This window comes from Streptococcus suis YS161, assembly GCF_002760245.1.
Taxonomy (GTDB): Bacteria; Bacillota; Bacilli; order Lactobacillales; family Streptococcaceae; genus Streptococcus; species Streptococcus suis_I.
Genome location: NZ_ASCA01000050.1, coordinates 1 through 57,671 on the forward strand (window position 1 = coordinate 1; position 57,671 = coordinate 57,671).

Annotated in this window: 51 protein-coding genes and 1 pseudogene; 11 read left to right on the plus strand and 41 right to left on the minus strand. The window is 40.7% G+C overall.

Features of this window, described 5'->3' with window-relative positions; genetic code table 11:
* Positions 1-86: 86 nt before the first annotated feature.
* The 9 genes from SST111_RS06630 to parE form a co-directional block, all read right to left on the minus strand.
* Positions 87-704 carry a DUF4230 domain-containing protein gene (locus tag SST111_RS06630; protein WP_099810432.1) on the minus strand — a complete coding sequence of 206 codons (618 nt, stop codon included), beginning with the start codon at positions 702-704 and terminating at the stop codon, positions 87-89.
* Positions 705-875: 171 nt separating this feature from the next.
* The gene (parC, locus tag SST111_RS06635) at positions 876-3,329 is read right to left on the minus strand and encodes a DNA topoisomerase IV subunit A (RefSeq protein WP_099810433.1); all 2,454 of its coding nucleotides are present in this window, start codon (positions 3,327-3,329) and stop codon (positions 876-878) included.
* Between the two features lie 381 nt (positions 3,330-3,710).
* Positions 3,711-4,496 (minus strand): hypothetical protein, encoded by a 786-nt coding sequence (locus SST111_RS06640; RefSeq protein WP_033875477.1) that lies wholly within the window; start codon positions 4,494-4,496, stop codon positions 3,711-3,713.
* Complete coding sequence (locus SST111_RS06645; RefSeq protein WP_099810434.1) at positions 4,486-5,700, minus strand: restriction endonuclease subunit S; 1,215 nt, start codon at positions 5,698-5,700, stop codon at positions 4,486-4,488. Before SST111_RS06645 ends, SST111_RS06640 begins: the two co-directional genes overlap by 11 nt.
* Positions 5,643-7,667, minus strand: coding sequence for an HsdM family class I SAM-dependent methyltransferase (locus tag SST111_RS06650; protein WP_099810435.1), 2,025 nt, complete (start codon positions 7,665-7,667; stop codon positions 5,643-5,645). Before SST111_RS06650 ends, SST111_RS06645 begins: the two co-directional genes overlap by 58 nt.
* 3 nt (positions 7,668-7,670) lie before the next feature.
* A complete protein-coding gene (locus SST111_RS06655) occupies positions 7,671-8,231 on the minus strand; it encodes a GTP pyrophosphokinase (protein WP_099810436.1) in 561 nt (186 codons plus the stop codon).
* 28 nt (positions 8,232-8,259) lie between these two features.
* The gene (locus tag SST111_RS06660; RefSeq protein ID WP_099810437.1) at positions 8,260-8,763 is read right to left on the minus strand and encodes a YkvA family protein; all 504 of its coding nucleotides are present in this window, start codon (positions 8,761-8,763) and stop codon (positions 8,260-8,262) included.
* Positions 8,764-8,795: 32 nt separating this feature from the next.
* A complete protein-coding gene (gene fic, locus SST111_RS06665; RefSeq protein WP_099810438.1) occupies positions 8,796-9,398 on the minus strand; it encodes a protein adenylyltransferase Fic in 603 nt (200 codons plus the stop codon).
* A gap of 23 nt (positions 9,399-9,421) precedes the next feature.
* Positions 9,422-11,371, minus strand: a complete 1,950-nt coding sequence (gene parE, locus SST111_RS06670) for a DNA topoisomerase IV subunit B (protein WP_099810439.1) — start codon at positions 11,369-11,371, stop codon at positions 9,422-9,424.
* 142 nt (positions 11,372-11,513) lie between these two features.
* On the opposite strand from parE, the gene plsY reads away from it, so the two are divergent.
* Entirely contained in the window at positions 11,514-12,158 is a 645-nt protein-coding gene (gene plsY / locus SST111_RS06675; RefSeq protein ID WP_099810440.1) for a glycerol-3-phosphate 1-O-acyltransferase PlsY, read from the plus strand.
* 9 nt (positions 12,159-12,167) lie between these two features.
* On the opposite strand, the gene addA is transcribed toward plsY, so the two are convergent.
* The 7 genes from addA to uvrC all read right to left on the minus strand — a co-directional run bounded on the left by addA (position 12,168) and on the right by uvrC (position 23,678).
* On the minus strand, positions 12,168-15,821 hold the full coding sequence (addA, locus tag SST111_RS06680; protein ID WP_180274034.1) for a helicase-exonuclease AddAB subunit AddA: 3,654 nt from the start codon (positions 15,819-15,821) through the stop codon (positions 12,168-12,170).
* Entirely contained in the window at positions 15,821-19,087 is a 3,267-nt protein-coding gene (rexB, locus tag SST111_RS06685) for an ATP-dependent nuclease subunit B (RefSeq protein ID WP_099810442.1), read from the minus strand. Before rexB ends, addA begins: the two co-directional genes overlap by 1 nt.
* Positions 19,088-19,194: 107 nt before the next feature.
* Positions 19,195-19,359 (minus strand): hypothetical protein, encoded by a 165-nt coding sequence (locus SST111_RS06690; protein WP_014638044.1) that lies wholly within the window; start codon positions 19,357-19,359, stop codon positions 19,195-19,197.
* A gap of 187 nt (positions 19,360-19,546) precedes the next feature.
* On the minus strand, positions 19,547-20,860 hold the full coding sequence (obgE, locus tag SST111_RS06695; protein ID WP_099810443.1) for a GTPase ObgE: 1,314 nt from the start codon (positions 20,858-20,860) through the stop codon (positions 19,547-19,549).
* Positions 20,861-21,065: 205 nt separating this feature from the next.
* Positions 21,066-21,194, minus strand: a complete 129-nt coding sequence (locus tag SST111_RS06700; RefSeq protein WP_002943675.1) for a DUF4044 domain-containing protein — start codon at positions 21,192-21,194, stop codon at positions 21,066-21,068.
* A gap of 171 nt (positions 21,195-21,365) precedes the next feature.
* The gene (locus SST111_RS06705) at positions 21,366-21,749 is read right to left on the minus strand and encodes a hypothetical protein (RefSeq protein ID WP_099810444.1); all 384 of its coding nucleotides are present in this window, start codon (positions 21,747-21,749) and stop codon (positions 21,366-21,368) included.
* Positions 21,750-21,908: 159 nt separating this feature from the next.
* On the minus strand, positions 21,909-23,678 hold the full coding sequence (gene uvrC / locus SST111_RS06710; protein ID WP_099810445.1) for an excinuclease ABC subunit UvrC: 1,770 nt from the start codon (positions 23,676-23,678) through the stop codon (positions 21,909-21,911).
* Positions 23,679-23,918: 240 nt separating this feature from the next.
* On the opposite strand from uvrC, the gene SST111_RS06715 reads away from it, so the two are divergent.
* Positions 23,919-24,662: an ABC transporter ATP-binding protein gene (locus SST111_RS06715; protein WP_024376507.1), complete on the plus strand. Its 744-nt coding sequence runs from the start codon at positions 23,919-23,921 to the stop codon at positions 24,660-24,662.
* Entirely contained in the window at positions 24,659-26,269 is a 1,611-nt protein-coding gene (locus SST111_RS06720) for a hypothetical protein (protein WP_044751742.1), read from the plus strand. Before SST111_RS06715 ends, SST111_RS06720 begins: the two co-directional genes overlap by 4 nt.
* Before the next feature lie 22 nt (positions 26,270-26,291).
* Here the strand turns inward: SST111_RS06720 and SST111_RS06725 are convergent, their stop codons facing one another.
* From SST111_RS06725 to SST111_RS06770, 9 genes are all read right to left on the minus strand, one after another.
* Entirely contained in the window at positions 26,292-26,735 is a 444-nt protein-coding gene (locus tag SST111_RS06725) for a VOC family protein (protein ID WP_002935466.1), read from the minus strand.
* 88 nt (positions 26,736-26,823) lie between these two features.
* A complete protein-coding gene (gene ldcB, locus SST111_RS06730) occupies positions 26,824-27,579 on the minus strand; it encodes an LD-carboxypeptidase LdcB/DacB (RefSeq protein WP_099810446.1) in 756 nt (251 codons plus the stop codon).
* A gap of 672 nt (positions 27,580-28,251) precedes the next feature.
* Positions 28,252-28,503: a phage holin gene (locus SST111_RS06740; RefSeq protein ID WP_024415899.1), complete on the minus strand. Its 252-nt coding sequence runs from the start codon at positions 28,501-28,503 to the stop codon at positions 28,252-28,254.
* Positions 28,504-28,745: 242 nt separating this feature from the next.
* Positions 28,746-29,510, minus strand: a complete 765-nt coding sequence (locus tag SST111_RS06745) for a CPBP family intramembrane glutamic endopeptidase (RefSeq protein ID WP_099810448.1) — start codon at positions 29,508-29,510, stop codon at positions 28,746-28,748.
* Between the two features lie 68 nt (positions 29,511-29,578).
* Positions 29,579-30,262 (minus strand): YjjG family noncanonical pyrimidine nucleotidase, encoded by a 684-nt coding sequence (locus tag SST111_RS06750; protein WP_099810449.1) that lies wholly within the window; start codon positions 30,260-30,262, stop codon positions 29,579-29,581.
* A 315-nt stretch (positions 30,263-30,577) separates the two neighbouring features.
* Positions 30,578-30,964: a hypothetical protein gene (locus SST111_RS06755; protein WP_099810450.1), complete on the minus strand. Its 387-nt coding sequence runs from the start codon at positions 30,962-30,964 to the stop codon at positions 30,578-30,580.
* A gap of 2 nt (positions 30,965-30,966) precedes the next feature.
* Positions 30,967-33,246, minus strand: a complete 2,280-nt coding sequence (pcrA, locus tag SST111_RS06760) for a DNA helicase PcrA (protein ID WP_099810451.1) — start codon at positions 33,244-33,246, stop codon at positions 30,967-30,969.
* A gap of 553 nt (positions 33,247-33,799) precedes the next feature.
* Positions 33,800-35,167, minus strand: a complete 1,368-nt coding sequence (nox, locus tag SST111_RS06765) for a H2O-forming NADH oxidase (RefSeq protein ID WP_024378535.1) — start codon at positions 35,165-35,167, stop codon at positions 33,800-33,802.
* A 185-nt stretch (positions 35,168-35,352) separates the two neighbouring features.
* Positions 35,353-35,691 (minus strand): ATP cone domain-containing protein, encoded by a 339-nt coding sequence (locus tag SST111_RS06770; RefSeq protein ID WP_002935455.1) that lies wholly within the window; start codon positions 35,689-35,691, stop codon positions 35,353-35,355.
* Positions 35,692-35,857: 166 nt separating this feature from the next.
* Here SST111_RS06770 and pepF point away from each other — a divergent pair, with 166 nt between their 5' ends.
* On the plus strand, positions 35,858-37,648 hold the full coding sequence (pepF, locus tag SST111_RS06775) for an oligoendopeptidase F (RefSeq protein ID WP_099810452.1): 1,791 nt from the start codon (positions 35,858-35,860) through the stop codon (positions 37,646-37,648).
* Between the two features lie 28 nt (positions 37,649-37,676).
* Here pepF and SST111_RS06780 read toward each other — a convergent pair whose 3' ends face one another.
* The 10 genes from SST111_RS06780 to SST111_RS06820 form a co-directional block, all read right to left on the minus strand.
* On the minus strand, positions 37,677-38,279 hold the full coding sequence (locus tag SST111_RS06780) for an alpha/beta hydrolase (RefSeq protein ID WP_029180536.1): 603 nt from the start codon (positions 38,277-38,279) through the stop codon (positions 37,677-37,679).
* 12 nt (positions 38,280-38,291) lie between these two features.
* Positions 38,292-38,939, minus strand: a complete 648-nt coding sequence (locus SST111_RS06785) for a hypothetical protein (protein ID WP_257211801.1) — start codon at positions 38,937-38,939, stop codon at positions 38,292-38,294.
* 21 nt (positions 38,940-38,960) lie between these two features.
* A complete protein-coding gene (locus SST111_RS12425) occupies positions 38,961-39,242 on the minus strand; it encodes a VOC family protein (RefSeq protein ID WP_226960989.1) in 282 nt (93 codons plus the stop codon).
* Between the two features lie 414 nt (positions 39,243-39,656).
* Positions 39,657-40,592, minus strand: coding sequence for a 4-hydroxy-tetrahydrodipicolinate synthase (dapA, locus tag SST111_RS06790; RefSeq protein WP_099810453.1), 936 nt, complete (start codon positions 40,590-40,592; stop codon positions 39,657-39,659).
* 61 nt (positions 40,593-40,653) lie between these two features.
* Positions 40,654-40,926, minus strand: coding sequence for a hypothetical protein (locus SST111_RS06795; RefSeq protein ID WP_024398888.1), 273 nt, complete (start codon positions 40,924-40,926; stop codon positions 40,654-40,656).
* 24 nt (positions 40,927-40,950) lie between these two features.
* A complete protein-coding gene (locus tag SST111_RS06800) occupies positions 40,951-42,027 on the minus strand; it encodes an aspartate-semialdehyde dehydrogenase (protein WP_099810454.1) in 1,077 nt (358 codons plus the stop codon).
* A gap of 442 nt (positions 42,028-42,469) precedes the next feature.
* Positions 42,470-42,757 (minus strand): DUF1905 domain-containing protein, encoded by a 288-nt coding sequence (locus tag SST111_RS06805; RefSeq protein WP_099810455.1) that lies wholly within the window; start codon positions 42,755-42,757, stop codon positions 42,470-42,472.
* An 8-nt stretch (positions 42,758-42,765) separates the two neighbouring features.
* Entirely contained in the window at positions 42,766-43,419 is a 654-nt protein-coding gene (locus SST111_RS06810) for a DNA alkylation repair protein (RefSeq protein WP_099810456.1), read from the minus strand.
* A complete protein-coding gene (locus SST111_RS06815) occupies positions 43,409-43,918 on the minus strand; it encodes a GNAT family N-acetyltransferase (RefSeq protein WP_099810457.1) in 510 nt (169 codons plus the stop codon). Before SST111_RS06815 ends, SST111_RS06810 begins: the two co-directional genes overlap by 11 nt.
* A complete protein-coding gene (locus SST111_RS06820) occupies positions 43,919-44,536 on the minus strand; it encodes a DUF5052 family protein (RefSeq protein WP_099810458.1) in 618 nt (205 codons plus the stop codon).
* A gap of 244 nt (positions 44,537-44,780) precedes the next feature.
* Between SST111_RS06820 and ucpA the strand changes: the two genes are divergently transcribed.
* On the plus strand, positions 44,781-45,572 hold the full coding sequence (gene ucpA / locus SST111_RS06825) for an SDR family oxidoreductase UcpA (protein WP_024418760.1): 792 nt from the start codon (positions 44,781-44,783) through the stop codon (positions 45,570-45,572).
* 188 nt (positions 45,573-45,760) lie between these two features.
* On the opposite strand, the gene SST111_RS06830 is transcribed toward ucpA, so the two are convergent.
* On the minus strand, positions 45,761-47,077 hold the full coding sequence (locus SST111_RS06830; RefSeq protein WP_099810459.1) for an FAD-containing oxidoreductase: 1,317 nt from the start codon (positions 47,075-47,077) through the stop codon (positions 45,761-45,763).
* Between the two features lie 186 nt (positions 47,078-47,263).
* Here SST111_RS06830 and SST111_RS06835 point away from each other — a divergent pair, with 186 nt between their 5' ends.
* Entirely contained in the window at positions 47,264-48,073 is an 810-nt protein-coding gene (locus tag SST111_RS06835) for a PrsW family glutamic-type intramembrane protease (RefSeq protein ID WP_099810460.1), read from the plus strand.
* A gap of 44 nt (positions 48,074-48,117) precedes the next feature.
* Here SST111_RS06835 and SST111_RS06840 read toward each other — a convergent pair whose 3' ends face one another.
* On the minus strand, positions 48,118-49,788 hold the full coding sequence (locus SST111_RS06840) for a formate--tetrahydrofolate ligase (protein ID WP_099810461.1): 1,671 nt from the start codon (positions 49,786-49,788) through the stop codon (positions 48,118-48,120).
* A gap of 503 nt (positions 49,789-50,291) precedes the next feature.
* Between SST111_RS06840 and SST111_RS06845 the strand changes: the two genes are divergently transcribed.
* The 5 genes and pseudogenes from SST111_RS06845 to SST111_RS06865 form a co-directional block, all read left to right on the plus strand.
* Complete coding sequence (locus SST111_RS06845; RefSeq protein ID WP_180274035.1) at positions 50,292-50,987, plus strand: phosphopantothenate--cysteine ligase; 696 nt, start codon at positions 50,292-50,294, stop codon at positions 50,985-50,987.
* Positions 50,980-51,528 (plus strand): phosphopantothenoylcysteine decarboxylase, encoded by a 549-nt coding sequence (gene coaC, locus SST111_RS06850; RefSeq protein WP_099810463.1) that lies wholly within the window; start codon positions 50,980-50,982, stop codon positions 51,526-51,528. The genes SST111_RS06845 and coaC overlap by 8 nt, the downstream gene beginning before the upstream one ends.
* The gene (locus SST111_RS06855; RefSeq protein WP_015646942.1) at positions 51,515-52,084 is read left to right on the plus strand and encodes an ECF transporter S component; all 570 of its coding nucleotides are present in this window, start codon (positions 51,515-51,517) and stop codon (positions 52,082-52,084) included. Before coaC ends, SST111_RS06855 begins: the two co-directional genes overlap by 14 nt.
* A 90-nt stretch (positions 52,085-52,174) precedes the next feature.
* Complete coding sequence (locus SST111_RS06860) at positions 52,175-53,893, plus strand: phospho-sugar mutase (RefSeq protein WP_099810464.1); 1,719 nt, start codon at positions 52,175-52,177, stop codon at positions 53,891-53,893.
* Between the two features lie 249 nt (positions 53,894-54,142).
* Positions 54,143-54,412 (plus strand): annotated as a pseudogene (locus tag SST111_RS06865) (relaxase/mobilization nuclease domain-containing protein); the annotation flags it as partial.
* A 41-nt stretch (positions 54,413-54,453) separates the two neighbouring features.
* Here SST111_RS06865 and SST111_RS06870 read toward each other — a convergent pair.
* Genes SST111_RS06870 through SST111_RS06885 form a run of 4 tightly spaced genes read right to left on the minus strand, consistent with a single transcriptional unit; the run spans position 54,454 to position 57,614 of the window.
* Positions 54,454-55,185, minus strand: coding sequence for an ABC transporter permease (locus SST111_RS06870; protein ID WP_009644461.1), 732 nt, complete (start codon positions 55,183-55,185; stop codon positions 54,454-54,456).
* Entirely contained in the window at positions 55,186-55,917 is a 732-nt protein-coding gene (locus SST111_RS06875) for an ABC transporter permease (RefSeq protein WP_099810465.1), read from the minus strand. It lies immediately after the preceding gene.
* Complete coding sequence (locus SST111_RS06880; RefSeq protein ID WP_099810466.1) at positions 55,910-56,833, minus strand: ABC transporter ATP-binding protein; 924 nt, start codon at positions 56,831-56,833, stop codon at positions 55,910-55,912. The genes SST111_RS06875 and SST111_RS06880 overlap by 8 nt, the downstream gene beginning before the upstream one ends.
* A gap of 13 nt (positions 56,834-56,846) precedes the next feature.
* A complete protein-coding gene (locus tag SST111_RS06885; RefSeq protein ID WP_099810467.1) occupies positions 56,847-57,614 on the minus strand; it encodes an ABC transporter permease in 768 nt (255 codons plus the stop codon).
* Positions 57,615-57,671 lie beyond the last annotated feature (57 nt).

The window sequence follows — 57,671 nt, forward strand, 5'->3', positions numbered from 1 at the left end:
CCCGTTTGGTCATAAACTGCTCAGACGGGAATAGTTCCTTTAATTGTTTAAATGCTTAACTTAATGACATTGGGTAAACCAGACTCTTACTCTTTAAAAACAAATTCTAGTTGAATTTCAGGTGAGATAGCACTAAATAAATTTTGATAGTAGTTTTTGGCTGACTCTTTTATGTCTTCCTGATAATCTGCTAGAAACGTTTCTTGTTCTGCTGACTGAAATTCATCTGTGATAAGTTGGGCAGTATCGATTTCTTCTGTCGCAAAACTCAGTATCTCACCACTCTTATCATATAAGGTATAAGGCTCTTCTGCATCGAATTCCAATCCAATGACTTTAAAGGCTGGAAGGGTAATTTTGTACCGATTTTCAGAAAGATGTTCAATGGATACAGGACTTTTGATACCAAATTTTGCCTTGTACTTGATAATTAAGAGGGCTGATTTTTCTGAGAAGGGCATTTCTTGACCAAATAAGACCGTGTAGTTTTTAGCGGTCACAATTTTCTGGACAGCTGTATTTAGAAATACTAGTTCATTGACTTGCTCGACAGACTCAATAGCCGCATGGACACTCACTTCCTGCTGATTACTCTTTTCACCAGAAATGTAGCCGTATCCCCATACACCACACAATAACAGAAGGAAAGACAGAACAAGCCATAGATAGACTTTTATATTTAAAAATAATTTGATAATTTTCATAAAATTTACCTCCCCTACAGTATAGCAAAAAGACTGCCTTACAGGCCTCGATTAGTACCAACCAGTCAGCTGGTGAAGCCAGTCCTCAAAGGTAGGAAAGACTTTCATGGCAAGGACTATCAGTACTAAGATAGTGAACAAAATAAGGAATTTCTTTTTCATTCTAAATACCTAATCAATCCAGGCTCTGAAGACTTCTTCATCGGAAATGGTATCCGAAATGAAGCTGCCGTTGCTAGTGCGTTCAGACAGGCTGAGCTGGGTCACATCAACCTCATAGAGTTTGCCCGTTTTGGACTGCACGTGAAGGATTTGGCTAGTCGTTTCATCTTCATTTGCTGTGCTAAAGAGGTCAAAATCACCCTGGTCCGTCAAGACTGGACCCGCCGCAAAGACACGGTGAGGCTTAGCCTTGAGTTCGCGAAGCACCTGCAAACCACGCTTGGCACGGCTGGTCACAGGGATTTCCTCCGTAGCCATCCGCTTAAGGCTACCACGCTGGGTCAGAAGATAGACAGAGCTCGTGTTGCTGATAAAGGCCGCAGCCACCACATCCCCATCCTTGAGGTTGACCGCCTTGACACCGGCCGCCTTGGCACCGATGATTGGCACTTCTTCGATGTTAAATCGCAGAGCGTAGCCCTTTTCTGTGATGAGCATGATGTCATCCAAGACCACAGGCGATACAGTTATGACCACATCCTCTGCATCTTTGAGTTTGGCATACTTGGTTGACTTGGACTTGTAAGTCCGCCATGGAGTAAATTCCTTCCGCTCTACACGTTTGATTTGACCGTATTTAGTCACCGCGAAATAAGTGCCCTCTTCAAAATTCTCAACCAGTTCAGCGAAGATAACCTCTTCATTGGTGTCAAAGTTCATCAGGGTCTGGCTCAGGTGTTCACCAATGTCTTTCCAACGAATATCTGTCAGTTCATGGACAGGTCGGTAGATGACATTTCCAAGATTGGTAAAGAGCAAGAGGTGCTGGGTTGTCTTGGCATTCTGCAAGAAAATCAACTGGTCATCCTCTCGTTTGCCCATTTCTTCAAGGGTTGAGGCATTGAAAGAACGAGGACTGGTCCGTTTGATATAGCCTGCCTTGGTCACGCTGACAAAGGTTTCTTCTTCGACAATCAAGCTGGCGGTGTCAATCTCAATCGCTTCTGCCTGATCCTGCAATTCACTCAAACGAGGATTGCCAAACTGCTTCTTAACCTCACGCAGTTCTTTCTTCATCAGATTGAACATGGTCCGCTCATCGCCGATAATGGCTGCCAAGGTCTGAATCTGCTCGCGTAGGGCTGCTTCTTCGTTTTCCAAAGTCACAATATCGGTATTGGTCAAGCGGTAGAGTTGCAAGGTCACGATAGCTTCTGCCTGTTCCTCGCTAAACTCATAGCTGACTTTCAAGTTTTCCTTAGCATCGGCCTTATTTTCAGAAGCACGAATAAGGGCAATAACCTCGTCCAAAATGGAAATAACACGAATCAAGCCTTCTACGATATGGAGGCGTTTTTCAGCTTTTTCCTTGTCAAACTTAGAACGGGCAATGATAATCTCACGGCGGTGGGCAATGTAGCTAGACAAAATCTTCTGCAAGCCAACCTGACGCGGTGTGAAGTTATCAATAGCCACCATGTTGAAGTTATAATTGATTTGCAGGTCGGTGTACTTGTAAAGATAGTTGAGAATGGTTTGCTCATCGCTGTCTTTTTTCAGCTCAATGGCAATCCGCAGACCTGTCCGGTCTGACTCATCACGCACCTCAGCAATGCCAGGCACCTTGTTGTTGACACGGACATCATCAATCTTCTTAACCAGAACAGCCTTGTTGACTTCATAAGGAATCTCGGTAATGACAATCTGTTTCTTACCAGCTTTCAGTTGTTCGATTTCACAACGACTGCGGACTACGACACGGCCCTTACCAGTCTCATAGGCTTTCTTGATTTCGTCAGCCCCTTGAATAATGGCACCTGTTGGGAAGTCTGGCCCAGGCAAGAACTCCATCAGCTTTTCTAACTTAGCAGTCGGATGGTCAATCATATAGACAACAGCATCAATGACCTCAGCCAAATTATGTGGCGGGATGTCAGTCGCGTACCCAGCTGAAATTCCTGTCGCTCCATTAACCAAGAGATTAGGGAAGGCAGCTGGTAGCACAGTGGGTTCTTTTTCCGTATCATCAAAATTCCAAGCAAATGGCACCGTCTTTTTCTCGATGTCAGCCAAGAGATAGCCAGCCATTTCCGATAGACGAGCCTCGGTGTAACGCATAGCCGCAGGCGGATCGCCGTCCATGGAACCGTTATTTCCATGCATCTCCACCAAAATCTCGCGGTTTTTCCAGTCCTGACTCATGCGGACCATGGCATCATAAATAGAGAAATCACCGTGCGGGTGGAAATTCCCCATGATATTACCGACTGACTTGGCAGACTTACGATAGCCCTTGTCAAAGGTGTTGCCGTCCTTATTCATAGAATAAAGAATCCGACGTTGCACGGGCTTTAGACCGTCACGAATGTCCGGCAATGCCCGCTCCTGAATAATGTATTTGGAGTAGCGACCAAAACGCTCTCCCATAATGTCCTCAAGGGACATGTTTTGAATGTTAGACATAAATTAAGATACAAAGCCCGTAAAAGACAAAGTCAAAATAGGAAATCAGCAGAAAATCCTGATTTTCAAGACGATTTATCTTTTTGACACAGTCTTTAGGGCGTGTTCAGTTGTTTCTACTAACTGAACATTCCTTTCTTTGTTTCTTGACGGAAAGTTTATCTTTCTTTTTTACTTTTTTTGATAATCGCCTTAGGTAGTGGGGACGGAAGAGACCTCCTGCGGAGTTCCATTCCTAAGTTAGAAGCCAAAGTCTTCCAACTTCCCTGAAGCTAATAACCTTGTTATTAGCTTCTTTCACTACGGCGGCGATTATCCTTTTTGGGCTCGCTCACGCTCGCTTGCATGCCGTAGCAAAATGTTAATGCTGAGCCATAATTTTTATAACTTCTCTAAAAGAGGCGAGAAATCACTAGCAAAATTATCCTCATTTATAAACTGAAATTCTTTATAAATATCATTCAACACCTCTAGTATGTCATTCAAATAATCAATATCGTATTTAGTATCCGTATTAAACATGGTATCAATTTCACGTACCAGGGTATCCAAATTAGATTTTTTGCTTAGATATAGACACTCAAATCCTTGATAATTATCAATTTTTCTAAATTTGGCTAATTGTTCTGATAAAAGGCTTATTTTATTTATGTATCCTCGTCCTTCAAATTCTTCATATTGCAATTTGAGATATTCTATAAATTTTAATGCACTCAAAAAATCAATATCATCTGTATGATTATTTGCATGTGCGAACTCATGTCTGGCATTCAATAGCTCAATGTAAGCATTCTTATAATTTTCACAGCTAGCAGGTAGAAATAGTTTAAATTCCGAGGAGTAGACTTTTATTTCTTTTTTTATTCTGTCAAGTGTTGGAGTAATCGGAAAATTTTCTATCGGCATCTGCTTTAAAATAAATTTATCCTTTGCAGTCTTTCTCTCTTCTTCAAATTCAATTTCTAAAATTGAATAGATAGAATATTTAAGTAACTGTTCAGACAAAGAATAGATTGCGACAACCAAAGAACTCTCCAAAGTCTTAGTTAGGTTTTGTGAAATCTGAATGAGCGGATTACCTGCCAGCTGTTTTAATTGGTTATAACCGCTTAACATTTCTTCAATTTGATTAACCCTATTTTGATAAGAAAATACATTATTCACCATATCTCACAACCTCTTTTGTCGCTTGAATTTTCTTGTCTGTCCATTCAACCAAGTCTTTAATTACCAGTTTTTCAATAACTTTGATGAAGTCGGACATGAAGGTATAATCAGGTCGATTGTTTTGGGTAGGAATTTGAAATTCCATATCGTATGTTTGTGATGCCCTAAGTTTATGTCCAAAATCATACTTACCAAGCAACTGTTTCTCAATAATTGTTTTCAAATACAATAAAGATTTCGGTTGAGTATTTTCTGAGTTCCAAAATACACCAGTATCATCACCAGCTCCAAATTCATACCCTCGATAAAATGTATTTCCAAAAATATCAATTGTAATTGAATGTTTTGGAAATTTTCTCACATCATTACCAATCTTACCAACTATGCCTGTATTGGTTGTACCAGCCATAACAAAGGGTAAATCACCTTGAATTTGATCATCTTTCTTTAAGCGTCGCCCTTGATGGATTGATGGAAAGAGTGTTCTCATCGAAACTGGAGATGGCGACAATATACCCAAATACTCTACTCTACTCTCAGTATCGGTCAGTTTGGTGAATGTGTCAAGTATTTTCTCATCATTTTTTGTAAGGTGATAATCTTTAAGTCCAGTTACTGTTAGGTAAGCCTCGAGCGTCTCGATGCGTTCAGCCTCGAGCGCCTTTATGTAGTTTTCAATATATTGAAAATCAATTTTACCATTTTTTATCGGCAATATAAAGTACGATGATAAAAAAGTTTCATCAACATCTCGTACAAGCCCAGATAGCAATTTTGGCTTTAATTTATTTAGTAAAGTTTGGAAGTAAAAAACATAGTGTCGTGTCATTGATATTAAAGGGATTACCTTGCGAACAAACTGCCCTGCATACCAAGGTTTATTGCGATAGAAAAAATCCATTTGTAACAGACCTAAGCTCCACACACCTGCATCATTAACATTTTCTTGGTTGACAAATCCTGTTGACTGTAAAATACCCTGATTTTGAGAAGTTCGTGTAACATAATCATATCCATCACCCTCTGTAAGCATATCCTTATTAAAACTAAGTGTGTTTTCAATTTTAAACAACTTAGAAACAGGATACTCCCGCCACTCTCCCCCTGCCTCTTCAAACTCTTTGTCTAGTTTGGCTAGGCGAGGGCTTAGGGCTTTTTTGTAGCGTCTTCCCCTTTTTGCTGGAGGAGTTGGGTCACTTCCCAAGAAAGGTAGTCAGCAACGGTCTTTTTGAAATCCTCTAAGGTTGGCTTAGTATCAATGACTTGGTGTTGCTCAAAATTCCAATCATTACCATTTAGACTGATAAAATCCTCTATATAGACAGCATCCAAATCCCAGTCCGCCTCAACTTTAGCCCGACTACCTGCCTTGTAAATCTTGATGATATCTTGATAACGTTGAACAGGGCTATCTACTTCTGAAATACCACGTTTAGCGCGCTTGTAGCCATCATTTCTGAAGTCAATGAATTTGACAGGGCGTTCTACATCGTGAGGGGTCTTAGCTTCAAAAATATAAATAGAGGTCTGCACTCCTGCCATTGGCACGAAAAGATCTACTGGCATCTTGATTGAAGCAAGCATGGTATGCTTTCTAAGAATAGATTGGGCTGTCTTTGTAGCTTTACCAGAGCCTGCTGAATCTTGGATGATAATCGCACCTAAGCCACCTTTTTCCATCTTCTCAAGACCATGTTCTAAGAAAGGTAGCCCGTTTTCATCGTAAGAAAAAGGTGGATTCAACAAAAGACGGTCAGCCTTAAAGTTTTCAAAAAGACTTTCTGGGCGGTTAAAGGCTGAACCTTTCTCAATACGACTCGAACCATCACCGCGTAAAATCATGTTGGTCGCAGCCAAGGTAAACATCTCTGCATTTAGCTCAACACCGAGAAGATTGTTTTTCTTGAGTGCATCAATAGCTTCATTTGCGGCCGTGGTCGCCTTACCAAAGATAGCATTAGCATCATCTATCATCAATTCCATTGCAGAAATCAGGAAACCTGCAGAACCTGTCGCCAAGTCCATAACTTTGTTATCTTTTTTAATCGCTAAAATCTGTGACATCATCTTAGTCACATAAGGCGGCGTTAAGACAATCCCAATTTCCTTACCATCTCCAAGGGCATACTTGAGAAACTCAGAGTACATTTCCCCCATAATATCAATATGGCCACCTAAACCGTCAATAGCTTTGAAAATGTATTCATAGATAAAGGTGAAAATTTGTTTGGTCACACTTGCCTGACCATCAATCAACTTGGCAACTTCTTTATCAAGGTCTGTCTTTTCGTCACGCTGAGCATCTTTTGAAATTTCCTTGAAAGAAGAAATCATCAAGTCACGCTTGGTTTTCTCAATCCCTCTGTTTTCTAGGAAATTTGAAATATGCGTTACAATCAATTCGCCATCATGCTTGTCCTTGACTTGCTTTCCTAATAAATTGTCAGGAACTAAACCGTCATCTAACTTTATTTTTTCACCATTTGGAGTAAGCATTTCGATATCTTGCATGGCCAAAAGCATACCAGATACATAAAGAACTCGTTGTGGAGCAGTAATATTGTGATTGTGCATCAAGCGATTGAGTTTCTTGGCATAACTTTGCAAGACAGCTTGACTATCAATTAAAATCTGATGTTTTTCTTCTTCTGTCAGAACAGCATTTTTATAGAAAGTTTCAAAACTTTTTTCATTTTCAAGAAAATCAAGCGATTGAACAGCGGTCAATTCTTTATAAGCATTCAATGCCGAACCGAAAACGTAGTAAACTTTGAATACAACATTTTCTTCATTGTCACCAGCAACGCCAATCGCAAAGACTTCACTGTATTTCCCAGAAGCAATCATGTTCCGAGCATAGTAAAGAGAACCATTCACTGCGTAAGCAGAAACTGAACTATCATCTTGTTTAATACCGTCTTTATTTTCAGCAAGTAATTTTTTTGCTGAGAATTTATTTTCAAAGATAACAGGGCGACTATATTTTTCTACATGAAAGTCTGGTTTACCAAAATTAGCTTTAGACTCCGTTTTCGCAGACCCCCTCAGAGCCTCTTTCATATAGGAGCTCATACCTGATTCTTCATTGTAGTCTTGCAACTTTCGTAATCCAATACGGTCTAACTGACCTTTTACCCAGTCATTAACATCTGACTCTAATTTCCACTCCATTTTTTACCCCACAAACTTCCTTTTATACTTAATATGACTAGCAATATTGCCTTCTACATCCTTCTCATCCCACAGTTGCAATTCCCACGGATAATAAAAATTACTCTTATTTTTAAAATAGATATGAATGCCGACATAGTCGTCCTTATCTCGCAGGTACCAGTTTTTCAGTCCATATTTTTCCTGCCAGTTATCCAGACGCTCCATGACCTCCGCGATTTCCTCAGAAGTCAAAATCATACGAGCACCGAAAATATCATTGAGAATGGAGTTGACAGGATAGCCCTCGCTTCTCTCCTTAAAACGCTCAATCTTATCCAAAATCGATTCTGATGTTTTGACACGATAAAAATAGGCAATATCCTTGACATCTGCACGCATCAAATAGTCATTGATAGCCTCGTGTAAGTTGAGCCGATAGGTCAGAATAGGCTGAGTAGGTACCTTGGCAAAGGTATGCTTAAGATTGACTTTTTCAACCTTACCTGTTTCAAAATAATCCTTTGAATACTCCAGATGAATACGGTTAATTTCACTGATTAATCGTTCAACTTTCTCTAACATCTTCTTTCTCCTTTTGAAAATAGCAGAGCTACTCTTCTAGCTTGTGCTGGCTTGCTTGCCAGTCACGGAAGTCGCTTAAGTCTGACTTGATGAGTTTTAAGCAGGTACCAAGAACAAAGGCATCGTCAAGTAGACCTGCTCCAAGGATGAAATCTGGTAAGGCATCAATAGGACTGAAAAAATAAATCAAAGCACCTATAATTGCGAGGATTGTCCCTTTGGGTAACTTATTGTAATCTCTACGGATATAGCTTCGCACCATGGAAATCAAGCCTGGAATAGCCGCAAACTTATCTCCACCAAACGGCAAACGTGCCAATTTCTTCTCGATATCTTGCAGAAAATGTTCCAATTTCCCTTGGTCTGACAGTAATACCTCTGCCCGTTCTCTTGTCTTGGACGATTTCCAAGATTCAAGCGCCTGGTCAAACTTTTCTTCCAATTCCTGTTTGTTTTTAAATGGCTTGCGCTTTCGAGCCCATTCCGTCAACTGTTTTTGAAAACGGTCAGTTAATTTTACTCTTAATGGCATAAAACACCTCACATCATTTGCTTATGCTAAATTTACAAATCCTCAGTACGATAAAGGTTATAGCCCTCATAGTAATAAGAATGGTCGATGCCTTTGAAATATGTTGCTTGATCAAGGTTCTCTGTTAATGCCTTCAATAATAAATATTTAAGCTCGCCTGTTGATACATGACTTCTAATCATCGCATTGAAATAGTCATCTTTATCAATACTATTCCAATCAACCACCTTGCCCAAACTATCCCGTAGCATACAATCCAACCAGATACGCATACTGCGTCCATTTCCTTCTCGGAAGGGATGTGCAATGTTCATATCCGCATATTTTTCAACGATTTCGTCAAAGGTTTCATGAGGTAGCTTGTCAATAAAGGCCAAAGACTGCTCAAGAAAGATTCGTGGAGCAAATTGAAAATTATCTTTGGCAATGTTGACATCGCGAATTTTCCCTGCAAAGTCATAAATATCCTTAAATAAAGCCTGATGAATGTGTGCCAAACCTGCAAAAGTCCCAACTTCTATCTGGAACAGTTGACTAGTTTCGAACAAGAGGGCTGCTTTTTTCTTGCTGATTTGTTCTTCAAGACGGGCTAATTCAGCCGCATTTTCAATCCCCAATTTATTTTCTAAAACCATATGGCACCTCAACTTCCCTGAGATTATTTGGTAAAAGCTGTCGCTTCCTCCAATGTAAACTTGACATTGTCCTCTATCCACTTGCGGCGTGGCTCGACCTTGTCGCCCATGAGGACGGATACACGGCGTTCAGCACGGGCCAGGTCTTCAATGGTGACACGAATAAGGGTACGAGTTTCAGGGTTCATGGTTGTTTCCCAGAGCTGATCGGCATTCATCTCACCAAGACCCTTGTAGCGTTGGAGGATAAAACCCTTGCCAAAGTCCTTGCGGAGATCTTCTAATTCCCCGTCAGACCAAGCATAAGCAATCTTTTCTGTCTTGCCCTTGCCTTTTGACATCTTGTAGAGGGGTGGAAGGGCAATGTAAACCCGTCCTGCTTCTACCAATGGTCGCATATAGCGATAGAAGAAAGTCAGCAAGAGAGTCTGAATGTGGGCACCGTCGGTATCCGCATCGGTCATGATAATAATCTTGTCATAGTTGACATCTTCGATCGTGAAATCTGATCCAACACCTGCACCGATGGTGTAAATCATGGTGTTGATTTCTTCATTTTTAAGAATGTCCGCCATTTTTGCCTTGGCAGTGTTAATCACCTTACCTCGCAAGGGTAGAATGGCTTGAAACTTGCGGTCACGGCCCTGTTTGGCAGAGCCTCCGGCCGAATCTCCCTCGACCAGATAGAGTTCGTTTTTGGCTGGATTTTTAGACTGGGCTGGGGTTAATTTTCCTGATAGGAGGCCCTTGTCCTTCTTGTTTTTCTTACCATTTCGGGATTCGTCACGCGCCTTACGCGCAGCCTCGCGGGCGTCACGCGCCTTAATAGCCTTACGGACTAGATTAGATGCTAACTCGCCATTTTCCAATAGGAAGAAGGTTAGCTTATCCGATACAATCCCGTCCACCACAGGACGAGCAAGTGGACTTCCCAGCTTGTCCTTGGTCTGCCCTTCAAACTGCAAATGCTCTTCTGGGACAAGGATAGAGAGGACTGCAGACAGACCCTCGCGGTAGTCAGAGCCTTCCAAGTTCTTGTCCTTTTCCTTGAGCAAGTTGGTCTTGCGGGCATAGTCGTTCATGGCCTTGGTAATGGCTAGTTTGAGACCTGTTTCGTGGGTACCGCCGTCCTTGGTCCGAACGTTGTTAACGAAAGACAGGATATTGTCTGAATAACCGTCATTGTACTGCATGGCCACTTGGACTTGGAAACCTGCATCTTCTCCTTCAAAATAGAGGACAGGTGTCAGAGTTTCCTTATCTTCGTTGAGGTAAGATACAAAGTCCTGGACACCATTTTCATAGTGATACTCTTCCTGCTCACCAGTCCGCTCATCTGTCAGGGTCATGGTGACTTGTTTGAGCAAGAAGGCTGATTCTTTCAGGCGTTCGGCAATGGTGTTGAACTTGAAATCAATCGTTGAGAAGATGGTATCGTCAGGCATAAAGGTAACTTTTGTACCTGTTTTTGATTTTGGAGCGGTGCCAATCTTCTCTAAAGTCGTGACTGGCTTTCCGCCCTGCTCAAATCGTTGCTTGTAAACAGCTCCGTCACGGGAAATCTCAACTTCCAACCAGCTAGACAGGGCATTGACCACCGAAGAACCAACCCCGTGGAGACCTCCTGAGGTCTTGTAGCCGCCCTGACCGAACTTACCACCTGCGTGGAGAACGGTGAAGATGACTTCGACGGTTGGCTTGCCTGTAGCGTGCATACCGACAGGCATCCCACGTCCACAGTCAGACACAGAGAGGCTGCCGTCCTTGTTAATGGTCACATCAATCCGATCACCGAAACCAGACAGGGCTTCATCGACAGCGTTATCGACAATCTCCCAGACCATGTGGTGCAAGCCATTTCCATCTGTTGATCCGATGTACATACCAGGGCGTTTGCGAACGGCATCCAGCCCTTCCAACACCTGAATGGCATCATCATTATAGTTATTTATGTTAATCTCTTTCTTAGTCAAAATTGACCTCCATACTTGTCATCCTTACTATATTACAAGTTTTTCAGCATTTTTGCAAAATTTTTCTGTTTCCTATCGGCTGAGACAGCTTACAAAATATGATTTTGGACTAAATTAGAAGAAAATATGCTATAATGAAAACATGTTAGTCAATCTTATTTTACTATTTATTGCATATTTATTGGGATCTATCCCGTCAGGACTTTGGATAGGTCAAACTTTTTTCAATATCAACATTCGTGAACATGGTTCGGGAAATACTGGAACAACCAACACATTCCGTATTTTAGGTCCAAAGGCTGGTACGATTGTATTTGTAATTGATTTTCTCAAGGGAACTTTGGCAGCCTTGCTTCCGCTGATCTTTCATGCCCAAGGAATTTCTCCGATTGTATTTGGGTTAATGGCTGTACTGGGGCACACTTTCCCTATCTTTGCCCAATTCAAAGGTGGAAAGGCGGTTGCAACATCTGCTGGTATGTTAATGGGATTTGCTCCTGCCTTCTGCCTCTATCTCGTTCTAATCTTTGCTAGCTCACTATACTTGACATCCATGGTTTCCTTCTCTAGCGTCTTAGCAGCAGCCTTAGCCATCTTAGGAGCTCTGCTATTTCCAGCAATAGGAATCATCCTACCAAGCTACGACTGGCTCTTTACAGTGATTATCGTATTTCTTGGCAGTTTTGTCATCATCCGTCACAAGGAAAATATCCAGCGGATTTTGAAAAAAGAAGAAAATCTTGTCCCATTTGGACTCAATCTAACCAAACAGAAAAAGCGAGCTTAGTACTCGCTTTTAGTTTACCTTGACTTCGACCACTTCTATTCTCTCCCCACCAAGCAAAATCAAATGGCAGTCTACACGATCTATCTTGTAGGCTTTTTTCAATGCCTCGGTATAGAGTTGCATTTGAGCTTGGTAACGTTGGCTGAGTTGGCTTGGTTGGTCATATTTGTCTGTCTTGTAATCAAAGAGGACAATATGATCATCATATAGTAGGTAGCCATCGATAATCCCACGAAGGACAAAGTTTTCCTGAGATACAGAATCAGTCTGCAAACTTGCAAATGGAGCTTCTCGGTGGAGTTTGTCCGTATTGGCTAGAATTTCTCTTCCTAAGTCTGTATCAAAGAAATCTAAAATCATATGAACATTGATTTTATCTTTAACCGCTTGCTCAGTATGAACAGCATCTAGGGCTTCTCTTACCGTATCTTCTGTCACCAACCAAGACAAGTCCAAACGTTGCATGAGTTCATGGACTGCTGAACCAACTTGGGCTCCAGTGATTTTTGGTTTCTTGGAAAAATCTGGCAAGTTGAAGGTCCGTTTTGGCTGGTATTTTTCCATAACTTCCATGCCTTCTTGTTCCAAAATAGGCTCATAGAGTTTCTTGATTTGACTTGGAGTCCGTAAACTTGGCAATTCAATGGCAGCCTTATAGCGTTCGTTCAACTCTTGAACAGAAGACAACTGGTCCAAGGCCTGGGCGATGTCTTCTGATTGACGAATATCTTTAAGGCTGGCATCTTCTAGTTTACTCTTCAATGTAAGTTTACCAATCTTCTCCTCTGTCAAATCCTCATCCGTCACAAAGACTTTCTTGAAGTGCAAGTCATCTCCTGAGAAGGCCTCATCAATGGCTAGAATCCAGTCTTGGAAGGTCGCCATACTTTCACGAGTTGATTGGGCAAGTACGCCATCTTCCTTCTTACCATCGTATTTTTCAGCTAACTTGTCAGCATTACCCTTTCCAACCAGATACAGCTTCTTCTCGGCACGCGTTAGTGCGACATAGAGCAACCGCATTTGTTCTGAAAGATTGGCAATTTTTAGCTCTTGGAGATTATTTTGATAAGGAAAGGTGTTCATTAAGACTCGCACCTGAGGCAATGGGCTACTTACCTTATCTTTCATATCCGCTAAATATTGAATACCTAGACCATTTTTCCGGCTGATAATGACTGACCGGTAATGGTCTTCCAAGTTGAATCGCTTATCGATGTTCATGAGGAAGACATATTTGAACTCCAGACCTTTTGACTTGTGAATAGTCATAAGCTGTACAGCATTTTGCGGTAGAAACTCTTGTACATCTGCCAAATCCTTGTCATTTGCTAAGGCACGGTCAATCATGGCGATGAAGCGGGACAAGCCCTTGTAGCCTGTTTTTTCAAACTGGTTGGCACGCAGACCTAGTGCATATAGATTGGCCTGACGCTTGCTGCCATTTGGAAGAGCACCGACATAGTCATAGTAGAATTTTTCATTGAAAATCTTCCAAATCAGGTCATAAATAGAATGCAATTTGGCATAGGCACGCCAGTTTTCCAAAATAGACAAGAAATCCTTGATTTTCTTCTTCAACTCTCCTGACATCAGTTCAGGATGTTGCCCACTTGCTTGCTGGGCTATTTCCATTTTCTGGTAAAAGAAACCTGTCCCAGCCTGCAAGGAAATCCGTGTCAGCTCATCCTCATCGAATCGGAACATAGGCGATTTTAGAAGGGCAACCAAGGCATAGTCATTGAGTGGATTATTGATAACCCGCAAGGTATCCAGCATGATCATGACTTCTAAAGATTGCAGATAGGAGGCTGCTCCGCCATCTGTCACAATTGGAATCCCATGTTTTTCAAAAATGGACATAATGAGGTCATTGTGCGTCCGCTTTTGTACCAAGAGAGTGATGTCCTTGAAGTCAGCTCCTTCTTCATTGTGAAGACGAATAATCTCTTTTACAACGACCTCAATTTCACCAGCAGTCAGAGTTGTTTCTTCCTCAGCATCCGTTGAAGAATGTGCGCTCTCCTGCTGGTCGTAAATCAAATATTCCATCTCATGCTTGGGCTGGGCAATTTTTTGACCAGGACTACCAGCCACTAGACTGTGGGTGTCGTCATACTTGATTTCTCCTACTTGACGGTCCATCAGGCGCGTGAAAATAGCATTTGTTGCCTCCAAGACCTCAATCTGACTACGGAAGTTTTCCTTGAGCAAAATCAATTTTCCGGCTTCTTGATTTGCCTGATACAGTTCAAATTTCTCTTGAAAAATCATCGGATCCGCCTGACGGAATCGATAAATGGACTGCTTAATATCGCCCACCATAAAGCGGTTGTGACCGTTAGACAGCAGGTCCAGCATTCGCTCTTGGCTATGGTTGTTATCCTGGTACTCGTCCACCATGACTTCGTGGTATTTTTCTTGGAAAAACTGGCGAATGTCCGCATTTTCTTCTAAAATACGAATAGCGAAATGCCCAATATCGCCAAATTCAAAGGCTGCTTCCTTGATTTTGACATCCAGATAAACCTGCGAAAAATCCAAGACAAAGTCACGTAATAATACAAGCAGTGGCAAAGCTTGAACCTGATAATCTTTCAGCAGGGTCAATTCATAAACTTCCTGACCCAAATCTCGTAGTCCTGAGATAATCTGGCTCTTGCCAGTATTGTATTCTTCTTTAAAGGCTATCAAATGCTCATCTTTTGGTCGATTGGTATTTGTCAAACCTTTACCTCTAGACTGGTCATTGATGAGAAGAATTCTTTCAACCCGATCCATCAAGTCCTTCTGGTCCAGACTATCTAAACCTGTCAACAAATCCAAGACTTCTTCCACATTGGCAAAATACTTGGCGGAACCAAAGTCATTTCTGCCCCATTCCACATGGTAGCGGAAGAAATCTGTAGCTTGATAGAGCTGGTCTAGAACTTTTTCCTTAAATCCTTGCTCTAAGATCTGCTCTATACACTCCTGACTGTACAAATCAGCTTGAACAGCCTGCTCTTTCAGCCATTTAGTTGGACTGCTCGTCGATTGGCTAAAATCATGCACCTGATAAACAACCTGACGAAAACCACTATTATCCTTGCGGTTGCCCGAAAAATTGCGAACCAGTTTGCGGAATGCACCATTTTCATCCTCTTCAAGATAATCTGCAAAGAGCTGATCAAAAACCTCTTTTTTCAGACTCGCTTTTTCTGTCTCATCCTGTAAAATCCGAAACTGCGGAGAAATACCAAGGCTATAACCATAGGTTGTGACCAGTTTCTGCGTAAAGGAGTCCATGGTCCCAATATCCGCTTTAGTCAAATCCGCCAACTGGGCAGACAAATGCCGGCGCAATTCCATATCGGTCGTCTCCGCAATGGTTTCATTGAGATTTTTCTCTATCCGCTCCTTCAATTCACCAGCCGCTTTGACTGTAAAGGTCGAGATAAAGAGCTGGTCGATTCCCACACCACGCTTCAACTTATCCAAAATCCGTTGAACCATAACGAAGGTCTTTCCTGACCCAGCCGATGCAGAGACCAGAACATTCTGACCGTGCGTGTAGATGGCTTCAATCTGCTCAGGTGTGCGTTTTTGTTGCTTATCAGAATTGGCTTCCGCCAGCTGCACAGCCTTGATTTCTTCCGCGCTTAAAAATTGTTCAAAAGCCATTAGTCCTGACCTCCTTTCATTCGTTCCATCCAATCTTGACGCTTGGCCTCTTTTACCAACCGCCGCGCCATGCCCATGTGCCGATCCGCCTCAAAACCAGTGATTGCCTTCAGCTGCTCACCTGCCACCGAACGCTCATCTTTGGTATAAGGGTTAATAGCAAAGCGACCATCCAGGATGTCCTTTGCAGCTTGTTGGTAGAGTTTTTGGTTGTGGTTCAATAAAACCGCAAACTCATCTTCCGTGTAGAGTTGGTTACGAGTCTGATAAAAATGATTGAGCCCCAGACTTTCCTCCTTCAAGAAAAGCCCCTTGTAAACCAAGCTCGTATTGGCAGCTCCTTCTAGCTGTTCTAAATTCTTCGTGTCTTTTAATTTGATAATCGGATCCTGCAAATGCAAATACATAGCTCCAAAAACAGGTTTATCCTTGGTTTCATCCAGCTCTTGTAAGGCTGCCAAGTAGGTCACCAACTGAGGTTTGAGACCATTGTAAAAATCCCCAACTGAAAAAGATTGGTCGCTGGACTTGTAATCCACAACACCGACAGCCTGATTGATTTGTAAGGTATCCAAGCGGTCAATGGTACCATTTACATGTACACTCTTGCCATTTTGAAGGTCAAAAACCAGCGCCTTATCCTGACGAAAACTCTTTTCCTGACCATCAATTTCCACCAAATCATTATCCCGCAAAATAGTCGCACTGGAACGAGCAATCTTATCCAGCACCTCCTCCGTATAACGAGCATCCGCATCTTGGTTATAAAACATAGCAAATTCTGCCTCGTCACGCGTACGCAGGATTGCCTTGTCCACTTTTTGATCAAAATCTAGCTCAGATTGGTCCATGACCACTCGTTCAAAAATCCGATGCAAGAACAAACCATGCTGAAAGGCAGTCGGATGGATGGATTCCTGTTCCCGCAAGCGAAGAACATTACGGACAAAGTAAAGATATTGGTTATTGTAGAAATTGGTCAAGCTGGATGCAGAAAGATTGAGCGGCTTATCCTCTGGATATAAAGCAGCCAAGGTTTCATCTGAAAGTTGTTTAGAAGTAATTTCGCCAGTAATGGTCGGAATTTCAATGCCTTGCGACTCCAATTTCTTCTTCAAATGGTGAACCAAGACTGTCCAGAAGGCCCTCTGCCCTTTCCACTCCTCTGTTTCAAGGCTTGGTCTTTCCGACTCAATCAAACGGGATAAGAGACTCTTGTAGTGACCGATGTCTTGTGGACTAAGTGTTTTAATCCGACCACGTTCTTCGGATTTCAACCCCATTTTTTGGAGAATCTTGATATAAGGGGAGAGACTATCTTCGCCTTCATTATAAATCTGAGGAGTAGAAATAACTAACTGTTCCGTCGCAGCATTAAGCAGAGACATCATGGCAGCGTGGTTCTTCTTGATATTCTCTCGGCTGACCAAATCGAAACGTGAAGAACTAGCCGAGACAAGATTGACTTTTTCCATCTCTTCTTCTGTCAATAGACTGGTATTCTTAGCAACTTTTGGAAAATTGGACTGGCCCATTCCGATAGCATAAACATACTTAGCAGTGTGCGGCTCGATCAAATCATAGGATTTGATATTGACTACATCAACCGTTGCTGGAACGGTACGATAGTGACTAGCCTGCATGCCAGCCTGTAAAATAGCCAAAAAATCATCCATTTTCAATTTTTCTTTTCCGAAAATCTGATGAAAATTCTCTAGAATATGGGTAAAACTTTTCCAGACCTGTTCTTCTTTTTCTTGCTCTACTTCACTCAAATTTCGAGACATATTTTCCATATTTTTAGGAAGCTCAATTGCCTCCAAAAATGCCATAAACTTCTCAAGCAAGGCCGTTCCAGATTGTGGCCCAGCCTTAAACAGCTGGTTCAAAGGTTCCATAATCTTAGCACGTAGGGGTTCCAAGACGTTCAAATCATAGACAAGTCGCTTCTCCTTGATAGTCTCAACATCGTAGTCCGCTCTGCCATTGACCGAAAAAGCCCTCGAAAAAGCAGCCTGCCCCTTCATATCCGTAAAGAGGATGTAAGACTCAAATAGGTCCAGCTCCTTTTGGGAAATGCTGGCGTACAAACCAGATTTGAGGAGGTTGAGCAAGTCTTCCGCTCGGAAACGATAGCGGCGCAAGCGCTCCAAGGACTCCACAAAATGGACCAAGGGATGATGACTCATCTCCTCTGCCTTGCCGAAATAGTAAGGAATATCATACTTGTCAAAAATCTTGCCAATCTGCAACTTGTAGCTATCCACATCACCCAAGAGCAACAAGATCTCTTTATAGCGAGCCCCTTGATGCACATGCTGGCGAATTGCAGTCGCTACCTGCTCAACTTCTTCTTTTTGGTTGACGACTTCCCAGAGTTGGATTTTTTTCTTGTCTTCTTCAGTAAGCTCTATCATGGTACCGCTGTAATCGTAAACGGATTCCATATTCTTTGAAAATTTACCAATACTGTCCAAGACTGGCTCTTGACCAATATATGTAGCCTTGGTCTGGAACTGTGCTGATAACTGGCGCAAAAAGTCAACGTTGGCTTGATAAACGTTCCCTTCAATATAGGTGGCTTGCACAGCTTTCTTACTGGCATATACACCAATCAGGATTTCCGACACCCGTTCATTTAAAGCACTTACTAAAGCTTCTTCTTCTGCCGAAAAACGAGAAAATCCGTCTACCACCAGCACAATGTTCTTCAACTGCTCATCCAACTGACCAGTTTCCACCAAGCTCGTCAGCTGTGCTAACTTAGACTGATGCTCAAAGCCTTCTTTGGACAAAATGCTTGTTACAGCCAGAAAAATCTTCACCAAATCAACCTGCTTATCTGGTGACTCCATAGCTTCCAAATCCAAAATAGACATATTTGCCCGTTGCAATTCTTTGTATAAAGCAACTAGCTGGTTAATGAACCCAAAATCTGTCTGTAAACGACCATAGACTTTCAAGTCGCCGTCTTCAAATTGCGATAGAACACGAAAGAAAATCATAGCCAGACCAACATCATCCAGCGGTTGACCTGTTTCTTTCTTATCAATCATCAAATAGCGAGCGAGTTGCCCAAAACGGGTCACGATAATATCAAAAGTTGCCTGTTCAGGCAGGTATTCCAAGACCTTGCGTTCCATCTCAAAGGATAGAGAGTTAGGAGCAATGTAAAAAACTCGCTTACCTTCCTTAGCAAATTCTGCTGCGGTATCCGTTAAATACTGCGTCAGAGGATTGCGAATATCTGTATAAACTAATTTCATATCAAATTCTCATGCTTTCGTTGAATATACTATGTCTAGTATATCAAAATTCAAACAAAAAAAATGGTCCAATGGACCATTTTTTCAGAAAGGTAATTCTTTATATTTTAATTATTTTCTTTTTCCTTTGCCAATCGTTCTCTTTCTAAACGAAATTTTCGATTAGGATTAAGTGTATTAAAAAGTTCTTCTAATTTCTCAGCATTCCATACATCGGCTGCTGAGACAAAATTTCCATCCTTATCCTTGAAGGATATTGGTTTATCGCCCATATAAACCTCCAACTATTTTATAGACTGTATACAAACGATCATTAACTGAATGAAATTAGTAAGGTAGCTAGCCAAGGTCCCCCTAGGACTTGGCGTAGTTTGACTAGCAAGTTAACTTGCAGTCAAACTGCTTACCTCGCTTTCGAATTTTTAGGCTCGGGCTGAGACAGTCTAGCTCCAGACTGTCTCAGTCCACAAACTCAAATTCGAACTTGCCGATGCGAACTGTGTCACCATCTTTGGCTCCACGGGCACGGAGGGCTTCATCGACACCCATGCCACGCAACTGGCGAGCAAATTTCATGACAGATTCGTCACGATCAAAGTTAGTCATGGTGAAGAGTTTTTCTAGTTTGTCACCAGATAGAACCCAGCTTGCGTCATCTGCACGGCTGATGTCAAATTCTGGCTCATCTGGGTTAAAGCCATAGTAAGCCTCCTCTTCTTGGAAATCTGATTCCTCGTAGAGCAAGAATTCAGGCGTTTTCTCTAGCAACTCAGCTGTGGCTTCCAAAAGATTTTCCAAACCTTGGTAAGCAATCCCTGAGATTGGGAAAATCTGTGGCAGTTCGTCAAACTCGTCGTAGTTGGCTGCTAATTTCTTCTTGAACTCTTCCAGATTTTCTGCCGCTTCTGGCATATCCATTTTGTTGGCAACGATAATCTGAGGACGCTCCATGAGGCGAAGATTGTAGGTTTCCAATTCATTGTTGATGGCTACGTAATCTTCATAAGGATCACGACCTTCACTTGCTGACATGTCCAAAACATGCAAGATAACACGTGTCCGCTCGATGTGACGAAGGAATTGCGTTCCCAATCCAACACCTTGACTAGCACCCTCAATCAAACCTGGTAAGTCTGCCACAGCAAATGACTCGCCAGATTTGGTCCGAACCATTCCCAAATTTGGCACAATGGTTGTAAAATGGTAGGCACCAATTTTAGGTTTAGCTGCTGTAATAACACTGAGAAGCGTTGATTTTCCAACTGATGGGAAACCTACAAGACCTACATCAGCCAACACTTTCAATTCTAATTCAAGATTGCGCTCCTCACCTGGTTCTCCATTTTCAGAAATCTCAGGCGCTGGATTCTTAGGTGTCGCAAAACGAATATTTCCACGACCACCACGACCACCGTGGGCAATGACAAATTCTTGACCATTTTCAACCAAGTCGGTGATGACCTTGCCAGTATCCGCATCACGAACAGTTGTCCCCTGTGGTACTCGAACAATCAGGTCTTCCGCACCACGACCATGCATGCCTTTGGTCATCCCTTTTTCGCCATCGTCAGCTTTAAAACGACGGTTGTAACGGAAGTCCATGAGAGTACGCAAGCCTTCATCTACAACAAAAACAACGTCTCCGCCACGGCCACCATCACCGCCCCAAGGACCGCCATTAGGTACATACTTTTCACGGCGGAAGGCGACCATCCCATCGCCTCCCTTACCTGCCTTGACCTTAATCTTGGCGGTATCTAAAAACATACTCATAATTTACCCTATTCTTTCCTAGAAAAAAACGCTTAAAAGCGTTTTAGACCTGTATTCACAAGCGAAGTGCTTATATATAAGAAATCGTTTTTAGCCAATCAAGGTAGTTTTTTCAAAATACTGACTGTATTTTCTTAAAAAAACTAACGATGAGTGCTTAAAAACTAGCCTTAGTATAGAAGTGCTGAACAGTGAATACAGATTCTTAATTCATCAATGCATTAATGGCTGGTAAAATCAAGCCAGCTAATGTCACGACAACCATCACGACAACAATTACTAAAGTTACTTTTTCAAATGTTGTTTTCTTGTGTTTTTCTTCGCCGAACGCCATTGCTTTCTCCTTAATCAGTCATTGATAATTCATTTTACCATAAATTAGTAGAGCTTTCAAATCTCATCTCTACCTACCAGAAGACAAGATTTACCAGATTATCTTAAAAGGACTGCTTTCCAGCTTCTGACTAGAAAGACAGTCCTCGTGCTTTTCAGAAATATTAGGCAATTAACCAGATACCAAACGTTTTACTTTTAATCCAACTCCAACAATCATAAGTAAACCACAAATGTAATAAGCAACAGGCAATTCGATTATACGACTCCAGAATTCTTCTCCTAGAGCCAGAATGGGTAAGCAATAAAAATACAATGTAACCATAAAAGTCATGATAAAAACAATCAGCTGAATATTTTTATTAGCTTGATAATTAATAAAAAAGAAAGCTAAAAAGATTAGAATAGAGGACAGGGAAAACAAGTTTTGGCTGAAATACCGCCAACCTGACACAAGGATAACAGAATAACTTTCACTGTCCGTAGTATATGCAAACGGCAGTAGCATACACAATATGAACAATAGTCCAACTGCATGAGTGATATATCTTTGCATAGCCTTTACCTACCCCTCTATTTGATAGCATCATTTTATTAGTAATAAATTGTAGCTTATCAAGCGCTTTATATGTATATTATAATATATATCACCGAGATTATAAAGTATTTCGATGTATTTTTATTAGATTTTTGGATATTATTACACCGTTTGGTTTTACTTCAACTTCTCCTTGACCAACTCCGCCACCTTATACGGCACACCTGCTTCTGCGATTTCTTGTAGACTGGCCGACTGGATATTGCCAATGGACTTGAAATGCTTCATCAAAGCCTGCTTGCGTTTTGGTCCCAAGCCTTCTATGCCGTCCAATTTAGATGAGAAGGAATTTTTTGACCGAACCTGACGATGAAACTCAATAGCAAAGCGGTGAACTTCATCTTGAATCCGATGCAGGAGGAAAAATTCCTGAGAATTACGAGGCAACTCGACCACCTCTAGCGGATTGCCAAAGAGCAATTCGTGGGTCTGGTGCTTGTCATTCTTCTGCAAACCTGCAATGGGAATGGACATGCCCAACTCCTGCTCGATGACCTGCTTGGCGACATTGACCTGCCCCTGACCACCGTCAATAATAATCAAATCAGGCGGTGTCAAACCGTCCCGCAGTACCCGACTGTACCGCCGCTGCAAAACTTCACGCATGGAAGCATAGTCATCTGGCCCCTCCACCGTCTTAATTTTATACTTGCGGTATTCTTTTTTATTAGGCACCCCATTTTCAAAGACCACCATGGCCGACACAGGACTGGTCCCCATGATGTTGGAGTTATCAAAAGCCTCAATCCGCACAGGCGTCGGAATCCCCAGCAACTGACCGATATTCTCCACCGCACCGTAGGTCTTCTCCAGATTTTTCTCCAAAAGATTAAACTTCTGCTCCAGACTGACACGCGCATTCTTGGTCGCCAAATTGATAAGTTGCTTCTTCTCGCCACGCTGAGGCTTGATGACCTTGGTATCTACTAGAGCTTCTACGGCTTCTTGGTCAATATCCTGCGGTATCAAGACCTCTGACGGAATCAAATGTTGCTGGTCCCTGTAAAACTGACCGATGTAGGTCAAAAAGTCTTCGTCCGCATCGTTATAATATGGAAAAAGATTGACATTCCGCTCAATCAGTTTCCCCTGCCGAACAAAGAAAACCTGCACACACATCCAGCCCTTGTCTACGTAGTAGCCAAAGACATCTCGATTTTGCAAGTCGTGAGCCATCACTCGTTGCTTGGTCCGTAGGGTTGAAATAGATTGCAGGACATCACGATATTCCGCAGCCTTTTCAAATTCCAAATTGCCAGCAGCCGCCTTCATCTTGTCCTGAACTTCCTTGACAATCTTATCATCATGACCTGTCAAGAACTGGGCAACTTCCTTGGCCATCTTGTCATAGTCAGACAGGCTGGGCATATTTTCTCCATGTGCCAAACATTGCCCCAAATGATAATAAAGACAATACTTGTTCTCAGGCAATTTACACTTGCGGAAAGGATAGAGGCGCTCCAATAGTTTGAGGGTCTGGTTGGCCGCACCCACATCTGGATAGGGACCAAAATACTGACCGCCATCCTTCTTAATCTGCCGTGTAATCATCAACCGTGGATGACGTTCCTTGGTAATCTTGATGAAGGGATAGGACTTATCGTCCTTGAGCATGATGTTATAACGAGGCTTGTTCTCCTGAATCAGATTGATTTCCAACAAGAGTGCCTCGATATTGGAATCCGTCACGATAAATTCAAAATCCGCAATCTCTGACACCAAGGCCTCTGTCTTGGTATCATGGGCACCACGAAAATAAGACCGCACCCGATTACGCAGGTTTTTGGCCTTACCCACATAGATAATCTTTCCGTACTTGTTTTTATGGAGGTAGCAACCCGGACTGTCCGGAAGCAGCTCCAACTTGTGCTTGATTAAATCGTTCATAGGTCTATTATAGCAAATTTTCTGATAATCGAGCTTATTGCATTCCTTTTTACACTCGACTTCTTGGAATATATCCACATCCATACTACAAAAATATTGATAGAAACTATTGCTTTTGTACTAATTAAGCAGTATAATAAATGTAATTAATTGTATATATTATTCGAAGGACATTTGGAATACGGCTTGGACTACTTAGCAAGCCCCTACTTTTAGTTCACGAATAACAAGGAGGTTACTATGATACAATTTGACCATATCACAAAAACATACGGCGAAACAATCGCACTTGATGACCTAAATTTGACAATTGAAAGTGGCGAGATTTTCGGTTTAATTGGTCACAATGGGGCAGGAAAAACAACGACAATCAGTCTATTGACTTCGATAATCGAAGCCAGTTATGGAACTATCTCTGTTGATGGTTTAAACCTAGAGGAGAACCGCGATGAAGTCAAGAAACGGATAGCCTATGTTCCAGATTCGCCAGACATCTTCCTACACTTAACAGCATTTGAATACTGGCACTTTATGGGCAAGGTCTATGGTGTACAAAAGGATACAGTTGATGACCGTATCGCTAAACTCTCTAGTCTATTTGATATGACAGCGCGCCAGCATGAGCCTATTGATAGTTTTTCACACGGTATGCGTCAGAAAACCATTATTATTGGTGCATTAATCCCTAACCCTGATATTTGGATTTTGGATGAACCCCTAACTGGACTGGATCCTCAGGCCTCTTTCGACCTAAAACAAATGATGAAAGAACATGCTCAATCTGGTCACACCGTTCTATTTTCTACACACGTCCTTTCAGTGGCTGAACAACTCTGTGACCGCATTGCTATTCTCCGAAAAGGGCAACTCATTTTCGTAGGAAGTCTTGATGAACTCAAATCACAGTATCCAGATAAAGATTTGGAGACCATCTATTTGGAATTAGCTGGGCGCCAACAAGTGAAGGCAGGTGAGGAAGTATGAGTAAATCCATCATTTGGGAACTAGTAAAGATTAATATTCTTTATTCCAACCCTCAACTTCTAGCTTCCGTCAAGAAGAAACAAAGTAAGCGCAAAGACGCCTCCTTTTCAGCCTATAAAAGTGTCCTCTTGCAACAAGTATTTATGGTTTTGAGTTTCGGACTTCTCTATTCTGTCTTTTTCATGGGAGTAGATTATAGTCAGTCTATCGGTTTCTTTTCTCTGCAACTAGCGCTCTTTACCATTATTGCCATTGTCTACGGTTTTACAGGTTTCTTCTCCGTTTTCTACGATAGTAAGGATACAAAGTTGTATTTAGCACTTCCCCTGAAGCCACAAGAAGTCTTCCTCGCTAAAATCCTCTCTGCACAAGGGATGGTCCTACCCTTCCTCATGCCGTGTCTGTCTTTACTTCTAATCACTTACTGGCAAATTGGCGGTCCGCTCCTCGCCTTAGCTTCCATTCCTTCCTTTTTGATTCTCTGGATTTTAGTAAATTTAGTCAATCTGATTATCATGCACTTTGTTGGGGAAGTTCTGACAAAAAGCCCTCGTAAAACATTGATTTCTACAATCCTGATGACAGGTTCTTCCTTGCTGGCTTTTGCTGCGCTCATGTTCCTGCAATCTCAGCAGACCGTTTCACTCGAATCCGGTGGCTTTGTTGATTTTCCTATCATACCCATATTTGCTGGATTCCATTACCTGGTCAGCCATACTATATCACTAGAAACACTCCTTCATTTTGGACTTCCTCTCATTTTGATGTTTGGACTTATTGTGTTTGCGTTTAAAACTGTCATTCCCAACTACTTTAATCAAGTTTTGGCGATTGAAAATGCTTCGACAAAACGGACCAATAATGCTAAGTCTGCCAAGATTCCTAGCAATCTCAATCAGGCTTTAGTGAAACACCACCTATCTACTCTTAAAGATAGCAACCTCATGGTCCAAACCATGATACAACCAATCATCATGGGAGTGGCGCTTTTTCCAAGTTTTAGCCGTTTCACGGAAAATGGTGGTCTAAGTTCAGTTGGATGGGATTTCTTTGGTATTGCTCTATTAGCTGGATTCTTGCTTGGCAGTCTATTTGCTGGTTCTACAACCTTCATCGGAGTGGCCATGTCATTGGAGAAGGAAAATTATCATTTCATTCGAACGCTTCCTATTAGTTTCAAAAAATTTATCATCCAAAAATTCTGGGTATTGGCTGCGGTACAATTCGCGCTACCAACTCTACTTTACTTTGCTTTGGCTCTAGGTTTCATGAAAGTCAAACTCATTCTAGCAGTCTTCTTTACAGTAGGCATCATCATTTCAGCCCTGCTAACTGGTCAAATTTATTACTGGCGTGACCAACGACTCCTCATGCTCAACTGGCAAAATAGTAACCAGTTATTTGGTCGCGGAGCGGGGCAATGGTTAATCGCTGGATCGATCATAGGAACAATGTTTCTCGGAGCCATTATTCTAGTTGTCAGCATCATATTAGCTGGCACTATTGGCGCAGCTTATGTAAGCTCAGCCTTGATGACCTTACTATTTGTTCTATCTGCTGCTCTTCAACTTTATATCTACAAAGCTTATTGGCAAAAACTAAAATAGATTGGACGTTGTCCAATCTATTTTAGTTTTCTGCGTAATATTCCTGACCGTAGCCTTCTACTTCAGCATTGATTTGCCAAGAGATACCAAACTTGTCTGTTACATTACCATAGGCAGGAGACCAAGGAACTGCTTGAAGTTCCATATTGATAGCCGTTGCATCTACGGATAACTTGCTGTATAGTTCCTGCGCTGTCTCAGCATCGTCTGTGATAAGCGCAACTGTAATATTGTCACCTACTGTGTAAGGCATTTCTGGGTTGTTGTCTGACAACATAAACCGTTGACCATTCAAACGAAACTGTGCATTCATCACGTAATTTTCTAGTTCAGCAGGGCAGTCTGGTAAGAAATCTTTAAATAGATTTACTTGCTCAACTGTTGCCCCAAGAGCATTTTTATAAAACTCGATGGCTTCCAAACCATTACCATTAGTAACCAAGTATACTTCCATTGCTTTAAGCATGATGGACCTCCAAAATTATGATGGTTTATTATATCACGAGTTAGTTATACGGACAAATTTTTCGACTTATTTCTGACTAAATGTAAAATTAGTAATCTCCACCTGGTACACCAAAATATTCTTCCAAGGTCAAGCCTGAATTGTAAATATCTGTCGCTTCTTGACCAATATATCGCACATGCCAGGATTCTGCCATATAGCCTGTGCTAGACTCTTTTCCTGGAAGATAGCGGACAATAAAGCCATATAGATGTGCATTCGTAGCCAACCACTGAGAAGCATTAGGCTCTTCTAATAAATTACCACTTGTATCCAATAAATCAAAGGCTAATCCTGTCTGATGTTCACTATATCCCGCTCTTGCAGAATACCTATCTGCCGCTGCTTGTTCTTCCTGATTTACATAAGACTGGTAGAGACTTGCCTGAGTTTCATAGGAACGAAATCCACTATAGTTATTGGAGATACCAAATCCTAGCGCCTGCATATCTGCTATTAATCGTTGAAAAGCTGCTAAGGCTTCAGGATTTTCGCCCGGTGCATAATCAGCTGCAAGCGGATGCTTTTTATTTGCGATAATCACTTCTCCATATTTTCCTTGTACACTATAATAGGAACCGTTAAAATTTACCTGAGTCTCTGTACTTGTTACTTCTTGATTCGTTTCCGCCGATGTAGAGCTGCTTGTTGACTGCTCCGAAGTTGTTGAAGCAGACTGACTTGAAGTAGTCGAAACAACTGTTGACGAATTTTTTGTAGTATTGGCCTGATTTGTATTTTGATGACATGCTGCTAGTAACAGTATTGTCGGCAAGCATAATAGAATAGTACGTTTCATTATCATCACCCCGTTCTCTTATAATTATGTCTATTGTAGCACAATCATAAAACTCCGTCTAATAACGGCTTATGATTTTAACTACTATTGATATTTTTAGTGTTCATTGAATTTCTCTCGATTCTTTTCCTTCAAGTAGTGGTATTCACGATAACATACATGTCATAAATAGAAACGGGAGTGGGAAAGAACTCGACCAAAATAAAAAGAGTTCGTCAACAAGTCTTTATTTCTAGTTGTTGAGCTGAAACAGTCTATTCCCAGACTGTTTCACTCCCACCCCCGCATAGCTCCAACAGTCAGAGTAGTGACTGTTGGAGGTTGGAAATGAAGCGAACTCTGTTCGCATCAGTCGTAATGGCCATATTTGGAGTGCAAAACACGAATTGCTGAGATTTGCTTCGCAAATACTATCTCCAACCTTTAACAGTCCACTGGACTGTTAAACCCAATCAACCACTGCGCTGAGATATTGACACGAACTCTGAGTAGTGGTCCTGGGCTTTTTGCCCAGCCTCAGACATATATGATGTTAAATAGTCGTATTCACAAGTAAAGTGATTCATATACAAATAGTTTTTGAGGAAATACTGACTGTATTTTGAAAAATTAGTATTAGCTAGAGATACTGAACTGTAAGTACAACTAGATACCTCATTAGTAGTTTCTAAACAAACATTATTGTTGATTTTTAGATGACATACCGTTTTTTGTGATGTCTTCTACCTTCACATCCGGTTTATTATTTAGCACTCCTAAAAATACAAGAATACTAAGGATGATACAAATCGTCTGCTCGATTTGGTTTAAGGTACGACTACATTCAATATTAAAATAACAAAATAGGACATTATCAACGAGCATCAATACTAACGAAATGAGTCCAATCCAAAACATATGTTTTTTTAAACGATTCTTTATTTGTTTCATATCTATACTCCTTTTTGATGTATAAAAATACATTTTAACATAAATAAACCGTTAATTCAAAAAAATATGGGATAAAAAATATGATAAAGCAATCGAAATTTGACTGAACAGATTAAATATATCAGCACAATAAAACGGGTGATGATACCGAGTTGATAGAAACTACATATCATCATCCGTTTGTCAGCTGTAGGGAGAAAGAAATTTTATCCGATTAGCTTGATGTCCGTTCTTCTCATTGTTTACCCTGCAATAAACAATGAGAAGAAACTTGTACCAACCATATCCGCAAGAGCATGCCCTAAGAAATATGGCAATAAATTATCATTTTTCCTTGTGTACATGTAGTAATAGAAAAGACCGAAGGCTACCCCAATAACAAGAGCAGATACCATTCCTTGATAGGTATGGAAAGATATACGGACAATTGTTGAAAAGAGTAAGACCAGCGAACGCTTTTTCTTATCTGTACTCAACAATAAGCCTAAGAAAAAGAACTCTTCATAGAAGCCATTAAACAAGGAATAGATAACTGTACTGTAGTCAACAGCTAGGAAACGGTTGAGCACTGTCATGATATTCCAGTCATAGTAAGGCAAGTATCCGAGGAAATTATACCCACCAGACAGATCTGGAATATATGAAAAAGCTGTAAATGCCAAATCGCTAATCAGACCAGCACCGATGAAAATCAGTGGTCCCCAGAGCAAAACTCTCCACTCTAATTTTACTTTTAGCTGCTTGAAATCATAATTCCGAATCAATAAATACACCAGGGCAAACAGGAATAATTTTCCTTGATTAGCTAGAGCCCACCAATTATCGGCTGGACTAAACGACAGAACTCCTGTTTCAACGGTTTCTGTTGCGGAAAATGATGCTATCCATTGCATGGTTGAGGTATAAATAGCGTTACCACATAAAATCATTGTGATAATAATCAAGTCTATCCAAGTGAGTTCTTTTAAGGGCTTTATTGGACGAATGCGTCTCAGTAAGCTTTTCACTTTTTCCTCCTTATAGTGTATTTTTTATTACAAATATACGAAAAATTTTATAGAATTTTTAAAACATTCTATAGTAAGTCTAATAATTCTTGATAGCTACTGATTGTATAGGTTGGAACTGCCTTACTATTATTTATCATATGAGTCGGATTGTACCAAACAGTATCCATGCCAGCATTATTGCCGCCTTGAATATCTGCTGTCAAACTGTCTCCAATCATTAAGGCTTGGTCAAACTGAAAACCTGAAATCTGCTCTGCTATTTTTTCATAAAAATCAGCCGCAGGCTTTTGCGTCCCCATCTGCTCAGAAATAAATACTTCTTTAAAATACGATTGAATCGGTGAGTGAAGCAAGCGATTTTCCTGTATATAGGTCACGCCGTTGGTCGCTGCATAAATCTGGTAGCCTCGGTGTGTCAATTCCTGCAAAAGCTTATCTGCACCTGTAAAAATTTGTCCCTGCCGCCCAATAAATTCTTGGTAGCGCAAGGCCATCTCCCTTCCATCAACTTGCCGACCAAAGTGGGCAAAGGTTCTAGAAAATCGCGTATCAATCAACTCTTTTTTAGTAATAAGACCTTTTTCTAAGTCCTTCCACATGCCTTGATTTAGAGGGCGATAGACATCTTTAAAAGCTTGAATATCTTCAACCTCCATAGCTGTCAAAAACTGGGTTAAGGCTACTTCTTCTCCACGGCTAAAATCAAGAAGAGTATGGTCAAGATCAAAGAGTAAGTGTTTGTATTGCAAGATGATAAGTCCTTTCTAAGCAGAAACTACTGAAACGATGTCAGGCAGTATATCTAAAGTATACCACAGTTTCTAAAAAAATAGCTCCGTGTCCTAGGCTCTATTATACTGTTTTTCAGATTTCATACTCTTTAAAACGTTGTCAACTTGCCTCGATGAGTGAAAAGCTCCTGTGGAGCTTTTTAGCCTGTTGCCTTGAAATAAGAAAGCAACAGAGTTCTATCATCGGCTTCGTTTCCTAGTCTACTTTTGATTTTCGAAGAGTATGAATAAAAAAAATACAACACATTTAATGCATTGTATTTTAATCACTATCTATATTTCCAGAAAATTAGCCACCGCTTCTTTTTTTCTAGAAATGGGTAACATACGATCAATAAGTCCACTCTGTAACAGAGGTGCAATGTTTTTTATATATTCTTTTTCCTTATTTCTTCTGATACCCATCTTAACTTCTTCGTGCAAAACTTCAAAAGCTAAGATAAGATTTTGACTACGTAGTATCTCATCATTCATACCGAAATATAATGGATTTTTTCTTAATTGGTATAAATGCTGGGCACATCTTATCAGCATAGAAAATGATTCACCGATATACAAGACACACCGTTCACCATCAACTTTCTGAAGTGAAATTTGGTATACCCCTCCCTTGATGGCTTTTATAACATCATTTTGAAAAAATTGTACCTGAAGATTCATCCCTACTCTTCCTTACTTATCGGTGCTAAGCTTGCCAAGACTTTTTTGAGGCCCATTTCTGGGAAATTGATTTTGAGTTCTTGATTGCTGCCTGAACCTGATACTTCAAGAACAGTTCCACGACCCCATTTCTTGTGGACTGCGATGTCACCAACTGACCAGTTGGTGCCTGAGCTTGACGATTGGTTGCTTGATGCGAAGGGCATACTGCCTCCGAGCTTGACGGATGGTTGTACGGATGCTTTTCGACTTTGCATGGCTTGTTGCAAACTCATGCCTTGTCCAAACTGTGTCGCTCTGCCATTGACATAAGAAGCCTTAAAGCTAGTATTGGCTGGACGAGCAAGGCCTTGATAATCAAGCAAGTCACTGGAAATTTCGCGGATAAAGCGGCTTGGTTGGTTGTAGTTGGTGCGACCGAAAAGGAGTCGAGAATTGGCATTGGTCAGGTAAAGAGTCTGCTCAGCACGGGTGATTCCTACGTAAGCCAAACGACGTTCTTCTTCCAATTCGTCCTCTTCTTCTGCTGCACGACTAAGTGGGAAGACATTTTCCTCCATACCAATCAAGAAGACAACAGGAAATTCCAGCCCTTTGGCTGCGTGGAGGGTCATAAGAGTCACTTCTGAAGATTCTGTATCGCCATCATCTGTGTCAGCAATCAGTGCCAAATCAAGCAGGAAGCGTGTCAAGCGATCCAGACCTGTCTCTTCTTCCTCAACATCCTTTTCATCAAAGTTTTTGGTAACAGATAGGAATTCCTGGATGTTTTCAATGCGGGCATTTGCTTCCAGCGTATTTTGTGCTGCAAGGGCATCGATGTAGCCTGTTTGGTGCAATACTGCCTCGACTACTTGGGTAACCGTCAAATTGTCTAATTGATTGCGAAGATTATAGAGGAGATTGGCTAGGTCAAAGACTGCCTGTGCTGCCTTACCTTTAATCGGCGATAACATAATATCCTGAGAAGCTTCTAGCAAGGACATGCTGTGGCTGGTCGCAAAATCACGGAGTTTGTCAACCGTACCAGGTCCAACGCCACGTTTTGGCTCATTGACAATCCGTTCATAGGAGATATTATCCGATGGATTTGCGATGATATTCAAATAAGAAATCACATCCCGGATTTCCTTACGGCTGTAGAACTTGGTGCCTCCAACCATGGTATAAGGGATATTGGACTTGAGCAGGGCTTCTTCAATGGTACGGGATTGGGCATTGGTACGATAGAGAACTGCAAAATCCTTATAAGCCTTGCCTTCTCGGTACAACTGGTCAATCTGCCCTGCGACAAAAATCGCCTCATCATTCTCATCTCTGGCACGATAGTAAGTAATCAAATCCCCTTGGGCATTCTGTGTCCAGAGTTTTTTGGGACGTCGATTGCGGTTGTTTTCGATGACCTCATTGGCAGCCTGCAAGACGTTCTTGGTCGAACGATAGTTTTCCTCCAAAAGCACAACCTTGCTCTCTGGATAGTCCTTTTCAAAGTCCAGGATATTTTGCATATCCGCACCACGCCAACCATAGATAGACTGGTCCGCATCACCGACCACGCAGATATTCTTGAAACGTGATGCCAGGAGCTTGACCAATTGGTACTGGGCATGGTTGGTATCCTGATACTCATCGACATGGATATACTGGAATTTCTGCTGGTAATAGGTCAGGACATCTGGATTTTGGTCAAAAAGGCGGAGCGTCAACATGATTAAATCATCAAAGTCAACGGCTTCTGACTGTCTTAGTTCCTTTTGATAAGCCGTGTAGCATTTAGCAACAATCTGCGTGTATAGGTCGCCTGCCTGCGCTTCAAATGCCTTGTCATCAATCAAGTCGTTTTTGGCATTGGAAATGGTTCCCAGGATAGAACGTTCACTCCACTTTTTCGGATCTAGATTGAGACTTTTTAAAATCCGTTTCATGAGGCTACGTTGCTCGCCTGGATCGACAATGGTAAAATTGCGATTATAACCAATATGGTCAGCATCCCGACGCAAAATCCGCACACACATGGAGTGGAAGGTAGCAATCAAACAGTCTTGCGTAGCAGGATTGAGGGCGTAGGCCCGCTCCTTCATCTCACGCGCCGCCTTGTTTGTAAAGGTAATAGCCAAAATATTCCAAGGATTGACCATTTTCTCATCAATCAAGTAGGCAATGCGGTGTGTTAAGACTCGCGTCTTACCTGAACCGGCACCTGCCATAATCAAGAGCGGACCTTCAGTTGTCTGCACCGCTTCCGCCTGTCTATCATTCATTCCGTTTAATAATGGGTTCATTTTCTCATACTTTCTTAGAACATGTATTACAAGTGGAGTGCTTTTAAATAAGAGATAGTTTTTCGCTAATCAAGGCAGTTTTTTGAAGGAATACCAACTGTATCGTCATTTAGTTTTTCTTTTATTACTTCGACGTACGAGAAAACTTCGTTTCCCTATTTCCAACTTCAAACACTCCACTGGAGTGTTTGAACTCGCCTTGCCTGATTGAAACAGTCTGGGGGACTGTTTCAAGTCAATGTCTAGAAACAAGAAAGCATTGAGTTATGCCTGCGGCTGTTGATGCGAACTTTGTTCGCTTTATTTCCAACCTCCAACTATCTACCAGATAGTTGGAGCGAGTACTAAAAGTAAACTAAAAGACTATATTTTGAAAAAACTAACGATGAGTAGCTGAAAAACTAGCCTTAGATAGAAGTACTACACTGTGAATACAGGTTCGTTATAATCATTCTCTCCATTATACCAAAAAATCACTCGATAAGCAGTTGCAATGTGATAGATGGCGAGCAAAAAAGCCCAGAGTCATCTCTGAGCTTTTGTATTCAATTAATTATTCAGCACCCAAGGCAGCTACTGTGATGTAGTTGTAAGGTTTGTTGAAGTGTGGCAAGAAGAACAAGTCTGTCAATGCCAATTTTTCGATTGTTACGCCTTCTTGGATTGCCAATGAGAAGAGGTGGATACCCAATGAGATGTCTTCACGAGCAGCCATTTGCGCACCAAGGATACGACGTGAATCTTTATCGTAAACAATCTTGATTGTAACTGGGAAGTTACCATGCTCCATGAATTCTGGTTTTTGGTTGTCTGTTACTTCAGTAACAGCAGCGTTCAAACCAAGACGAGTAGCTTTTTCAAGTGTCAAACCTGTTGATACAAGGTTAAGACCATAGATAGAGATACCGTTAGAACCTTGTACACCGATACCTTCAAGGTCAGTGCCACAGATGTTGTGAGCTGCTACGATACCAGTACGTACTGCGTTTGAAGCCAAAGCGATGTAGCTTGTGTCGCCAGTAGCGTTGTCGTAGATAGTTGCACAGTCACCGATAGCATAAACGCCTGGGATTGAAGTTTCTTGGCGTTTGTTTACAAGGAAGGCACCATTACGGAAGCGCTCAATTCCTTCACCTGCAAATGCAGTGTTTGGACGGAAACCAACAGCCAAGATAACCATGTCAACATCGTATTCATTCTTGTCAGTGATGATTTTCTCAACTTTGCCATCACCAGCAACTTCTTGAACAGTTTCGCCAAAGGCAAGTTGAATACCATGCTCTTCCAAGTTTTTAGCCATAAGGTCTGACAAGTCGCGGTCATAGTACCCAGCCAAACATGTATCTACAACGTCGATAAGGATAACTTCTTTACCTTTACGTTGGAATGCTTCTGCAAGCTCAACACCGATGTAACCAGCACCAACTACTGCTACGCGGTTGATGTCTTTGTTTTTCAATTTTTCAATAACATCTGCTGAGTTTTGGTACAATTTTACGAATTGCAAGTTTTCAAGAGTTGCTTCAAATTCAAGAGAACCTTCTTTGATTTCAGCTCCTTTGATTGGTGGCAAGATAGGTTGTGAACCAGTTGCGAAAAGAAGTTTTTCAAATGATTCAACATGTTCTTGACCATTTACAAGTGCAGTAACTGTTTTTGCATCGTAGTCAATATTTGTAACAGGTGACTCCATGTATACTGTCGCGCCCAAGCTCTCCAACTCTTCTTTGTTTGAGTAGAAAAGTCCTTCAGGACCGCCAATTTGCTCACCAATCCACAAAGCCATACCACAACCCAAGAATGAAATATTTGAGTTTTGGTCAAATACAACGATTTCGTTTTCTTGACCATAATTTGTCAACATAGTTTTGATTGCGGCAGTACCAGCATGGTTAGCACCGACAACAACGATTTTAGCCATAATGTGAAATCTCACTTTCGAAAATATATTTTTTTACAAAGTCTATTATACACTAAAAATGATACCGATTACAAAATTTTTGCTCAGAATATCACATTTTTTTCAAAAAGTTTTTGAAATGCTATTTTCTTTAAACAATGTAAAGATATATAAAAGCAAAAAACCTAGATTTCTCTAGGTTTCTCTTAACGTACTTGTTCAAAACGCAGATGTACAATAATCTTATCGCCATAGCCGTTACGTTCCAAATCACGTTGCAAGCGATAGGAAATGTAATGCTCAGCAATAGAAATATACCCTGCATCTAAAAGACGGTGTTCAACTTGCGACTGAACCATGCTAATCGTTGGTCGCTCTGTATGAGCTTCTTCCAAGTCAAGCACTACTTTCTTTGTGACCTGAGCAAGATTTTTCCGCCAAGTTTCATCAATGACATAGACTGTCTGTGCAGCTTTAATGATGGCTTGGTAGATTTTATCTGGGTCAAATTCAACTATCTCTCCACTACGTTTAATGACTTGCATAAAAGCTCCTTTCTGGTTTTCAGTAAACCCTTTCATACTTACATTATCTAGGTTTTTGTGTATTTTGTCAAGTATTCTTTTTCATAAATTTTGCCTTGGCTTATTTTCGCTGAAAGCCCTTTAGTATGATATAATGGACCTATTAAAATGAAATAAGGAGAAAATCATGACAAACGCAATGCCTAAACGTCAAGAAATTGATGTGCAATTAACCTGGGATACGGACATTTTATTTCCGACCCCTGACAACTACAAAGAAAATTTAGCAGCCTACGCTAAGCAAGTGACAGCTTTCGAATCGAATTACAAAGGAAAGCTAACTGATAAGGATACCATCGTTTCCGCCTTAACAGAATACGAAAAAATCGTTATTCTTGATAGCAGACTTTCCCACTATGCCTTCCTTCCTTTGGAAGTCGATAAGATGAATACTGAATTGGCGAGCCTGGCCAACGAATACGACCTCGTTTCTGCCAAGGCACGTCCTCAACGAGATTTCCTCTATTCAGAACTTGGGCAATTAGATGAAGCCTTTCTTCTTGAATTAAAAGAAGAACAACCACAATGGGCTGCTTTCTTCGATGCTATTTTACGAGACAAGCCGCATCAACTACACCCACTTCAAGAAGAACTTCTCTCAAACTTCGCCCCAACTTTTGGTCAACCATACAACAACTACGGTGTGACCAAGTTTGAAGATATGACCTTTGACAACTTCGAGGCAAATGGCGAAACGCTCGGCAATAGCTATGTGCTCTTTGAAAATGATTATGAACTCAGCCACGATACAGAAATCCGTCGCAATTCTGCTGCTGGTTTCTATTCAACCTTGAAGAAATACAAGAATACAACTGCTGCGACTTACTTGTCTCATATCAAAAACGAACAAATTGAAGCTCGTTTGCGTGGTTTTGACAGCACAATTGATTTCCTCTTACATCGTCAAAACGTATCACGTGATCTCTTTGACCGTCAAATTGATGTTATCATGAAGGAATTAGCTCCTCACATGCGTCGCTATGTCAAACTGGTTGCCAAGGCTCATGGATTGGACAAGATCACACACGCTGACTTGAAAATCAGTTTGCCTTCTGAATACAATCAACGCATTACTCCAGAAGAATCCAAACAATTCTTGATTGACTGCTTGGGCCTTCTTGGAGAAGATTATGTGAAAATGATTGAACAATCATTTGATGAGCGTTGGATTGACTTTGCTCAAAACGAAGGTAAGGCTACTGGTGGCTTCTGTGCTACTCTTTACGATGGACCATCCTATATCCTACTTTCATGGACAGGTTTGATGAACGAGGTCTTGGTATTAGCTCACGAATTGGGACATGCTGGTCATTTCCAATTAGCTAAGAAACAAAGCGTCCTCAGCTACGATCCATCCCTTTACTTCATCGAGGCACCTTCTACTGCTAATGAAGTCCTAACATGTAACACCCTTTTGAAAAACAACCAAGACCCTGGCTTCCAAGCTTACTTGATTAGCGAGTTGATCAGCCGTACTTACTTCCACAACATGGTCACTCACTTGCTTGAAGCAGCCTTCCAACGTGAAGTCTACACTCGTTTGGACAATGAAGAATACCTCAATGGTGATATTCTCTGCCAAATCAAGTTGGATGTCATCAAGGAATTCTGGGGTGAAGACTTTGAAATCGGTGACGATGCAGGTCTTATCTGGATGCGTCAACCGCACTACTACATTGGTTTGTATCCATATACCTACTCAGCTGGTTTGACCATCGGTACGGCTATGGCGAAACAATTGGAAGAAAAGCCTGAAGAAGTTGTTGAAAAATGGTTGGAAACCTTGTCACTCGGTGCAAGTCTTTCTGCCCAAGACCTTGCTAAGCACGCAGGTGTTGATGTTTCGACTGACCAGCCACTCAAAGAAACCATCGCCTATGTCGGTTCCTTGGTTGATAAATTGGAAACACTTATCTAAGACAAATAAAAGACTTGAACTTATTTGTTCAGGTCTTTTTGTCTATTCTTTCTTGATACCAATTTTTGATATAGGTCAATTCATCCTGACTTAAAAAATGTCCCTTGTCAAAACGAGCTAGGTTGGCTCTGGGAAAAGCTGACGCTTGCCAGTCATCTACAAGATTTTTAAGAGCGACTTGGTCGACGAGTTGGTCATTCTGCCCCAGTGTAAACAATATCTCTGCTCTGCTATTTTCCATAGGAAATGCATAATCTAAGGCTGAGGGATGGAGCAAGATATAATTGTCCGCCAGGTTTGACTGTTTGGTCAACAAGCCCATGATAAAATTTGCACTGTTTGAAAAGCCAACGAAGGTAACCTGCTGGTAGGGCTGATTGTCTAAGTCCTGCCAAAAATCCAGAAAAGCCGACAAGCGCATTTCAAAATCGACAAGATCCAGCTGACCGTCAATGAGAGGTGCAAAGAAACGCCTTTCCCTGCCTTGACCCCAACTTCCATCCAAGGAAAGGACAGAAGCTTTTGGATCCAGCTGTTGGTGGAGAAAGAGCATGGATTCCTTGTTACCACCTGTTCCGTGGAAAAAGACCAAAAGACGGGGACTGGTCCCTTTGACAAAGCGATAATCCATACTTCATTTCTCCTAATAACGTTGGGAGAGAGTTTTTTCAATTTCCTGTCTGTCTTCTTCAAAGAAACTTGGCAAAAATAGGTCTACCTGATCCAACTCTTCATTCTGAGCTGGCATTTCCGATTCGCGCTCACCAGTCATGGTTGCCACCTCAAACATAAGGTAATTTGGCGCGCGGAAGTACAAGGAATGAATGAAATCTCGATTAATGATACCAGAATGTGGACGATTGATGAGATTTAAGCGACTAATCAGGTCTTCCAAGTCGGACTCATCTAAGACACCAAATGCGATATGATGAATGGCCCCGACTCCCATCACGCTGATTGGCGACTCTTGGTCAAGTATCAAATATAGCCGATGCTGGAAGGTGTTATCAAAGAGCAGAGAAATCACTAAATTATCTTCAAAAACAAATCGATCTTCCTCGACGAAACCAAAAGTCTCTGTCAGTAAAGATAACAATTCCTTTTCTTCACGAATCCGCATATGTAGACTGGCTATGCCAAGAATAGCGTATTCCAACGGAATTTCATCTGTTTCATGTGGAAACAGTTCACCGACCGATTCATGGTAAGTCAAGCCAAGTAGCTGACCATCTTCATCTTGGAAATTCAGAATATGCCCATTTCCAAAAGCCTGAATTCCTTCGTTTTCCACTTCAAACTCTGTCAGTCTTTTCTACCAAAATTCTAATGCCTCAAAATTTTTTACCAGAAAAACAGTTCTTTCCAAACGATTGGTTCCGTTTCGATGATTGGGATGGTTAGGCATATCAAAAATGGTGTATTCCGTTCCAAAACGACCATCATCATCACCAAAAAAAAGATGATACATGCTTGAATCTTCTTGATTGACAGTTTTCAAGGTCAATTTTAAGCCGAGAATATGATGATAAAAATGATAGGCTTGATGAATATTTCCTACCAAGCTTGAAATGTGATGAATACCTGTATTGTTCATAGCTTTACCTCGTTATTTAATATGAATGTATTTTATCGCTAATTAGTTATATGTTCAAGTGAAATGCACAAAGAAAACACCTGAATGACATCAAGTGCTTCTTGGAGATTATATGAAAAAGATGGTTTTATTATAAAACTACTAGCTTAAATAAAGTTAAAAGAATAAAAATAATGAAGATACTCTAGACATGTAATAAGAATTTCCTCTTCAAATTCAACTCTCTAGATGGCTAGCTGAAACAGTTCCCTGAACAGGCTTCGCTTTCGCATTTCTTGGCTCGGGTCTTCTATGGTCACTTTCGTATTTCTTGGTGACCAGCTGAAACAGTTCCCCGAACTGTTTCACTCCCCCAGACATTGTTCGCTCTCTTATTTCAAGGCTCACGTTAAAATAGTCACTCCCCTGACTATTTTAATAATCCGGTCTTACGACTCCTGTCACAGTGGCTTTGGTCGCTTCGTAGTCGCCGTCAACGACAACTTTGATAATACGTTTGGCATCTTCTTCTGGGCATGGAACCAACGGCAAGCGGAGTGGACCAACTTCAAATCCAAGGTAATTAAGAACCGCCTTAACTGGTGCAGGACTTGGATATGAGAAGAGGGCATTGACTTTCGGAATGAACTTGCGTTGAATAGCGGCTGCTGTTCGAATATCTTGTTGTTCGATGGCTGTAAACATTTCATACATCTCATCACCATTCGTGTGAGATGCAACAGAAATCACACCATCTGCTCCCAAGTTCATTGCATGGAAAGCATCGCCATCCTCACCTGTATAAATCAAGAAGTCTTCTGGTTTATGCTCAATTAGGTAAGCCATGTTGGCAAGGCTTGTACACTCTTTAACACCGATGATGTTTGGATGCTCAGCCAAACGTAACATGGTTTCTGGCGTCATTTCGACCACGACACGACCTGGAATATTGTAGATAATGATTGGCAAATCAGAAGCATCCGCAATAGCCTTGAAGTGTTGGTACATACCTTCTTGAGAAGGTTTGTTGTAATAAGGTACAATGGCAAGACCTGCCGCAAATCCACCGAAAGCCGCAACTTCCTTAGCAAACTCAATCGAATCGCGCGTATCGTTTGTACCAATACCTGCAATCAATGGAACGCGACCGTTGACAATTTTTTGCACAGCACCAAATAGTTCCAGTTCTTCCTCGTGAGTCAAAGTTGGACTTTCGGCAGTTGTTCCTGCTAATAAAATTCCTTCCGTATGATGAGCCAATAAATGCTCAACCAACTCTGGCAACACATCATAGTTAATTGCACCATCTTCTTTAAAGGGCGTAATCATAGCCGTAATAATTTTTACATCACGCAAATCTTGAATAGACATATCTCAACCTTTCTACAACTGAATGCCACAATCAAATCATCAAAAGCCAAGCCCTTAGCATCTAAGCTTTTAATTTTTTGAAAATACGATAGCTATTGACAAAGAAAATCATACTCACTGCTAGGAATGCGAGAGCGACTCCAGTAGCACCCACTAAAGAATAAATCCAGTAAATAAAGCGTGGGAGGAGTTTTTCTCCACCTGTTTCTTCCCAAACTAACAAATCTTGCCTGATAATGAATCCATAGACAGCAACTACAAGACCCAAAACGGTACTGAAGAAAATTTGCACCTTTGGGCGTTGCCCCATTTTCTTAGCAATGTTATCATTCATTTTTCAATCTCCTAAACCTAGTCCTTATTTCAACTCAAATTTCAATTCTGCTGTTGGACGAACAAGACCACGTTCATGGAGAGTTTCAGCGATTTGAACTGAGTTCCAAGCTGCACCCTTTAGTAAGTTGTCAGAAACAACCCACATGTGGATACCATTGTCCTTATCCAAATCCTTACGGATACGACCGACAAAGGTATCGCGGCTACCAACTGCATTGACAGCTTGTGGATAGACTTGGTTTGCCACATCATCTTCCAAAACTGCGCCTGGGAAAGCTGCAATGGCTGCTTTTACCTCATCAATTGGAGCAATTTCTTTTGTTTCAATGTAAACAGACTCTGAGTGAGCTGACAAGACTGGAATACGGACGCAGGTTGCAGAAACAGCAATACTATCGTCTTCCATAATTTTCTTGGTTTCTTTTGTCATCTTCATCTCTTCATAAGTATAGTCATTTTCAGTGAAGAGATCGATTTGAGGAATAGCGTTAAAGCCGATTGGATAGTGTTTCTTATCACCACCAGAAGGAAGAATGTTTGCCTCTACCGCTTTTGGTGCCACGCCATCATTCAAGACTGCACGCAATTGAGCTTGTGTTTCTAAGATAGCTCCCATACCAGCACCAGAAACTGCCTGATAAGTCGAAACGATGATGCGCTCCAAGCCCCACTTCTGACGGACAGGTTCAAGCGCGACCATCATTTGAATAGTTGAACAGTTAGGGCAGGCGATGATACCATTGTGATTATCAAGCGCGTGAGCATTCACCTCAGGAACAACCAAAGGTACATCTGGATTTTGACGGAAATAAGAGGTGTTATCAACAACAACTGCACCAGCTTTCACAGCATAAGGAGCGTACTTGGCAGATGTAGAGCCACCAGCTGAGAAGAGGGCAATATCCACGCCTTCAAAAGCTGTTTCTGTTGTTTCTTCAATGACAATATCCTGCCCCTTAAACTGCAAGGTCTTGCCTGCTGAACGAGCAGAAGCAAGGAAACGCACTTTCTCGATTGGAAGTGTTGACTCTTCCAACATTTTAATCATTTGGGCACCAACTGCACCAGTCGCACCAACAACAGCTACTACATAAGCCATAAAAAATCTCCTTTAGATCAATTCTTCAAAATTTTCTAAAAATTTGTTATTTCATAATTATACCATAATTTTATAAAATGAAAAGACTGGAATACAAAAAAAGCCCACCTAAAAGGTGGGCAAGGGCATCGTTTCCGATGAGGTTAGAAGGTTCACAGCATCTAACCAAGGTCCGCTCCTGCGCTTCAATCTAATGAAGACCTCCCTAGCGTCGAAGGGAGTGGGAAAGAACTCAACCAATCAACTTAGAGTTCGTCTTCCCACCCCCCGCACAGTTGATTAGGTCAGATTTGGAGTATAAAATACGAACAAATCTGCCAATCAACCACTGCGCTGAGATGTTGACACGAACTCTGAGAAGTGTGCTGAACCTTAATCCCACCACTACTCGGCTCATCGCATGAATCTATTCTACCATAATCTCAAGGATTTGCAAGCCTGATTACTCCAGTCGTTCTTGAATACTCACTTGTACTCTATCACCAGCCTGTTTTCCAATAGCCGCTCGAATAGCCTTTTGAACGCCAATAATGTAACAGATATTACCTGTTTCATCCTTGATTCCCATATTGACAATGGAGCCATCATAGGGATGACCATCAAATCTGGCATGTACCTTTACCCTCCCCTTGCCAAACTCTTCTCGTATATCATAGGGAAATATGACATAGGCTCCGCCCTTATCTGGAACAGGGTGGATAGTTGCTACAAATTCATATACTTTAGACAAGATTCCTCCTAAATGTACTTACTAGCTTCACGAATGGATAAGCCTGCCATTTGGGAACTGTACTTTTTTAGAAAAGCCCGTACCCAGTCAGGATTGGTCTTGGAATAATCTCGCAAACTCCAGCCAATCGCCTTGTTAATGAAAAATTCAATCTGATTGAGATTGTTGACCAAAATCTTCTCAAGAAGTTCCGTATCCGTCTTTTCTTTTTGGAGAAGCTGGTGGTCAATGGCAATCCGTCTCAACCAGAAATCATCATCCAAACTCCATTCCAAGATTGTCTGCTTGGCCTCTGGATTGTCCAAAACAATCTTACCTACTAATTTATCCAGACCGTCAATACTATCCCACCATGACTTTGTTTGGGCTAGCTTTTTTAAGCGGGGCAGGTCGGCTAAGACCAGATCTTTTTTCTTAGTAACCAGGTAATCAATAGCGATATACTGAAACTCGCGGTAGGGTTTAACCCAACAAGCCTCTACAAATTTCCAATCAATTCCCTGATCCTTAAAATCTTTGAAAAATTGCTTGGCAACTGTTTTGCGGTCAGGTGTCCGAACACCCAAAAAGTCAAAGTTGTTTTTCATGTAGGCTTTCATCGGTTGGGCTTGACTAGCATCTGCTACTAGTAATAATCGTTTTTCTAATTCATCAATCTTCATTTTGCTTACCTACAAGAGACTTTTGGAGCCAGACAATATCATGCCAGGTATCGAATTTGTAGCCAACTTTCTTGAAATGAGCTACCTGTTCATAGCCCCTCTTCTCATGGAGGGCTATAGAGGCTGGATTGGGCAGTGCGATACAGGCTAAGAGATTTTTAAAACCACGCGCTGTCAGTTCCCTTTCCAAAGCATTGTAGAGAAGAGTTCCAATGCCTTTTCCGCGCGCTTCTTGCTTGATATATACGGATAATTCCACCGTCCAATCGTAAGCCGCACGGGCATAGTAGGTTGATGCATACGCATATCCCACAACCCGCCCTTCTTCTTCTGCGACAAGATAGGGAAATTTCTCCAAGGTCTTTTTAATCCGACTAGCAAAGTCTGCCACAGTCGGCACTTCTGTCTCAAATGTAATGGCTGTAGTTTCAACATAAGGAGCGTAGACAGCCACCAAATCTGCAGCATCCTCTATCTGAGCTGACCGAATGTTTATCATCTAGTTCTCCAACAATTCTCTGTCATAAATAGTATAATCACAACGGTAGATAATCAACCGCTTGCCATCAATTAAGAGTTCAGAAGTCTTAGGTGCATCAGATGCATAAAGAGACACTTTATCACCTACATAAGTAGCAAGCGGGGTTCCGTTTTGCGAACGAATCAAAACCACCTTTGCCTTGCCTGTAAAATCATTTTTCAAGCTAGAAACCATCCGATTAACCAAGGGAATAGAACGATCATAATTGGCCACATCAACAGTAGTCTGGTACTTAGCATAGAGATCCTCTAGCCCTTCTTCAGAGGCAATCAAGGATGAGCCTACATGGTCAATTTCGTAATTCCCAAGTGTGACTTTCAAAACAGACGAATCCGCATTGGAATAGCCTTCGGCATCCACCGAGTCAAATTCCTGATTCCGCGAAATCGAAAGGGAGTTGCCAGACATTTCATCTATCAATTGAGAATTTTCATCGTATGTCCGTACCGTCATCTCCAAACCAATCCATTCTTCCTTGGTATTCTTCCACCAATTCGCAATGGACTGACAGGCAGATAGAGATAACAAACTCACCAATAAAACAGCAGCAACTGCAATCTTTTTATTCCATTTCATAGAAAACCTCCAATGGTTGATACCTTATTGTAACATGTTATACAGTAAATACCAAAATTACTTGCAGATAACAATTTTATCCCAGAAAATAGTCTGGCATGCTTTATGAAAGCTATTTTATAAAAGAAAGAGGAAACATAAAATAAATATCAATAAGTTCATTTCAAACTTTCTTTATAATCAATTGACTTTTTGTACAAAAAGGGTTACATTTAATTTGATATATTAACAAGGAGGTACTCTTATGAAATTGCTTGGAAAAGTTGCCCTGATTACAGGTGCAGCATTTGGACTTGGAAAAGGAATTGCGGAAGTCTATGTAAAAAACGGGGCTAAAATATGTATGATAGATCAGGACGAAGCTGTCGAGAAAACTGCACAAGAATTGCGAGAAAAGTATCATGCAGATATCATTACACATATAGCTGATGTTCGTGAAATAACACAATTACAAGAGGCTGTAAATAAAACGATTGCTGCATTTGGTTCTCTACATATAGCCTGTTGCAATGCTGGAGTCTGTCGATTGGCTCCATTTGAAGAATTTTCAGAAGAAATGAGAGATTTCCATATCGATGTAAATATCAAGGGTGTCTGGAATACTTGCCAAGTCGCCATTAAGGAAATGCTAAAAGGAAACGGAGGTAGTATTGTCATTGCTTCCTCAGTAACAGGAGATATTGTGGCAGATCCTGGAGAAGCAGCTTATGCCATGACAAAGGCTGCAACAGTAGGTTTAACTAAATGCTTAGCGGTTGAATATGCTCAAAAAAATATTCGTGTGAACTGTACACAATTAGGCTACGCACGTACTCCAATGGTAGAACAAATGGCTTTAGAGTCTAATCCTGAAAACCCCGAGCAAATCATCGAGGGAATTGCAAAGGCAGTCCCAATGAAACGACTAGCAGATCCTAAAGAAGTTGGAGAATTATTTGCTTTTCTTGGCAGCGATGAAAGTAGTTATATAACAGGAGCCCAAATTGTCATTGATGGAGGGGCTACTCTGCCAGAGACTGTTGATATGGGTGTCTAACGCACAGTGTAATTAAAAAGGAGAATAATAAGATGAGTCCTCATCAAGTTATTCTCCTTTTAGGTTATAAAAAACCGCCCATTACGGACGGTCATAGTCAGTCAATGAAATAAGGTCACTCGCTGTTCTTGATACTAGTCTAGGAAACGTAGCCACAACTAATACAAGAAGCTTATCTCCCTAGAGTATTAAAAATTAAAGACATCGTTCAAATTCTCAGCCATAGTCGGATGGGTGAAAATCTGTGTTTTGAAGTAGGTATAAGGAATCTTATTGTCAATCGCCATAGCAATCAAGTTAATCAGCTCCTCTGAATTGCGACCAAAGAGAGTTGCCCCCAGAACCAGTTTGCTTTCCTTATCCACGACAACCTTGAAGATACCTTTGAGGTCGTTATTGACATGGGCACGTGGCATATTGGCAACAGGCAATTCATTGGCAATGTAGTCGTAACCTGCTTCCATGGCTTCCTTCTCGGTCAGACCAACACGGGACAGCACAGGCGTGATAAAGACACTTGTCGGAATAGACTTGCGTTGGCTCAAGCTGTAGGTTCCAGTCCCAGTCAATTTACCGAAGACGATACGGAAGTCGTCTAGGGATGTGTAAGTGAATTGTGGACCGCCATTGACATCGCCCACTGCATAGACACCTGAAACTGTGGTTTCGCAGTAGTCATCCACCTTGACAGCACCATTTTCCAAAAGCTCAATCGCCGTATGTTCCAAGCCCAAGTCAGCAGTGTTCGGCACCCGACCTGTCGCATAGAGGACAGCGTCGAAAATTGCTGTTTGACCATTGACTGTCACAGCAACTTGATCACCCGCAGCTGCGACTTGCTCGATGTTAGCTCCGAGCACGAAAGTCACGCCAGCTTCTTCCATGTACTCCTTGGCTAGCTTGGCAACCACTTCCTCTTCTCTTGGTAAAATAGCAGAGCTGGCTTCATATACCGTCACCTGGCTGCCGAGTTTGCTGTAAAGTCCAGCAAATTCCAATCCAATGTTACCACCACCGATAATTGCCAACTTGTTAGGACGAGTTTCCAAGTTCTGAATGCCTGTACTATCATAAACGTGAGCTGTATCCAACAAACCTGGAATTGGAAGCACGCGCGACTTAGCACCTGTATTGATGACGATGGTTTCCGCAGTTAGTTGAATGGATTCCTCACCAGCCGATACTTCCACAATCTTGTCAGCTACAAAACGTGCGTGTCCTTGATACAAACTAGCACCACTGCCTTTCAAGACTGCCTCGTTTTTGTTCCTCAAGCGAGTGGCGACTGTTTCCTTTTGCTCCATTACCTGCTCAAAAGTCCAGTTTTTATCTGCTGCTACCAAGAGAGTCTTGGTTGGAATACAGCCGATATTGATACAGGTGCCACCAAACATGGCAGGATTTTCCTCAACCAAGGCTACCTTTTTGCCAGCTGCAGAAAGCTTTCCTGCTAAGGTCTTTCCAGCCTTACCAAAGCCGATGACTACTAAATCATATTGTTCCATAAGATTCTCCTTTTGATTATTTTCAACCCTAGTCTATCAAAAAAGAAATATTCTGACACAAATTTGCTACAGCAGTAAATTTTTATTTATTTGATGAGTATAGAACAGATAAAAATTAGACAAAATGGAAATAGTTCTGGTATAATGTATCTATGAATTAACAAAACAATACAAAGGAGTTTTTTTATGCGAAATATAGTGCAAAATTGGAGAATCGCTATACCAGTTCTTTTAGCTAGCTTTGGTTTTGTTAAAGGCTGTCAAATGATATTTGAAGAACTGGCAAAGCCAAATGGTATGGAAGCCAAGTATCCCTTGTTTTTACTGACAATCTCTGTTGCTGCTCTTTATATCATTCCTTTAGTCTATTTCATCCGCTACTTAGAAAACCGCTATGCTATTTCCAAAAAAGTCAGTCATTTGAGTTGGCTTTTGGGGCTGACTGCCGGAGTGGCATTTTCAGATTATGGTCACACTGCTATCGGCTACTTTTTGCTAGAGATCATTAAGGTCAGTGATGATTTCCGTTATGACTGGGGGGCTGCTGTTTCTGCTCCATTTGCAGAAGAGTTTGGCAAGGCTCTGGTTGTTGTCTTGGTTTTACTAATTGCAAGAAAAATGACTCTCAAGCATGCCTTGGTCAGCGGTATGATAGCTGGCCTTAGTTTTCAGATTGTCGAAGACATCATGTTCACCTTCCGAGATATGTTTATTGGAAAACTAGATGGGTTTGAGACCATTATCGGTCGTGTTGGACAAGCTGGTTGGACCCATTGGGTATTTACCATGGTCTTCGCACTTGGTATGGTTGCACTTCTTACCAAACAAATAGCTATATCCAAAGTTCAAGGTCTACTTTGGATAACGGCAAGTATCGGTCTGCACTTCTTCTTTAATTCCCCATTACACACTGGCATGTTGACAACCCTACTCCCAATGGCTAGTGTCCTGCTAGGCCTTCTTGCCTTTCACACTGTTGATCAGTTACCAGAATAATAGAAAAAATCCGCCCATGAGCGGATTTTTTCTGTTCAATCTGATTAAAACAAACCAATAGCTGTTCCATCTTCTGCCACGTCCATATTAAGGGCAGCAGGGGCTTTTGGAAGCCCTGGCATGGTCATGACATCACCTGTCAATGCCACAATGAAGCCTGCTCCTAATTTTGGAACAAATTCACGGACTGTAATGTCAAAGTCTGTCGGCGCTCCAAGGGCAAACTGATTATCTGAGAAGCTGTATTGGGTCTTGGCCATGCAGACTGGCAACTTGTCCCAACCATTCTTAGCAAATTCAGTCAGCTGGTTACGAGCCTTCTTCTCGAAAACCACACCTGAGCCACCATAAATCTGCGTAACAATCTTGGTCACTTTCTCTTCTAAGCTATCCTCAGCCTTGTAAAGACGTTGGTAGTTTGCTGCTTGGTTATCAATAGTAGCAACAACTGTCTCAGCCAATTCAACACCACCATCAGCGCCATTTGCCCAAACACTTGCCAACTCGACAGGTACGCCAATTTCAGCGCAAAGTTCTTTCAAAGTTGCAATTTCGTCAGCTGTATCTGAGACGAATTCATTGATAGCAACGATTGCTGGAATACCGTATTTCTGAATATTTTCAACGTGACGCTTCAAGTTAGAAAAACCAGCTTTCACTGCCTCTACATTTTCAGCAGAAAGTTCTGTCTTAGCGACTCCACCATGCATTTTAAGGGCACGAAGGGTGGCAACAATAACCACTGCATCAGGAGCTTTTGGTAAGTTTGGAACTTTAATATCGAGGAATTTCTCTGCTCCAAGGTCTGCACCAAAGCCTGCTTCTGTGACGGTATAGTCGGCCAATCGCAGAGCGGTTGTTGTAGCGAGGACTGAGTTACAGCCGTGGGCGATATTAGCAAATGGGCCACCGTGGACAAAGGCTGGCGTGCCATAGATAGTTTGGACAAGGTTTGGTTTAATAGCATCCTTCAAAATGAGGGTCAAAGCACCTTCCACCGCCAAATCACGCACGTAGACAGGACTGCGATCGAAACGATAACCAATCACAATATTTGCCAAACGTTCTTTCAAGTCATTGATGTCTGTCGCCAAGCACAAAATCGCCATGATTTCAGAAGCTACGGTAATATCAAAACCATCTTCACGCGGAATACCATTGAGCGGGCCTCCCAAGCCAACTGTTACCTTACGAAGGGCACGATCGTTGAGGTCCACAACACGTTTCCAGATAATACGACGTTGATCAAGGCCAATCACATTCCCCTGATGGATATGGTTATCAATCAAGGCTGAAAGGGCGTTATTTGCTGTGGTAATGGCATGCATGTCGCCTGTAAAATGCAAATTGATGTCTTCCATAGGCAAGACCTGAGCATAGCCACCACCTGTAGCCCCACCTTTGATCCCCATGACAGGTCCCAAAGAAGGCTCACGGAGGGCAATCATGGTTTTCTTGCCAATTTTAGACAAGGCATCTGCCAAACCGATAGTAATAGTTGATTTACCTTCACCAGCTGGCGTTGGGTTGATAGCTGTCACCAAAATCAATTTCCCTGGTGCATTGTCTTTCACCGCATTGATTTTATCAAAGGACAATTTTGCCTTGTATTTTCCATAGAGTTCCAAATCATCAAAGCCAATTCCAACCTTATCTACAATTTCTGTAATCGGTTTCAAGGTTACACTTTGCGCAATTTCAATATCTGTTTTCATGAGAGCTCCTAATTTCCTTACTTTTTATGGACATTATACCATACCACAGCTTATTTTCGCATATTTTTTACTATTTATGAACTAACGTACGGAATTTTCAGAAAAACTACAGATTTCTTTACTTAAACAGATACAAATTTTTAAAAACTGCATTCTCATCATAGCTCTACACTTCCATCTAAGACTGGGTTTAGTTAGTTTTTTCAAAAGAGAGTCAGTATTCCTTTAAAAATTGCCTTGATGAGCAAGCAAACGACCGCTTGCATAAAGCACTTCACTTTTATAGTCTTTTAGTTTACTTTTAGTACGAGGCAATGAGCCGCAGGCATAACTGAAGTTAGGCAAGGCGAGTTAACGAAGTAATAAAAGAAAAACTAAATGACGATAGTACAGGCCCTTATATTTTTTTGTATTAGCAGCATCATTTTCCAGTGTCACAGATTGATTAGCAAATCGATTAGTGCAAACTTTACGAAAAATAGAAATTCTAGTAAAATATGAACATGAAACTATTGATTACATCAGGCGGAACAAGCGAAGCTATCGATCAAGTCCGCGCTATTACAAACCATGCTTCTGGAAATCTTGGAAAAATCATTGTCGAACAAGCCTTGAAACGCGGTCATGAAGTTACTCTTGTGACTACAAGACAGGCTGTTAAACCAGATTCTCAGAAGAATTTAACCATTATCGAAATCACAAACGTTGATAGTTTGAAAGAAACATTAGAACCTTTAGTCAAATCACATCAGGCCCTGATTCATAGCATGGCTGTATCCGATTATACACCTGTTTATATGGCTGGTTTAGATGAACTAAGAGCAACTGAAGATATCTCTAGTCTACTAAAAAAACAGACTACAGAAAGTAAGATTTCATCCAAGGATGACTACCAAGTTCTTTTCTTGAAAAAAACTCCCAAGGTCATTTCCTATGTAAAAAAATGGAACCCAGCTATCACACTCTTTGGCTTCAAACTATTGGTTAATGCTCCTAAGGAGGAATTATTTGCCGTAGCTCGCCAAAGCATTGAACGAAATGGCGCTGATTATATACTTGCTAATGACTTGAAGGATATTGGAGAAAATCAACACATTGCCTATTTGGTTGATAAAACAAGGGAGATTCAAGCACAGACAAAAGATGAAATTGCTCAGCTCATTTTAAATACCCTAGAAAAAGGAGAACAAAATGGCTAATATCACACTTGCCGTTACTGGCTCTATTTCAGCCTACAAAGCAGCTGACCTAACTAGTCAATTGACCAAACTCGGTCATCAGGTCACAGTCCTCATGAGTCACTCTGCTATGGACTTCATCACACCTTTGACTCTCCAATCCTTGTCAAAAAATCTGGTTCACACGGATGTCATGATTGAAGAAAATCCTACTCTTATCAAGCATATCGATATTGCCAAAGAAACAGACTTATTTTTACTTGCCCCTGCTTCTGCCAATACGATAGCTAAATTAGCTAATGGTATGGCTGACAACATTATTACGGCAACAGCTCTGGCTCTGCCAATTGGTACTAAAAAACTGCTGGCACCTGCTATGAATACTAACATGTACCTTAATCCTGCTACCCAGAAAAATATCAAAACCCTCATAGAGTATGGTTTTGAGGAAATCAAACCGCGTGAAGCCCTGCTTGCTTGCGGCGACTTTGGTACAGGTGCTCTGGCCGAGATTGATGTGATTCTAAACAAAGTAATGGAGGTTCTAAATGAAAACAAATAAATCCAGGGACGTTGCGACTCTTGCAATATTTCTAACAATCATGATTGTCATTGAAGTGGTCAGTCAGATGATTTTTGCTAATTTTATCTTGCCAATAAAACCGACTATTACACATATTCCCATCATCATCGCTTCCATTCTTTACGGTCCACGCTTAGGGGCACAACTGGGTGGTTTTATGGGAATAATGAGTATCATCCGCAATAGCATAATCATTTCACCGATGAGTTATGTTTTCTCTCCTTTCGTAGAACATGGAAACTTCAATTCTATCCTGATTGCCTTAGTTCCACGTATTTTAATCGGAGTTACACCATATTTTGTTTACAAATTGATGAAAAACAAAAAGGGGCTCCTACTAGCAGGTCTTACTGGTACCTTGACAAATACAATTTTTGTCTTGACTGGTATCTTCTTCCTATTTTCTAATGTATATGCTGGGGATATAAAATTGCTACTAGCTAGTATCGTCTCATTCAATTCTATTGCAGAATTAACCATCTCTGGTCTCTTAACCATAGCTATCGTTCCAGTTTTACAGAAAGTTCAAAAATAAATATCAGAAAATCACGTGAAAGCGTGATTTTTTTTTTCGAAAATGGTATAATGAAAGCGTTTAAAAGAAAAATTTTTAAGGAGATATGCGATGACTTATCAAGAAACCTATCAAACATGGCTCGACTTTGCAGGACTTCCAGACTATTTGCGTGAAGAATTAGTCGCGATGGATAAAAAAAACAAAGAAGATGCATTCTATACAAATCTTGAATTTGGTACAGCGGGTATGCGTGGCTACATCGGTGCTGGTACCAACCGTATCAACGTTTTCGTTGTCCGTCAAGCCACTGAAGGTTTGGCAAAATTGGTAGAATCAAAAGGTGAAGAAGCGAAAAAACGTGGTGTTGCCATCGCTTACGACTCACGTCACTTCTCTCCAGAATTTGCCTTTGAATCGGCTCAAGTCTTAGCCGCACATGGCATCAAATCCTATGTATTTGAAAGCCTTCGTCCAACTCCTGAGTTGTCATTTGCAGTTCGTCATTACAATGCCATCGCAGGTATCATGGTAACTGCCAGCCATAACCCGAAAGAATTTAACGGCTACAAGGTTTACGGTGAAGACGGCGGACAAATGCCACCAGCTGATGCAGATGCTCTTACTAACTTCATCCGTGCCATTGACAATCCATTTGCAGTTGAATTGGCTGACCTTGAAACAAGTAAGGAAAATGGCTTGATTACGGTTCTTGGCGAAGAAACGGATGTTAAATACCTTGAAGAACTCAAAGACCTCAATATCAATCCCGAACTGATTGCTGAATACGGCAAAGACATGAAGATTGTCTATACTCCACTTCATGGTACGGGTGAAATGTTGGCGCGTCGTGCCCTTGCACAAGCAGGTTTTGAGTCCGTTCAAGTTGTTGAAGCACAAGCAACTGCTGACCCTGACTTCTCTACTGTCGCTTCACCAAACCCAGAAAGCCAAGCAGCCTTTGCCCTTGCAGAAGAATTGGGCCGTGAAGTCGGGGCGGACGTCCTTCTTGCAACTGACCCTGACGCTGACCGTGTTGGTGTTGAAGTTCGTCAAGCTGACGGTTCATACTGGAACCTCTCTGGTAACCAAATCGGCGCTATCATTGCTAAGTACATCCTTGAAGCCCACAAGCAAGCAGGTACACTTCCAGCAAATGCTGCCCTTGCTAAGTCAATCGTATCTACTGAGTTGGTAACTAAGATTGCTGAAAGCTACGGCGCTACCATGTTCAACGTCTTGACTGGCTTCAAATTCATCGCTGAGAAAATCCAAGAATTTGAAGAAAAACACAACCATACTTACATGTTTGGTTTTGAAGAAAGCTTCGGCTACCTCATCAAACCATTCGTACGTGACAAGGATGCTATCCAAGCTGTGCTTATGGTTGCTGAAATTGCTGCCTACTACCGTTCACGTGGCATGACCTTGGCTGACGGTATCGATGAAATCTTCAAAGAATATGGCTACTTCGCTGAGAAAACCATTTCAGTGACCCTTTCTGGTAAAGACGGTGCAGAGCAAATCAAGGCAATCATGGCTAAATTCCGCGATAACTCACCAGCACAATTCAACGCAACGGACATCGCGGTCTTTGAGGACTTTGCCCTTCAAACTAAGACAGACAAAGATGGAAACGTTGAAAAACTCACTACTCCTCCATCAGATGTCTTGAAATACACCTTGGCAGATGATTCTTGGTTTGCAGTTCGTCCTTCGGGAACAGAACCAAAAATCAAATTCTACATCGCAACAGTCGGTGAAACACTTGCTGAAGCAGAAGAAAAAATCGCTAATATCGAAAAAGAAATCAACGAATTTGTTGGATAATCATTTAAAACCAAAAAGAGTCGCTTTCGCGGCTCTTTTCTTTCTTAACTATGCGTATAGATTTTCTCGAACATAAACATACAAATATATAAATGATGCAGATAATACCAATTTTTCAAAACTTGTAAAGTAGTTATACAAGAATAACAGAGGTTACATTTTATCTAATTAGAGAAAATGAGTAATTCTCTATGGAATCCCTTTCGTTCCAATGTTTCTAGGCTTTTACGAGCAGTCCAACACACTCTATACAAGGAATATAAAGCAAATCCTTCTGATAAGGCATTTTTTGAGGAGCATAAGGCTGAAATCACACGCTACGAAACGGCTCTTGCAAAACTAAAAAAGTCCTATTCAAAGCTACCTGATTCAAAGGATATTTTAGATAAACTTGATAAATTGCAAGAAAAAAAGAATACCCTAATGCAAGAGTATTCTTCTACAAAATCTACTATGGACGAGCTTTATAAAATACGAAAGAATTATGGAATTTACATGGGTAAGGAGATGGAGAGATAGTGTTCTCTCCTCTTTTTGAATTTATAAATTTATTTTCATAACTATTTTTTACGAACTCTCATTTTCTTTAGTATTCTATGTGAAATAAAACAGCAACCAATATTTACGATTATGCTAATCAGCAATTCCATAACTGGTGTTTTATATAGTCCCGATAAAACGAATACAGATGATATTGGATATATGGCTCTTACAACTTCCTTTGAGGCAAAGAAAATTCCTATAAAGGAGTATATTTCAGCGATAATCAGAGCTATCCAGTAGCTTCTTTTTACAAGTCCAACGAATGCAATAATTGGAGATATTGCCATAAAAACGCCTATTCCAGTTAATACATATACAACAAAATAATGAACTACTTCACTCATGTTTACCGCATTTAAATGCAATACCGCTTCTATAATTAAAGATACCATAAACAATATTAGATAAACAAAAATGCTACCCAACAGAGTAATTACCATTTTTGCAGTAATCATATTACTTTCATCTATCGGTATTAACTTTAATGATTTGAGTACATCTTCTTGTTCCTCACGACAAATAATATATCCTCCAAACAATGCTATCAAACTTGGCAATACAAAATATGTTGTTAAAGACTGCACTTGTAAAATATACCATCCAAATGTGTCTATATACTTTTTCCCACCAAATGAAAATTGTCCTTGAAGAAATACAACTCCCAAAGTCATCATGAGTGCAAATACAAGCAAAAATATCAATTTTGATCTGTGAAGTTTTTTATATTCAGCTAATAAAAGGGTCTTCATTTACCATCCTCTCCTTTTCAATAATAATTTTGTAACTATTGTAAATCCAACTACCCATCCTCCTATACAAAGAAGAGAATAAACTATATTTATATCTTGATTTAATACTATTCCCGGAACATCTCTCAAAACAATTGCTGTAGAGCTCGATAATGGGTGTACATACATATTAACCATCAAAATTACAAATCCCGAAAAAGCATAAACAATCGTCAAACAAATAGGTAAAATATATTTTTTTGTCAAAAATGCGATAGATAAAATGGGAAGCATAGAAACTGCTAAAAGTACACTAATCTCAAAACACTTTCTAATAAGAAAAATACACAAAGAGTAATCTATCTCTATATGATGAATAAATTTCCCAAAAAGAAGTGTAAAGAAAATTGACAAACTCATAAATACTAAAGTGTAAATAAGCATAATTTCAAATTTGCTAATCAAAAGCTTCGTCTTTTGTATAGGAACAATCCACAACATCTTAAAAGTATCATTCTCATACTCTGCTGACACAATCATTGTGGAAAATATTCCTAATATAATTGGCAAAATCAGCCATAAATTATAACTAAAGATTGTCCATTTGAAATATTTCATTGCATTATCTGAAAGATCTATATTCCCAAAATATATAGTGGCAAGCAATGGCATTAAGAGTGTTGCCAGAAACATCATCCAAACAATCTTTTTCCTTTTCAATTTAAGAAACTCTACTTTAACTAAATTAAGCAATTCCCTCTCCTCCGGTTATTTTCTTGAAGTAATCTTCCAAAGACTCATTGCATGTTTGTGATGAAATCACTGATATTTCATTCATAACCAACAACTTATTAATTTTTGCCATATCTAATCTATGACTATATATCCTTATATGATTATTATCTTCAACGGAATAATTTGTTATTCCAAACTCTTTTTCCAAAATAGTCGCAGCTTTTGATACATCTGATACTTCCAAAATAATGTACTTTCTATTTTTCTTATTTAATTCTTCCATACTGTTTTCTTCTAATAAAACTCCTTTATCTATAATGCCCACTGTATCAGCAAGGAGTGTTATTTCAGATAGAATATGACTGGAAATCAAAATTGTTTTTCCTTTTTTTACACTCAAATCTTTTATAAAATCTCTAACTTCTGCTATACCTATTGGATCTAATCCATTTGTCGGTTCATCTAAAATTAAAACCTCAGGATCATGTAAAATTGCATTAGCTATTCCCAGTCTTTGTTTCATTCCTAAAGAATAATTTCCAAAGAGTTTTTTATCTTTATATGGCAGACCAACTACTTCTAAAGCATTTTTAACCGCATTAGGAAAAGCCGTTCCTCTTAACATTGCAAATATTTCCAAATTTTCTGTCCCTGTAAGATTAGGATAAAATCCGGGTGTTTCAATAATTGCACCAATTCTTGGATAAATCTTTTTCTCGTTACCTTTTATGTTTTGATTGAAAACACTTACTTCACCATTCGAAATATCCGTAAGACCCAATATCATCTTCATAATGGTTGTTTTACCTGCTCCATTTCGACCTAATAACCCATATATGGAACCTTTTTTGATGTGCAAATTTACCGAATTTACAGCCTTTTGTTCTCCATACACTTTTGTTAAATTCTTTGTTTCAATAATATAATTTTTCATTTTATTTTTCTCCTTAATAATTTTGTCTTTTCATAGATTTTATAGAGAACACAAAAAATAGTGTTCCAATTGTTAAAATAGGTAACAAACAACTAAACTGCGATACATTTAACGAATATCCACCGATACTGTTTTCTACCATTTCTTTGGCAGCCGATGATACATTTTGATAAACCCCTAATAAACTTGCAAGCGGATGTATATGAACTAATATCGAAGCTCCAAATATCCCAATTCCTAAATAAAGCAAGCACATAGAAATAGGTAAAACATAACTCTTAGAAAAAGTAGCAATGTAAATCACTGGAAGCATTGCAATCGGAATTAACAAAGCTGCAAGCACATATAATATTGCTGCCTCTTTTAATGTAATTAAATTAAAATCTATAAAGCCTCCACTTATTACTGCACCAAATACAGATGATATATATGTTAATATCATTAAAAATATAGTTAATAACTCAATCAGAACAAATTTCACCAAAAATACTTCAAATCTACTAACCGAAGTTATTAGTACATTCTTTAAAGTATCATTCTTTTTTTCATCGAAAAATAACATAGTGGAAATTATTCCAATTACGATTGGCAAAAATACAAAGGTTAAATTCTTAAATGCCAAACAATATAAGTCCCCAAAGCTATCCATGATGGGACTTTCTCTTGAAATCGCAAATGCCCTTTCAATTGCAAACAAATTTAAGATAGCAGTTAATATAATAATGCCTATCAAAATTTTGTTTCTCTTCCATTTTTTTATTTCAGCTTTTATTAAAAACATTTTGCACCTCCTTAACAATAAATACTATAAATGATTAACCTTGCCATAATCTTGCGA

Excerpts from the sequence above, each read along its gene's own strand:
- SST111_RS06630 (WP_099810432.1), bottom strand. The coding sequence starts at position 704 with ATGAAAATTATCAAATTATTTTTAAATATAAAAGTCTATCTATGGCTT.
- parC (WP_099810433.1), bottom strand. The coding sequence starts at position 3,329 with ATGTCTAACATTCAAAACATGTCCCTTGAGGACATTATGGGAGAGCGT.
- SST111_RS06640 (WP_033875477.1), bottom strand. The coding sequence starts at position 4,496 with ATGGTGAATAATGTATTTTCTTATCAAAATAGGGTTAATCAAATTGAA.
- SST111_RS06650 (WP_099810435.1), bottom strand. The coding sequence starts at position 7,667 with ATGGAGTGGAAATTAGAGTCAGATGTTAATGACTGGGTAAAAGGTCAG.
- SST111_RS06655 (WP_099810436.1), bottom strand. The coding sequence starts at position 8,231 with ATGTTAGAGAAAGTTGAACGATTAATCAGTGAAATTAACCGTATTCAT.
- SST111_RS06660 (WP_099810437.1), bottom strand. The coding sequence starts at position 8,763 with ATGCCATTAAGAGTAAAATTAACTGACCGTTTTCAAAAACAGTTGACG.
- fic (WP_099810438.1), bottom strand. The coding sequence starts at position 9,398 with ATGGTTTTAGAAAATAAATTGGGGATTGAAAATGCGGCTGAATTAGCC.
- plsY (WP_099810440.1), top strand. The coding sequence starts at position 11,514 with ATGTTAGTCAATCTTATTTTACTATTTATTGCATATTTATTGGGATCT.
- addA (WP_180274034.1), bottom strand. The coding sequence starts at position 15,821 with ATGGCTTTTGAACAATTTTTAAGCGCGGAAGAAATCAAGGCTGTGCAG.
- rexB (WP_099810442.1), bottom strand. The coding sequence starts at position 19,087 with ATGAAATTAGTTTATACAGATATTCGCAATCCTCTGACGCAGTATTTA.
- SST111_RS06690 (WP_014638044.1), bottom strand. The coding sequence starts at position 19,359 with ATGGGCGATAAACCAATATCCTTCAAGGATAAGGATGGAAATTTTGTC.
- obgE (WP_099810443.1), bottom strand. The coding sequence starts at position 20,860 with ATGAGTATGTTTTTAGATACCGCCAAGATTAAGGTCAAGGCAGGTAAG.
- SST111_RS06700 (WP_002943675.1), bottom strand. The coding sequence starts at position 21,194 with ATGGCGTTCGGCGAAGAAAAACACAAGAAAACAACATTTGAAAAAGTA.
- SST111_RS06705 (WP_099810444.1), bottom strand. The coding sequence starts at position 21,749 with ATGCAAAGATATATCACTCATGCAGTTGGACTATTGTTCATATTGTGT.
- uvrC (WP_099810445.1), bottom strand. The coding sequence starts at position 23,678 with ATGAACGATTTAATCAAGCACAAGTTGGAGCTGCTTCCGGACAGTCCG.
- SST111_RS06715 (WP_024376507.1), top strand. The coding sequence starts at position 23,919 with ATGATACAATTTGACCATATCACAAAAACATACGGCGAAACAATCGCA.
- SST111_RS06720 (WP_044751742.1), top strand. The coding sequence starts at position 24,659 with ATGAGTAAATCCATCATTTGGGAACTAGTAAAGATTAATATTCTTTAT.
- SST111_RS06725 (WP_002935466.1), bottom strand. The coding sequence starts at position 26,735 with ATGCTTAAAGCAATGGAAGTATACTTGGTTACTAATGGTAATGGTTTG.
- ldcB (WP_099810446.1), bottom strand. The coding sequence starts at position 27,579 with ATGATAATGAAACGTACTATTCTATTATGCTTGCCGACAATACTGTTA.
- SST111_RS06740 (WP_024415899.1), bottom strand. The coding sequence starts at position 28,503 with ATGAAACAAATAAAGAATCGTTTAAAAAAACATATGTTTTGGATTGGA.
- SST111_RS06755 (WP_099810450.1), bottom strand. The coding sequence starts at position 30,964 with ATGAATCTTCAGGTACAATTTTTTCAAAATGATGTTATAAAAGCCATC.
- pcrA (WP_099810451.1), bottom strand. The coding sequence starts at position 33,246 with ATGAACCCATTATTAAACGGAATGAATGATAGACAGGCGGAAGCGGTG.
- nox (WP_024378535.1), bottom strand. The coding sequence starts at position 35,167 with ATGGCTAAAATCGTTGTTGTCGGTGCTAACCATGCTGGTACTGCCGCA.
- SST111_RS06770 (WP_002935455.1), bottom strand. The coding sequence starts at position 35,691 with ATGCAAGTCATTAAACGTAGTGGAGAGATAGTTGAATTTGACCCAGAT.
- pepF (WP_099810452.1), top strand. The coding sequence starts at position 35,858 with ATGACAAACGCAATGCCTAAACGTCAAGAAATTGATGTGCAATTAACC.
- SST111_RS06780 (WP_029180536.1), bottom strand. The coding sequence starts at position 38,279 with ATGGATTATCGCTTTGTCAAAGGGACCAGTCCCCGTCTTTTGGTCTTT.
- SST111_RS12425 (WP_226960989.1), bottom strand. The coding sequence starts at position 39,242 with ATGAACAATACAGGTATTCATCACATTTCAAGCTTGGTAGGAAATATT.
- dapA (WP_099810453.1), bottom strand. The coding sequence starts at position 40,592 with ATGTCTATTCAAGATTTGCGTGATGTAAAAATTATTACGGCTATGATT.
- SST111_RS06795 (WP_024398888.1), bottom strand. The coding sequence starts at position 40,926 with ATGAATGATAACATTGCTAAGAAAATGGGGCAACGCCCAAAGGTGCAA.
- SST111_RS06800 (WP_099810454.1), bottom strand. The coding sequence starts at position 42,027 with ATGGCTTATGTAGTAGCTGTTGTTGGTGCGACTGGTGCAGTTGGTGCC.
- SST111_RS06810 (WP_099810456.1), bottom strand. The coding sequence starts at position 43,419 with ATGAAGATTGATGAATTAGAAAAACGATTATTACTAGTAGCAGATGCT.
- SST111_RS06815 (WP_099810457.1), bottom strand. The coding sequence starts at position 43,918 with ATGATAAACATTCGGTCAGCTCAGATAGAGGATGCTGCAGATTTGGTG.
- SST111_RS06820 (WP_099810458.1), bottom strand. The coding sequence starts at position 44,536 with ATGAAATGGAATAAAAAGATTGCAGTTGCTGCTGTTTTATTGGTGAGT.
- ucpA (WP_024418760.1), top strand. The coding sequence starts at position 44,781 with ATGAAATTGCTTGGAAAAGTTGCCCTGATTACAGGTGCAGCATTTGGA.
- SST111_RS06830 (WP_099810459.1), bottom strand. The coding sequence starts at position 47,077 with ATGGAACAATATGATTTAGTAGTCATCGGCTTTGGTAAGGCTGGAAAG.
- SST111_RS06835 (WP_099810460.1), top strand. The coding sequence starts at position 47,264 with ATGCGAAATATAGTGCAAAATTGGAGAATCGCTATACCAGTTCTTTTA.
- SST111_RS06840 (WP_099810461.1), bottom strand. The coding sequence starts at position 49,788 with ATGAAAACAGATATTGAAATTGCGCAAAGTGTAACCTTGAAACCGATT.
- SST111_RS06845 (WP_180274035.1), top strand. The coding sequence starts at position 50,292 with ATGAAACTATTGATTACATCAGGCGGAACAAGCGAAGCTATCGATCAA.
- coaC (WP_099810463.1), top strand. The coding sequence starts at position 50,980 with ATGGCTAATATCACACTTGCCGTTACTGGCTCTATTTCAGCCTACAAA.
- SST111_RS06855 (WP_015646942.1), top strand. The coding sequence starts at position 51,515 with ATGAAAACAAATAAATCCAGGGACGTTGCGACTCTTGCAATATTTCTA.
- SST111_RS06860 (WP_099810464.1), top strand. The coding sequence starts at position 52,175 with ATGACTTATCAAGAAACCTATCAAACATGGCTCGACTTTGCAGGACTT.
- SST111_RS06870 (WP_009644461.1), bottom strand. The coding sequence starts at position 55,185 with ATGAAGACCCTTTTATTAGCTGAATATAAAAAACTTCACAGATCAAAA.
- SST111_RS06880 (WP_099810466.1), bottom strand. The coding sequence starts at position 56,833 with ATGAAAAATTATATTATTGAAACAAAGAATTTAACAAAAGTGTATGGA.
- SST111_RS06885 (WP_099810467.1), bottom strand. The coding sequence starts at position 57,614 with ATGTTTTTAATAAAAGCTGAAATAAAAAAATGGAAGAGAAACAAAATT.